Source organism: Nocardiopsis nanhaiensis, from assembly GCF_054778635.1.
In genome coordinates this window covers 1-57,001 of record NZ_BAAGZJ010000028.1, presented here as the reverse complement: position 1 = coordinate 57,001, position 57,001 = coordinate 1, and the positions used below count along the sequence as shown (strand labels likewise).

Below are 57,001 nucleotides of genomic sequence, written 5' to 3'. Positions count from 1 at the left end.
TCCGCTCTCCCGTGGCATCAGGCATGAGATCGGTGGTCGTCAGTGATGGGCCCTGGGGTTCTCGGTCCAGGGGTGCGCCGAGTCCGCGGAGGGCCTCGACCGCCTTTCGGCGATCCGTCAGCCCACGACCGGCCTCCGCGCGGTTGATCGTGCTCTGAGCCACCCCGCACATGCGGGCCAGGGCTTCCTGCGACAGGGGTTCCGCTAGGTGCCTCAGAAACCGGATCACCGCTTGAGCGTCCCGTTCGCGCACCGCGGCGACCACCTCCGGGGCAAGCCACACCCAGGCTGGTACGCACTCGCAGGCGGCGCGGGTCCCGTCACGTGAGCGTCCGCAGTTGCCGCAGCGCATCGGGAGCCCTTTCGTCACCTGGGGGTGCAACGAGAAGTCTCCAGAGTAGCCGCGTATCCGCTTCACGCCGTGGGCTTTTCGTAAGCCCACGGACCCGAGCAACTCCTGGGCTGGCATGTTCAGTCCGTCTCCAGAACGGCCTCCTTGGCCGCATGGGCCAGCACACTCTGTGTAGCGGAGGTCAGGCCCATCCGGTTCCAGTGGAAGATCACGTGGTAGCAGACCAGGGCGCGCAGCCCTCGTTCAAGATTCCCTGAACGCCAGGACGTCCACAGGTCCTCGCCCGCAGAACGGAATTCCTGCGCCCATGCGCTGACGTGTTCCGCGGGGCCGCCGGACCCGAACATGCTCCCCTCGCGAACCGTGTCGGCGAGGAGGAGCACCCGAACGGTTCCGGCCAGTTCGCGCAGCCGCTCGGTGGACACACCCTCCGGCAGCGGGCGTTCTCGACAGACCCGGTCCCAGACATCGGCCTGTTCGAACCATTCCAGCCCGGCAGCGCGCATGAGCGTGACGCACAGGAGGATGGAGAGCTCCCGGCGCCCCAAGGCCCCGCGTTCACGGGAGACGTGCTCGAGAACGGACCGGCTGTCAGCGGGGAAGAGCCGGTGGGCGATTTCCATGCCCACCGGCCCTCCGAAGGCGGGCACCTCGGGTTCGTAGATCCCGGTCGTCCACGTGCGCAGGTGACCGCCTCGGGTGAGTTCCTCCAAGGTGCGGCCCACGGCTGCTCTCGTAGCCGTGGAGTCGGCCCGCAGGCGAATGCGCCAGCAGGGGTACTTGCGGATGAACCACCACTCGGCACCGCTGTCGTCCAGCGACGGGACAAGGCGCTGAGCGGCGGTCTGGTCTGCGTCCTCCCAGGCGGTGAACTCGACGTTGGCCTGCCACCAGCCGGACTGTTCGGCCAGGGCCTGCTGTCCTGCCCGGTGGTACACCTCCACTGCCGCTTCCAAGTCCGCCGGGGTCATCCCGGACCGCTCGGCCGCCCGCCTGAGGTCGGCGCCACGCAGTGCCTCGAGCACGGCTCGGTGTACGGCGGCGTGACCACGGGGTGCTTGCTGTTGGGCGGCAGGCCGGGGCGGAGAGGGTTTCAGTCGATCAGCAGGCATGAGTCCCACCTCGATCGCGGGCGTCGGTCGGTCTGCACGGTCATCAGGGCCAGGGCGGTGCCCGCGCCCCCTTCCAGGAACCCGGCGTCGTCGACGGCAGCATGTGCGTGCCGCCTCAACTGCCGGGCCAGGTTCGGCAGGTGGGAGACCAGCGCTGGAGTAACCGCGTCCTGGGCGGCGCGCCAGGTGGTCTGGTACAGGCCAGCCCAGCCGTGGCACAGGCTGGTGTCAGTGATTCGGCCCAGCTGGACGGAGTCGGACAGGCAGCGGCTCAAGGCATCCTCGAAAGCGCTCTGACGTGCCGGATCCCCGGTGGCGATGGCGGCGAGTTGTCCGGCTCGGGCGATGCCGGGGGTTCCGTAGCACCAGGAAGGGCGGCCCGGGCCCTGCTGGTGCGGGATCCCTGAGTCGAGGGTGTCCGCGGTGAGGTGTTCGGGCCACCAGGGTCCGTACTCGGTGTCCTGACGCCAGGTGTCCAGGTGGGTACCGATGGTGGCGATGGCTTCGTGGTGACCGTCCACGGTGGCGCCGCGTCGGGCGGCCTGGCTCAGGAGTGCCAGGACTCCGGTGATGCCGTGTGCGGTACCGAGGTTGGCGTGCCCACCGGGGAAGTGGGCGGAGTGGCCTCGGTGGGGGTCATGTGAGACCCACCAGCCCGGAAGGGCACGTCCGTCCACGGTCTGAGGCCGTGTGAGCGCGACCAGGTAGGTCAGGACCCGTTCCAGGGCGTCACTGCGTGCGTCGTAGGCCAGCAGGTGGGCGCCGAGTCCGGTGAGACCGTAGAAGGTGTCGTACTCGGCGAAGGTCGCCAGGTCGCCGCGGTGGATGCGTTCCATGGCCGATTCCGCTCGCCGGTGGGCGAGCTCGCGCACGTGTGTGCGTAGGGCCTCGCGAGGTTCTCGGTAGCGGCCGTCTCCCCGCGCGGCCGCTTCCAGGGTGAACGCGATCGCGGGTGCTCCGAGGTAGAGGCCGGCGGTGTCGGCGGCGCTGACGGGGTGGGCCGTAGCGGTACGGATCCACCGATGGGCCTGCTGCCAGCTCCCCAACCCCGTGTGAGCGCGCTCCACGTGCAGCAGGGCGGTCCCGGCGGCTCCCTGGGCAAGGGACTGTCCCTGCCAGGGTTCCTCCGCAGGTACGGGGGTGGCCAGGTTCGCGGCGAAGTGGTCTGCGAGGGCGCCCGGGGAGTCGTGGGGCGCTGCTGTAACCAGGGGGGTCATCGCGGGCTCCGTGCCCGCTGGGCCAGGGCCAGGCTGCGCGCGGTGCGGATCGTGGCGGCTTCCTGGTCGGGGCTGACTCCGAGGGTGCGCACGTGGTGGAGGTGGAGTAGGGAGCGGAGCACGGCTTCCGGGGCTCGCTGGGTTGCGAGGTGCTCGCGGTAACGGGCCAGGGCCAGTGCACGCTCGTCCCAGGCCCGGGCGAGGATCCGGCCGCCCGGGTCCGAGCCGGGGATATGTGTCTGATCAACCAGTTCCATGGCTTGGCGGCGGTGGGTTCGATCGACGGGCCCGGGGGTGTGCTGCAGAGCGATCAGCCAATTGCGTCCTTCCCGCGGGGTGGAGGCGAAGTCGCTGGCCAGTCGGAGCATGCTGGCTGCGGCCAGGGCCGCGGAGGGGAGGCCGAACGTGCGAGTCGACCGGATCTGTGCCAGGGCGGCGGTGGTGTCCGCGGCGAAGACGGTCTGTGCCGCGTCCATGGCGGGTCCGTGTCCGTAGCGGCCGGTCTGGGATGTGGCGGTGGTCAGCGAAAGGTGCCCGAGCAGTCGCTGCTCTCGGAGCCCTTGGGCCCAGGTGTGCAGCCTGTTCACGGTCCCGGTGCCGGTGTCGGTCGGGGTGAGCAGGTGGATCCGCAGGTAGGGGTCGGAGTCGGGGTGCAGCAGGTCGCGGTGGCGGGTGAACCACCACCGGGACTCCTCAGGCAGGGCTTCGACCAGCTCCGGAAGGTGGTCGGTGAGGATCTCGTCGAACCGGTCCGGGTGAGCGAACAGGTCGACGGTGAGGACTCCGCTACCGGGGAGCTGGGGTACGGGGCGGGCAGCCGGCTTCGCGATGAACGGAGGCGTTGGGGTCTCCTCGCGGCGGTGCAGGGCGAAGACGAGTTCGTGTGGCCGTCCGGGCCACGAAGCTCCCTGTGGTGTCAGGTCTTCGCGCAGCTCTAGGTGGCCGTGGTGGGTGCGGCGCTGTTGCAGGAATTGCCGGTGGACCCGGTCGTCCAAATCCAGCGGGAGGCGTCGGTCCTGCTCGACCAGGACCACCCGCTCCGGGACCCGCCAGCGTTTGCACCAAGCGAGGAGTGCCCTGTCCCATTCCCCCTTGTCGACGGTTCGAAGGTCGGGGAGGCGCCACCGGGCCGGCGCCAGGACGGTGTTCCGGTAGCGGACACGAGGCAGGTAGGTGAGCCGGCTGGCGGCTCCGAAGTCGAAGGCACCGTAGAGGGCGTGGCGGGCGGTGGTGATCTCGGACAGGAACCGGGCCAGCGGAGGGGTCTGCGTTCCGGTCTCCAGGGCATGCGCGGTCTGGAGGTGCAGGCGTTGGCCTGTGGAGATGCGCAGCAGATAGAGGTGCTCGGCATCGGCGGTGACGCCCAGGTCGGCCGGATCGATCACGCCAGCATCGGAGCCCGGGTGCTGGGCCAAAGGCACCACGTGGGGCAGGAAGCGGGGAGTCCGGGTGATGTTGTCGTTGCGCCGTTTGCGGGGTGGGAAGGTCAGCTGTGCAGTGAGCACGTCCGGATCCGGATGGGTGTAGCTGTCAGCGACGAGCTGCTGTTCGTGCTCGGGCAACAGGTGGGCGAAGCGCCCCAGCAGGCTGCTGCCCGGGCGCGGGAGGCCGCCGACTTCGAGGGTGAAGTCGCCCTCGGCCAGGGCTCGTGCGGTGGGGGTGTGCAGGCGTACGCACATCTCGACCTGCGGAGGAAGGGTGGTCCTCTCCCCTACTGCTGGTCCCAGGCGGGCGATGAGGTCCTCGTCCAGAATGATCTCCCCGCTGCCCTGCACCGTGGCGTGCTGGACCAGGTCCAGGAAGAGGGCGTCGCGATCGGTGCTCAAGCGGGGTGAGCGTTTGCGGGCGGCACCGAGGTATCCAGCAGGCCAGCCCAGTCCGCTGTCTGCGACCAGCTCCAGCACCGGGACCACCGCACCTGGGCCGTAACTGCTGCGGAAGCGGTGGTGGTAGTCGCGCCAGTGCGGAGCTCCGAAGGGGTTGGGGGTGGCTCGGATAAGCGCATCGGCTGCTTTTTCGACGGCTCTCGGCACAGCCGGAGGAACCTGGAGGTGAGCATCCAGTCCCGTGTCAGCGATCACGGGAGTCGGGGTGACGTCGGTGAAGGAGCGCATCTGTACGGCCACTGGGGCGAGAGTCGGCCAGGAAGTGCTGGGCAGGGGGCCGGTCAGTTCCTTGTGTGCCGTGCGCAGGAAGTCGACCAGGTGGGCGATCTCTTCGATGTCGTGGGCGCCGACTCGGTCGAGTTCCCGACAGAGCTGGCTTAGAGCATCGGTGTGGGTCATGGGCGCCCACAGGCTGGTGTGCAGCAGGTGGCGGTCGATGAGTTGGTCCAGCAGTCCGGTGATGCGTTCGGGCCCTGCGGTGGGGAAGCCCGTGTTCAGGTGTTCGTGCAGACAGCTGTGGCGGATGGGGGTCCGTGCGGTGTCCAGTGCGTGGGCCACCGGTGCGCTGTAGCGGACGGAGACCTCGATGGGTGCGGCGAGGGGGGTGTGTCCGTCCGCGGACTGGCCCGGCACCACCAGTCGACCGCCGCGCACGTGGCCGGTGTTGTTGGCAACGACGTCCAGCCGTTCCACGAGAGCGGGGAACCGGTGGAGGTGGCCGATGATGTCGGCGACCCATTCGGCGTCGGCTCGCGCGACCATCCGGTGGTCGTCGCCCCACCGAACCGCAGGGACCTCGCCGACCGTGGCCGGTGCGACGCCGGCGAACAGACCGAACGGGGTGGGTCGCCGCCAGCGCAGGACGTAGGCCACCACGGAAAGGACCGTCGACCGAACTCGTTTGGGCCCAGTGACATCACCGGCCAGGACCTTGTCGATCTGAGTGCGCAGACCGGGGTTGGCCTGGTCTACAGCGTTGCGCACCTCAGTCCGCTCCCAGACGCGGGCAAGCCAACCTGTGGCCGAGGTGGAGTCCGGACCGTCGAACAGGTCCGTGGGGATGTCCAAGCCAGCGGGTGAAGTGCTCGCCCGCAGCAGGACCGGGCCCCGCCATCGGTAGGCGGGTGGCCTACCGGCCATCGTGTCCTCCCTCCGTGTCGTTGATGAGCCCAGAGTGCAGACGGCGGGTGCGCGGGCAGGGTCCCGTCACACCCGCCGTCTCCGGGCACGGGTCAGAGCGGGTCGCCGACGTAGCTGTTGCAGGCCGAGGCGGTGCCCTGGCAGGTGTTGCCGCACCCGTCGTTGGTGTTGCAGGTCAGCTTGCCGTTGGGGTGGGACGTCACCACGACCCGCACGTCCAGCGAGAACTCATCGTCCAGCACCGGGGACGGTGGCTCGGCCAGAGCCGTACCGCCGCTGGGGGAAGTCATCATGTGGATCACTCTCCTTCGTTTTCAGGGGGTGGAACCTGCCCCGAAGCGCCGTTGGACGGCTCGGGCCAGGAGAACGTCAGGCGGGTGTGCCGCTTGGTGACCACCAGCTCGTCGGGAAGTTCGCCGACAGGCGTCGAAGCCGGGTAGACGTCGATGCGGGGCCCCGGGCCGTGACGCTGACCGTGCGCCCATTCACGGATCCGCGCCGCGGCCTGCTCAGCGAGGGCCTGTGCAGTTGGCCCGAAGGCGTGCACCCCGTACTCCACGGATGCGTTGTCGCAGGTACGGCGTGTGACCAGGTAGGCGAAGTCGCCGCCGTCGACCGCGGCCATCGAGAAGCGGTGGTTGTCGGGCGCGACCAGGCCGGTGTCCAGGTCCGGGTCGAGGGCCATGGTGCAAAAGCCCGGCAATGTGGTCGCCAGATACAGCTGCAGACCGCCGATCAGCTCCCGAAGCGCGACCGTGGCCCCGGTCCACAGCTCGACCCTCGGCGTGCGCACCGCGTTGTCCAACAGGTGCGGGTCAGCGGGCACCTCGTCGTCGAAGCGCAGGGCGATCTCCTCGGTGCCGTTGACCAGTACCAAGGTCTCCCGGTGCTCCTCCTCGCCCTGTATGGGCACGAACCCGCACATCAGGACCGAGGTGGACGTCAGGTAGTCACCAGCCCTGACGAAGCCGATGGAGCGAGTCAGATTGCGCATCCGCAGCGGTACCACCAGCCGGCCGCCCTCGACCAACTGCTCGACCCACGCGCGCGGAATGTCCCAGGCCCCGGCCGTGACGATGACGGCGTCGAAGGGCGCGTGCTCGGCCAGCCCGTGCGCGGCGTCAGCGGTCACCACCCCCACCTGCGGGTAACCGTTGTCCTGGAGCAGCGCCCGGGCGCGGCCGCTGATCTGCGGGTCGATGTCGACGGTGGTGACCTCGCCGGAGGGGCCGACCAGTTCGGCGATCAGGGCGGCGTTGTAGCCTCCGCTGCCGATCTCCAGTACCCGGTGCCCGGGCTCGAGCTGGGCCTGTTGGAGCATCATCGCCTGAACCTGCGGGGCCGAGACCGAGCTGGTGGCCACGCCGTGCTCGTCGTGTTTGGTGACCACCGCGGTGAAGGGGTCGTAGGCCTCCTCCAGGCTGGCCTCGGGCGCGAAGCGGTGGCGCTGGACCGACCTCAACGCCAATTCCACCCCGGGTGCAAGGCTCTCGCCGCCCAGGGCCCCGGGTTCGCTGAGGGCGTCCACCATGGCGGTGCGTAGCTCGTCCGGAGACTTGACCGTCTCTCCGGTCGCGTCTGTTGTCACTGGGCCTCTCCCCGTTGGTTACTCGGCGAGAGCAGTTTCCCGTGGCAGCGTCCGCAGACCTATGCGCACGCGCATAATCTCCGTGTTCGATGTATGCGCAGTGTTCGATTCAGTGGGTTTCAACTGCGAATATCGATACATCCCGCGGTGGAGAACAAGTGCGGTGACGCGAGGGACAGCGGGAGTGGAACCCCCACATGCGACGAGGCGACGGGCGCGAGGTCTCGCAAGAAGGCGCACGTCACGCGCCAGCGCCGCACAGCCGTTAGTCCGTGCCTCCGGTGACCTGCTCCGCCACCGCGCTGAGTGCCTGCTGCCAAGGGAAGCTGTCGAAGACATCCCCGCCCTGCCCCGGGGGATGAGGCACGAACTCCCCCTCCCCCAACAGCACCCGGACCCCCTCCTCACGCAGGGAAGCAATACTGCGCCGGAACGGGAGTCGTTGAGCGTAGGCCGAGTTCACGAACGGCAGGACGACCAACGGGAGCCCGAGCCCGATCCCCTCGTTGAGGACGTCCAGGGCGTAGTTGTCAGCGGTGCCGTTGGCGAGCTTGTTGATCGTGTTGAAGCTCGCGGGGGCGACGATGACCGCGTCCGCCTTCGGGGAGCGCGGCATGCCCGGAGCCCGGTACTGGCTGCGTACCGGTCGGCCCGTGAGTTCCTTGACGGAACGAGGATCGAAGAAGTCCAGGGCAGTGGGGGTGGCGATCGCCTGGACTTTCCATCCCTGTTCCAGAGCTGGAGTGATGAGCCTGTCCACCTGCTCAGCCGGTCCAGCCGCGCAGACGACGACATAGAGGGTCTTGGGCTCGCTCACCAGGCAACACCCACGCGATCAGCCATGCTGGTGAGATCCCGCTTGAGGTGACCGGTGGAGCGTGCGCGCAGCTCTCGGATGAGTGAGTGGACCATCGGGCGTTCAGCCACTTCCTCCGGTGCCAGGTTCTCGGCGGCCATCAGGGCGGTGTGAGCCTGGCGTAGCTTGCCCCACTGCGTGAACGCCCGGGCCGTGTCCACGTGCAGGACCACCTTCCGTTCGGTCAACGCGACGTGTGACGGGTCGATGCCGCGCGCCTGGTGAATGGCCTGACCCGCATCGCCCAACTCCACCGCTGTGCTCACCCGGTGCAGGAGCACGTTGGTAGGGCCGAAAGCGGTCCATCGGTGGTTGTGGTCTCCGCCGAGCCGATTCGCAGTCTCCTGTGCTTCGTCCAAGAGGGACAGCGACTGGTCACGGCCCTCGTGCTTGGCTGCGGCGACGGCTCCGCTCAGCAGGAGAGAGCCGTACACCGACCGTGCGGCCGGAGCCGAGGACGCCTCGGCGCGTTCGACACCCTCTGCGGAGGCCACGGCGAGATCAGCGGCGGCCCGGTAGCGGCGTTCGCGCATGAATGCGCGCACGTACACCCTGCTACTGGAGCCGATCAGCACTGGATTCCGCGTGGCTTGCGCCGCCCTGAAGCTCCGGTCGGCGGCCAACCAGGCCAGCCCTCGTTCGTCGCACTTGAGCAACACACTCGCGCTGACGTGGTAAGTGGTTCGTACCGGGTCTGATGGAGGCTCTCAATCCTGGGAAGGATGAGAGACCTGGCAGCACCGAGGAAGTACCCCGATGAGCTGCGTGAACGCGCAACCAGGATGACCCTGGAAGCCCGCCGAGACCCAGCCACACGCGACGGGGCCATCGCCCGCACCGCCGACCAGCTCGGCATCAACCGCGAGACCCTGCGCAACTGGGTCAGCCAGGCCGAGATCGACACTGGAGACAGGCCCGGCACCACACGAATCGCAAAACGACTTGCGTCTTTGGAGCATCAGCAACTTCACGTTAATCGTTGCCGGGGAATATGTGTCCTGGTCGGTGGTCGTTGGTGGCCACCAGTCACTGACCGGGGCAGCGGCCCACCCTTTTTGCTACATCATGGCGGTTGAGCGCCAGACCCCCCGCTCCCGAGAGAAGTAAGGCCTGCTTCTCGGCCCACTCGTGCTCGGCAACGGCATTCCGGAGGGATCCATCCCTGGGACAGATCCATTTCCCGAGCACCCGGGCGAATCCTCGGCGGACCGATCACGAGGACGGGTAGGCGTGGGGCGCCGTCAGAGACGCGTCCAGCGTTGGAGCAGGGTCCCCTCGGACTCGATTAGCAGGCGCGGTACCAGCGACCGGTCCACGTCAGCACCAGCGGTGATGCGCTGTTGCGGACCGCCGGCCAGCATCGGGACGACGGTCAGGCAGAGTTCGTCGAGCAGGTCTGCCGCCACCACGTCGCGCAGCAGGTGGGGGCCGCCCTCGCACAGGATCCGCGACAGGCCGCGTTCGTGCAGTGCGGCCACCGCAGCAGGCAGATCCACCTCGGAATCTCCTGCGACGATCACCTGGTCCGGCCCAAGGGTCTCCTGGGCATGATCCAGTCCCTGGGCCCCGGCGCACGTCACCATGAGGAGCTGGCCCCGGTTGGGGTGGTCGGCGGCTAGAAGCGGCGGCACCTGGGCGCTGCGGCTGACCACAGCCAGGGCGGGCCAAGGGCCCCTCCCCTCGGCCAGGGCCTGCTCCCGGTGTGTGCCGGTGCGTGGCGAGACGCGCCGATAGCTCTCGGTCCGCGCGGTCCCCGCGCCGACCAGCACCAAGTCAGCGAGGTCGCGCAGAAGCGTGTAGACCACATGGTCAGCGTCCGTGTTGATCGACCCGCTCCGACCATCGGCGCCCGCCGCCGCGCCGTCCAGAGTCGTGACCATGTTGCCGCGCACCCAGGGACGGTCGGTGGTGTCGGGCCAGGCGTAGAGCCGCGCCAGCTCCTCCGCACCCAAGGTGTCGCCCGGCGCGGCAGCACCGGGGGCGACGTCGTTCAGGAGGAGCCGCACGACCACACCGCCACCAGGTACATGACCCCAAAGGGGTCGTCAGCGTACAGCAGCTTGGCCCGGACCGGTTCTGCAGTCTGGGCCGCTGCCGAGGCCATGACCTGCCAGGCGGCTCTCCCGGCCGCCATCAGTTCCGCAGCGAGGCCGGGGGGCAGGTGGAGCAGTGCCGCCGCGTCGCCCCTGGCCAGCGCGCGGCGCACGCCCTCGTCGAAGCCGAAGGAGCGCTCGTCCAGGTGGCCGGGGGCTTTCGCCCCTCGCCGGGCGCTGCCGTCGCCCATGACGAGCAGGGCGACCCGTTCGGGACGCGCTGCGATCCAGACGGCCAGGTCCTCCACCTGCCCGAGCGTGGCGTCCCAGGCCACCGTGACCGTCTCGACGGGGACCGCAGTACCATTGTCGTCGAGCAGGCGTCGAGCTACCCCCAGGCTGAGCGGCAGCGTCTCGTCCTGGCGTACCCGCTCACCGGTGCCACCGTAGGCGCGGACCGGCACGGGTCCGAGCCGGTGGCCGGATCTCACCTCGGCCCCGCCGACGACGAGCACCACGTCCGGGGAGTGTGCCAGCAGCGCGGACAGGGCCGACCCGCAGGCCTCGCGCAGCTCGGCGGCGACGTCCTGTCCGCCGGTCAGCTCCCGCAGGAGCAGCGGCGGGTGCGGGCACACCGCGGCACCCACGATCATGTAGTGCTCCTCACGCCAGCCCCCGAACCGTTCGAGCCGGTGGCCGCACACCCCTGATAGTGGCGACCATGTCCAGTACCTGCCGGGTCTCCACGACCTCGTGGACGCGGAAGACTTGAGCCCCGTGCCATGCCGACACAGCGGTCGCCGCGAGTGTGCCGGTTAGGCGCTCGGTGAGCGGGAGATCGAGAGTCTCGCCGACGAAGTCCTTGTTGGACAGGGACACCAGGACCGGCCACCGGGTCGCCACCATCTCGTCGAGTCGACGGGTCAGCTCCAGCGAGTGCCAGGTGTTCTTTCCGAAGTCGTGCGCGGGGTCGATGAGAACGGACCCGGGATCGACCCCCAGCGCGACCGCTCTCCGCGCCTGGGCCACGGTGGAGTCGATGGCATCGCGCACCACGTCCTCGTAGGCTATCCGGTGCGGCCGGGTGCGGGGCGTGACCCCGCCGGTGTGGGTGCACACCATGGCCATGTCGTACTTGGCGGCGACCTCGGCCAGCCCCGGGTCGTGCCCACCCCAGGCGTCGTTGAGCAGGTCGGCCCCAGCTTGGCAGACAGCCTCCCCCACCGAGGCCCGCCAGGTGTCCACGCTGATGACCAGATCGGGGAACTCGGCCCGGACCGCGGCGACGAAGTCGACGACGCGGCGCTTCTCCTCGTCTGCGTCGATCTCGTGGCCTGGAGCCGCCTTGATACCGCCGATGTCGACGATGTCGGCGCCCTCGTCCACCACCCGGCGCACACGCTCGAAGGCAGGACCGTCGTCCCAAGTGGCGCCCTTGTCGTAGAAGGAGTCAGGGGTGCGGTTGACGATCGCCATGACCAGCGCGGTGTCAGCGGCGTACTCCCTGCCGCGCAGCCTCAGCACCGGCCCACCGCCTCCTGGACTCCGTGGACCCGCGGCCCAGGATCGACCTTGCCCGCAGGCATGCGCTCGACGACGCTGACACTATTGGTGATCACGGCTCCTCCAGACCCGTACTGGCGTATCTCGACGTCGTCTCGGCCGTGTTCCAACCCGATCCGCCGGTCGGCGACGGCGAGCAGTTCGGTCGCCATGGAGCCGAGTCCGCGCAGGCCCTGGTGCCGGTGGGCCCGCCGCCCCATATCGACCTGGGCGATCGCGTCCACGCCACTGCGCAGGTGCGTGTCGACCAGGACGGCCAGCTCAACGCCGTAGCCGGTTGGGATCGGCAGGCTCTCGATGAGGTCACGCCGGATCGCCCACTCCCCGGACAGGGGCTGGATGACGCCCGCGAGCTCCGGCCAGCGCAGGGCGATGGTGGGCCGGGCGACCAGCTCGGTGGCCCTACCGCCCTCGGGCTCCGCGGTGGCCGGCGCTCCCGGCAGGTCGAGCACCCGGTCGTAGAAAGCCTTCACAAGCGAAACCTCGGGATCCGTGAGCACGGGGCCTAGCAGGCCGGACACGAAATGGGTGTCCCACTCGACCAAGTCGGCGTCCAGGAAGGCAACGATGTCACCGGAGGTGACGAAGAGGGACTTCCACACGGCCTCCCCTTTGCCCCGATGGTGACCGAGGTCGGGTCGCACGTCGAGGGTGCGGTGCACGGCGGCCCCGGCCTCCCGAGCCCGTGCACCGGTGCCGTCGGTGGAATCAGAGTCCATCACGACGATCTCGTCGACCAGGGGGTGCCTCTCCACGAGGTCTGCCCGGATCCGGGCGACGACGCCGCCCACGGTGGCCTCCTCGTCGCGGGCCGGTATCACCAGGCTGACCGTCACCCCCAGACGTGCCTTCAGCGCGACCAGGTCCTCCACGGACCAGTCCCACCACCGGTAGGTACGGTTTTCGAAGGACGTGATGCTCACAAAACCTCCCAGCGGCAAGCCTAGAGCACGCTCTCTTCCCCGACCCGGCAAGGTTCAACTGCCGGTGAAACGGGGTTCCCGCTTTTCCACGAAGGACCTCATTGCCTCCGTCGAGTCGGTGTCGCCGGGTCCGATCCCCAGGAACGTGGCCTCTTCGCGCCAAGTCTGCTGGATGCTCATGTCGAAGGCGTTGTTGATCTGCGACTTGATGTGCGAGATTCCGATCGTCGGACCGGACGCCAGGCGTTCCGCCCACTCCGTGGCGGTCGGGAGCACCTCGTCGTCGGGCACGCAGCGGTTCACCAGCCCCCACTCCTCGGCGCGTTCAGCGGACAGCGCGTCCCCGAACAGGGCGAGCTCCTTCGCCCGGACGGCGCTAAGGCTGCGTGTCAGCAGGTAGGCGCCACCCGCCTCCAGCGGCAGTCCGCGCCGGACGAACACCTCACAGAAGCGCGCGCTCCGACCCGCGATGACCGCGTCGCAGGCGAACGCGAAGTTGGCCCCGAACCCGTAGGCGGGGCCGGACACCGCGGCGACGATCGGCTTGGTGTTGGTCCACACCTTCTCGATGACGCGCCACCACCCGAACCTGAGTCCGTCCTCGCGTCTGACGTGCACTCCGTTACCGCGCCGGTACTCGGGGGGTGTATCGTGCACGTCCTCCTGACCAAGGTCAGCACCTGAGGAGAAGGCCCCGTCCGCCCCCGTGACGAGGCCGGCCCGGATGCCCGGGTCGAGGGATACCATGTCGAGAGCGTCGAGGAGAGCTCTGCGGAGGGGCCGGTCGACGGCGTTGCGCACGTGTGGCCGGTTCAGGATCAACAGGGCCACGCCGTTCTGGACCCCGAAGTCCAGCCCGAGTTCCTTCCACTCTTCCCTCTTGTGTTGCATGGGCGTCCTTTCGTAGATCCGACCCGACTCAGCTTCCGGCCCTGAGGAGCGCGGCAAGGCGCTGTCTGTGTCGGCGGGCGTCACCGAACTGGAACTGGAGCGTCTTGACCCTGCGCAGGTACAGGTGCGCCGGGTGTTCCCACGTGAACCCGATCCCGCCGAGGACCTGGATGGCGGTCTCGACGACCGCGGTGGCCGCCGTGGAGCTGTAGGCCTTGGCCACGGAGGCGGCTTCGTGCGCCTCCTCCCGCGACGTGTTCAGAGCGAGGCTAGCCGCCCGGACGGCGGCGCGTTGGGACTCGACCTGGACGAGCATCTCGGCGCACAGGTGCTTGACCGCCTGGAAGGAGCCGATGGGCCTGCCGAACTGCTCGCGGTTCCTGGCATGGTCCACGGCGAGTTCGAAGGCTCGCTCGCAGGCGCCCAGAGCCTCGGCGGCCGCGGAGACGGCACCGACGTCGAGCAGCCGCTCGGCACCGTCCCGGAAGTCGCCGCCCAGACGTTGGGCCGGGACTGCGCGAAACGTGACGCGGGCCTGTCGGCGCGTGCGGTCCAGGACGTCGAGGGCGACGGTCTCCACGCCCGGCCCGTCGGCCCCGACCTCGAAAAGCCCGATCCCGCCCGGGCTGTCCTCGGCCGTCACGAGCAGAGTGTCAGCTGACTGCGCGTTGATCACCGCGGTCTTCACCCCGGTGATCTCCCACCCTCGAGGCCCGTGCACGGCTCCGGCCCTCTTAGCCTCCGGAACGTCGTCTATGGCGAGCGCCAACCCGCCATCACCTCTGGCGACGGCGGGCAGGTGGCGCTCGCACGCGTCCCGGTCACCACTCGCAAGGAGTGCCGTCGGCACGAGCACGGCGGCGGAGAGCACCGGACCGTCGTAGAGGGCCCGGGCCGCTTCCTCCAACACGACGGCGCTCTCCACGTGGGTCAGACCCAAGCCGCCGTGGTGGTCCGGGACGAGCAGACCACCCACGCCCAGGCCGCCAGCCAACTTCCGCCAGACCCCGGGGTCGAACCCGGTACCGGCGTCGTCCGCCCCGGCGTGCGCTTCGAGGAAGGCGCGGACGCTGGAGCGGAACTCCGCTCGCTCGTCCCCTGAGAGGGTCGTCGGTGTCACGAGCGAGTCCGCGGGCTGCTGGACCATACGGTTCTCTCCTTGAGTCCGGCGCCGTCAGCGCGGCAGGCTGAGCACGCGCTCGGCGAGCAGGTTCTTGACGATCTGCGTGGTACCGGCGGCTATGGTCGTCGCGGGGGCGGTCAGGTAGACGTGAGCCGTTTCCCGGTCCGCGCCTAGGACCGCGTCGGCCCCCGAGATGTCGGTGAGGGTTCGGTCGAGTCGCTGGCTGGTCTCGCTCCAGACGAGCTTGATGATCGACTGTTCCGCGCCCGGCGCCTGGCCCACGTCGAGACGGTCGAGGAGGTCGCGACCGAGCATTCCGACCACTCGGGCCTCCACGTAGCGGGTGAGCATCTCGTCCCACTCCAGCGGTGACAGCTCTCTGCCGTCGCCGCCCGCGCTGTGAGTGAGCACGGCCTTCCTGGCGCGTTTCTCCACTCGACCCGCGAAGGCGGCCACGCCCGCGCGTTCGTGCCCCAGCGTCGTCATGGTCACGCGCCAGCCCTCGTTCACAGGGCCGAGCAATCTGTCCGCTGGGACTCGGACGTCGGTGAAGAAGACCTCGGCGAAGCCGGCATCCCCGTTGATCTGCCGGATGGGACGCACCTCGATGCCGGGTGAGTCCATGTCGACCAACAGAACCGAGATGCCCTTGTGCTTGGGGGCGTCCGGATCGGTCCGCGCCAGGAGCTGCATGTGGGTGGCCTGGAGCCCGTTGGAGGTCCACGTCTTCTGCCCGTTGACGACGAAATCCGCTCCGTCGCGGACTGCCCGGGTACGGAGAGAGGCCAGGTCGGAACCGGCCACGGGTTCGCTGAACCCCTGGCACCAGATCTCGTCGGTGGTGAGAATGCCTCGCAGGTGCTCCCGTTGCCGCTCGTCGCCCCACGCCCGCAGTGTGGGCCCGACGTTCTTCACCCCGAGCATGCCGGGAAGACGGGGCGCCCCGGCGTCCGCCAGGACGTCTTCGGCCGCGAGCGTGTCGCGTGTGCCCAGGCCCCGGCCGCCGTGTTCCTCGGGCCAGCCCGGCGCCGTCCACCGTCCCTGGGTCAAGATGCGCTGCCAAGCCAGGGCGGCTTCCCAGGAGTCGGTACGCCCAACCCACTCGACACGCCACCGAGGCAGGTGTTCGTCGACGAACACCTTCAGCTCGTCGATCGGTTCGCTCATGTGGACTCTCGCTTCAACGAAGGGGACCCGCGTGACAAAAATATATACCTGTTTATATTCTATGACACAATAGTTTCACTTCAGCGGACCAGGGAGCATCGGCACATGGGTCAAACGGACTTGGATCGCACAGCACCTGCCACTGTGCGGTTGAACGGGGCCGACGGCCTCCGGCTGACAGCGGATGTCTGGGGGCACAAGGGTGCCCCGAAGGTCCTCATGCTGCACGGCGGCGGACAGACACGGCACTCGTGGAAGGCCACGGGCGGCCTCCTCGCTCAGCAGGGCTTCCAAGTGGTCGCTCTGGACAGCCGGGGCCATGGCGACAGCGACTGGTCACCCCAAAAGCACTATGGGTTCGAGCGCAACCGCGACGACGTCCTGGCCGTCCTCGACCAGGTCGGCGGGCCCGTGATCATCATCGGGGCGAGCATGGGCGGCCTCACAGGCATCCTGGTCGCCGAGGAGGCGGGGCCGGAGCGCGTACGAGGACTCGCACTCGTCGACATCGTGCCCAGGTTCGAGACGCGGGGCGGCGACCGCGTCGGCGAGTTCATGCGCGGAGCACCCGAGGGGTTCTCTTCCCTCCAAGAGGCGGCCGACGCGATCGCGGCCTACCTCCCCCACCGGCCGCGCCCCAAGAGCACCGAGGGACTGCGCCGTAACCTGCGTCTTCGGGAGGACGGCCGGTGGCACTGGCACTGGGACCCGGCGATGATGGCCAACCCTCCCAAGGGCGATCCCATCGCGTACATGGCGTCGCTAGAGAAGAAGGCCAGTTCCCTGACGATCCCCGTCATGCTTCTCCACGGGAAGCTCTCGGACGTCGTGACCGACGAGGGCGTGGGGCGGTTCCGCGCAGCGGTGCCGGGCTTGGAGGTCGTCAGTCTGCCCGGAGTCGCGCACACAGCCGCGGGGGACGACAACGACGCCTTCACCAGAGCCGTGGAGGACTTCTGCGCCCGCCTGCTCGGCACCGACCGCACCCGCCCGTCCTAGGGTTGGACCACGAACTTACGGAAGGGGCGGTTCCTTGACCCGGTTGCCGTATCTGAGCCCCGCGGACCTGGCCGACGGCGCGCTCGGCGCGGAGCTCACGCCTCACGGCGGTGTCGAAAGACCCGTGGCCGTCGTTGACCTGGACCGTGTCCAAGGCTGGGGCGTCGCGGTGATCGAGGCCGCACGTGAAGCAGCCGCCACCAGTGACTGTCTCCTCGTGGGCCTCACCCGACGAGCCACCGCGTGGGCACCCGAGCTCACCGACGCGCTGGCCCTCACGCTCACCGCGCCCAACGCAACGGGTGGTCCGGATCCACGCCCCCTCGTGGCCGTCCCCGACCCCGAGGAGGCTCTCGACGTGCTGGCCCGGTCGGTCGCGGGATCCCCCGTCGCCGCGCTCACGGTGGCCGGACTGCTGCGCCTGACTGCCCGGCTACCGGTGCGCGAGGGCCTCGTGGCGGAGTCTCTGGCCTACTCGACCCTGCTGGCCGGACCCGAGTTCCGGAGCTGGCGGGCACGCACACCGAGTCGGCCCCCCATACCAGTCGACGATCCCGTCCTGCTGTCCAGGGACCGAGACACCCTGCGTGTGGCGTTGAACCATCCCCAACGGCACAACGCCTTCGGCCGGGACATGCGCGACGGCATCGTCGAGGCGATGCGCCTGCCCGCGCTGGATCCGACGATCACGCGGGTCGAGCTCACCGGCAACGGAAGGTCGTTCTGCAGCGGAGGGGACCTCGACGAGTTCGGCACGGCTCCGGACACCGCGTCGGCACACCTGGTCCGGCTCCACCGGAACGCGGGAGCGGCGATCCACCGGTGCGCCGACCGAGTCACGGCCACCGTGCACGGGGCGTGCATCGGCGCAGGGATCGAGGTCCCCGCATTCGCTGGCCGGATCGAAGCCAGGCCAGACGCCTACTTCCAACTTCCCGAGCTGCGCATGGGCCTGCTCCCCGGTGCTGGCGGCACAGTGAGCATCACTCGCCGGATCGGCCGCTGGCGCGCCGCCTACCTCGCGCTCAGCGGCGCGCGGTTGGACGCCGACACGGCCCTGAGGTGGGGGCTGGTCGATGCCAAGGTCTGACCGAAGCACCCCCGTGAACGGCAGCGGGCCCCCAGCGGTCACCGTGCTCGGCGACGGCCCGACCGCCGACCATGCCCGTGACCTGCTGGCCGGTCTGGGCGCGGAAAACCTCCCGGATCCGGGCGCAAGCCGTTCCCGGGCGACGAGCCTGGACCTCTCGCGGGCACCGAGCGCGCTCCGGGACTGGGCGGACTCCGGGGCCATGGCGCTGAGCGGCCCCCGGGAAGGACCGCCCGTGGCCGCCCCCGGATGTCCGGCCAGCGCGTTCCGGGCGGCCCTGGCACTCTTCTCCCTGCTGACCGAGATGCGTACCGGTGCCCGGATCGGTCTGTCCGGTGCCCGGTTGCTCGGCGAACGGGCCTCGCTGGTCGGACTCGCCCGACGCGGCCCATGGTCCTGCGGCGGTGCATTCCGCGCACTGCCCACCGCCGACGGTTGGTGGGCGATCTCCCTTCCTCGTGCCCACGACCTCGAGCTCATCCCGGCGCTAGTCGAACGACGGGTGCACGGGGACTGGGACACTCTGGCGAACTGGTCCCGGGAGCGCACCGCGGCCGAAGCCTCCGAACGCGCGCAGACACTCGGACTGGCCGCCGCTGTGGTCCCCGCCGAGCCCGGCGCCGCCGACGACGAACAGGCCCGGCACCGACGCGCGCACTCTGGAGCCGCGTCCCCGCTAAGCCTCGGCGCTCCCGGTGGCCCACGGCCCCTTGGCCGGCACGCGCCGGTGGTCGTGGACCTGACCTCCCTGTGGGCGGGGCCGCTCTGCGCCCACCTACTGGGGCTGGCCGGAGCCGACATCGTCAAGGTCGAGAGCACTCGGCGCCCGGACGGAGCCCGTGGCGGCTCACGCGACTTCTACGACCTCCTGCACCGCGGTCACGCGTCCGTGGCCCTCGACCTGGCCTCGGAGGAGGGCAGGTCAGCGCTCCGGCGGCTCGTCGCTGCGGCCGACGTCGTCCTGGAGGCGTCCCGGCCCCGCGCGCTGCGGCAGATGGGGATCGTGGCCGAGGAAGCCGTCGAGCGGGGGACCATTTGGACGAGCATCACCGCGTATGGGCGTTCCGGCCCGTGGTCCAACCGCGTGGGGTTCGGTGACGACGTGGCCGCCGCCGCGGGCCTGGTGTCCCGCGACGGTCCGGTCCCCCTCCCCTGCGGTGACGCGCTCACCGATCCTCTGACCGGTGCGCACGCCGCGGTGGCCACGGCCACCGCGCTGCTCGGAGACCGGGGGAGGCTGATCGACGTCTCCATGCGCGAGGTCGCCGTCAGCGCGGCTCGCGGCGCCGCCGAACCGCACGACGTCCGCCGGAGCCGGGACGGCTGGACGGTGGAGACGGCGGAGGCCACCTTCCCCGTGGAGCGGCCGCGGCACCGCCCACCGGGCCCGCCAGCCGCCCCGCTCGGCGCGGACACTGCGGCCACGCTCACGCGGCTCGGTGCGGCGTGAGTCTGCTGATCCTCGGCGCCGAGGTCGAGGGCCGCCCTTGCGACGTCCGGGTCCAGGACGGCAGGGTGGCCGAGATCGCCAGCGGCCTGCGCCCCGGAAAAGGCGAGGAGGTGATCACCGCTCGCGGTGGCGCACTGCTGCCCGGGCTACACGATCACCACATCCACCTGCTCGCGCTCGCCGCGGCGGCGGGTTCAGTGGACTGCGGGCCGCCACGGGTCACCGGCCGGGAACAGCTGCGCGAGGCCCTGCGCTCCGCCGCCGCTGCCTCCCCCGCCGACACCTGGCTGCGCGGCACCGGTTACCACGAGTCCGTGGCCGGTCTGCTCGACCGAGACGCCTTGGACGCGATGGTGCCCGAGCGGCCCGTCCGCGTCCAGCACCGCGGCGGCGCCGTGTGGATGCTCAACTCCCGCGCGCTCGACGAGCTCGGCTCGGAACTGAGCTACTCGGCCGACGTCGAACGGGACGCACGCGGCGCTCCGACCGGGAGGCTGTTCCGCTACGACACACGCTTGCGCGCCGCGGTCGGTGGCACCTCCCCCGACCTCGGCGCGGTCGGGACCCGGCTGAACGGCTTGGGGATCACCGGGGTGACCGACGCGACCCCTGACCTCGGCACGATGGGGCTGGGGCTCCTCGCCGCGGCCGTGGCCGACCGGCGTCTGGCGCTCCGCGTCCTGTCGCTGGGGGCGGACGTCGGCGTCCGGCTTCCCCCTGGGCTCGTCCTGGGGCCCCGCAAACTCCTGTTGCGCGATCACGACCTGCCGGGGTTGGACGAGCTCACGGGCGAGGTCGAGGCAGCGCACCGCGTGGGGCGCCCGGTGGCCGTGCACTGCGTGACCCGGGAATCCCTCCTGCTCACGCTGGCGGCGATCGATGCTGTGGGCGCCCTGCGGGGCGACCGGGTGGAGCACGCGGCGGTGGTCCCGCCGGAGGTCGGCGACCGGATCCGCCGGATAGGACTGCGGGTGGTGACCCAGCCCAGTTTCGTCACCGACCGCGGCGAAGACTACCTGAGGGAGGTCGATCCCTACGACCACGACCACCTGTACCCGTACGCCACGCTGCTCGCCTCGGGCGTACGGGTGGCGCCCTCCGGTGACGCCCCGTTCGGGGACCCCGACCCCTGGCGGAACATGGCGTGCGCGGCGTCCCGCACAACCACTGCGGGGACCGTGGTGGGTCCGCACGAACGCGTCCCGGCCCGCACCGTCCTCGACGGTTACCTGAGTCCTCTGGAAACCCCCGGATCGGCGCCCCGACGGGTCGCCGTGGGTGCCCCCGCCGACCTCTGCCTGCTGGGCGCGCCCTTGGCCGAGGTCCTGGCCGAGCCCACGGCGGAGCACGTCCGCGCGGTCGTCAGCTCCGGAGTGGTTACACGACCGCGGGAGCGGACCCGCCCAGGGTCGGATCCGCTTCCGCGGTGACGCCGTCAGACCGCCTGGTGCTCCGCGGTCAGCTGGGTGAGCACCCGGCGGCGCACCAGCTTGCCCGTCTCTGTCCGGGGCAGCTCGTCCCAGTAGGCGATGCGGTCCGGGGTCTTGCTCCCTCGAAGCGCGGCCCGGACGAAGGCGCGCAACTCCTCGCTGTCCACCTCGTGCCGGGGCCGGGTGACCACCACAGCCTCGATCCGCTGACCCCACTCCTCGTCGGGCACACCCACTACGGCGACGTCCAGAACCGCCACGTGCCGCAGCAAAACGTCCTCGATCTCCGCCGGGGCGATGTTCTCCCCGCCCCGGATGATGGTGTCGTCGAGGCGCCCACCGATGAAGAGGTAGCCTTCGTCATCGACGAAACCCATGTCCCGGGTGTCGAAGAATCCGTCCTCGTCGACGGCCCGGCCCTTCCCCGCGTACTCGGCAGAGACCTGCTCCCCGCGCACGCAGATGCGGCCCGGAACGCCGGGGACCACGACCTTTCCCTGGTCGTCCCGGATCTGCAGCTCCACGCTCGGCAGAGGCCTGCCCACGGAAGAGAGCCTGGCGCGCACGACGGGGTCCTCACTCTCCAGGGACCTGCGGTGGTCCTCGGGCCCCAGGACCGCGATCGTGGAGCTGGTCTCGGTGAGCCCGTAGGCGTTGACGAAGTCGACGTCGGGCCACATCCGCAGTGCTCGTTCGATGACGGAGGCCGCCATAGGAGCACCTCCGTAGGCCAGGGAGCCCAGGTCGGGGAGTTCCTTGTCCGCGTCGGACTCGACGATGCGCGAAAGCATGGTCGGAACGACGAGAGCGTTGGTGACGCCCTCCCGGCGGGCCAGGTCGAGCCACTCCTCCGGAGTGAACCGCTCCAACACCATGAAGCGGCGGCCCGCGTAGAGGTTGGTGATCACGTTGGCGACCGCGGCGATGTGGTACGGGGGAACGCTCACCAGTGCCGCGTCCTCGGGCGCGGCGGCGGCGAACTCGACCGAACTGAGCACGTAGGACACGAGATTCTCGTGGCGCAGCAGCACGCCCTTGGGCGCCGACGTGGTGCCGCTCGTGTAGATAACGACCGCGGGGGCGTCGGTGTCGGTCTGTTCCGCGCGCGGGGCGGGGCTCCGGGTGTTCTCGACCCACTGCTCGGGGGTCTGGGTCGACAGACCGGCGCGTTCCAGGATCGCCGTCTTGCCCGCTTCGGCGATACCGAGCGCTCCGGAATGGTTGGCCAGCAGGGCGTCGAGTTGTTCGGCGCCGAGCCGGTAGTTCAACGGTACCAAGGGGACGCCGGCGTAAGCCGCGGCGAACATGGCGACGGGAAAGGCGGGACCGTTGACCGCGAGGTAGACCACCGCGTCCGCCTTGGCCTCGCGGATCGCGGCGGCACCCTCCATCGCCATCTCCCGCAGCCGGGCCGCGGTGAGACCGCCCTCCCGAGTGCCGATGAGGACACGGTCACCGAAACCCTCCGCAGCCATGTCGAGCAACATCGTCAGCTTCATGAGCACACTCCTGTCCGCACAGGTACCCCTAGTCCGACGCAGGCAGAGGCTTGGTGTCCTTGACCGAGAGCGGCGTACCCTCCACGGCCAGGGACGCCTCTCCTGGCTTGGTGCAGAGCAACTCGATACTGTCGGCCTCGTTCACGTAGCGCTTACCCAGCTGCGTTCCACCCAGATGTTCCGGGTGAGCTTCGGCCGAGGCGACCGCGCCCGCCTCCTTGGCGTCGACCATGGCCACTCCGCCGCACGTCACGGAAACGTCCGTGTCAAGCGCTCGCACCACGATGACGGCTGTCTGGTCGACGGCACTGGTCAGGGCCTGTCCGACACCCAGCTTCACAATGACCCCCTTCTCGTCGCCACCTGCACGACGACTCGAACACACTGGCAGCTCATGGTTGAAATCTACCAACATAGCGCTTTAAAAGATAGATGATTGATCTGTTTAGCGACCTCGCCAGACTGGCGGCCGCTTCTCTGCGAAGGCTGCTGCACCTTCCTTGGCGTCCTCGGATTCAAAGACGGGCCGCATGACCTCCGATTGCTCCCGCCATCCCTCTTCGAGACTCCAGTCCGCGCTGGCACGGGAGATCTGTTTGGTCGCGACCATCGCCAACGGACCGTTGGCCTCCAGGGTCGCGGCGAGTTCGAGTGCCCCCTCGATCGCACCGCCTTCGGGGGTAAGCCGGTTGACCAGGCCGACATCGGCGGCGCGCCGGGCGCCGATCGGGTCACCGGTGAGCAGGAGTTCCAGCGCGACCGCGTACGGCACCCGACGGGGCAGCAGCAGCGCGGCGCCACCGCCCGCCACCAGCGAACGCTTCACCTCCGGGACACCGAACATGGCCGTTTCGGCCGCCACCACCAGGTCACAAGCGAGCAGGAGCTCGAACCCCCCGGCCAGCGCCCAGCCCTCGACCGCACCGATGAGCGGCTTGCGCGGCGGCGTGATGGTGATGCCCGCCAGGCCCCTGCCCTCGATCGCGGGACTCTCACCCTTCAGGAACGCCTTCAAGTCCATCCCGGAGGAGAAGGTTCCCCCGGCACCGGTCAACACACCCACACGCAGGTGGTCCGAGGCGTCCAACTCGTCCGCGGCCTCGGCGATCCGGCGCCCGGCGGCGGCGTTCAGCGCATTCCGGGATTCAGGCCTGTTGATCATGATGACCTGGACACCGTTGCGCTGTTCAACCAGAACCTCGTCTGCCACTTACCTCTCCCTTGATCAGCGGGCGACCAGGAGGACCACCCTTGCGAGAGAGTAACACAATGAGTTTAATAATTAAATTCCCATCCTGGCTTTACCCGAACACGGACGGCAAAAGCCCTCGGCGCCTTCTCCTCGCATCACGTGATGCGAGGAGAAGGCGCCGAGGGCTCCGTTAGCAGGGACCTCCGAGAACGGAGGGTCAGTGGCCGCCGTAGATGTCAACGAGCGTCTTGGCGCGGTGCGTGCGCAGCGTCCGCTTCTGGATCGCCTGCATGCGCTCACCCCAGAACTCGGCCGCCTCGTCGCTCTTTCCCTCGCGCACCAGACCCATGGCCTTGTCGATCACCTTGAGGGTCGCTTCGAGATCGCCGTTGTCCTCGGTGAGCGCGTCGACGAGCTCCTTGTGCACGACCTCGGTCAGAGTGCCGTACAGCAGTGCCAGGGTCTTGTTGCCGGCGCACTCGAACAACGTGACATAGAACCTCGTCCAGATCTGCGCGCGAACCTCCGGCTCGGCCTCCAGCCCCTCGAGCTCCCGCAGGATGGACATCAGCTTGCGGGTGGCTGTGGCCCTGTTCCGCCGCTGGGCGAGCAGGCGAATGGCGAGCGGCTCGATCAGCGCGCGGGCCTCGTACACATCCTTGAGCATGACACCGTCGAACTGCATCATCAGTCCCAGGTACCGAGCCGCCACCGTCACGTCCGGACGCGAGGCCCGCGCGCCTCCGCGCGAACCGCGCCTGACCGTGATGAGGCGTTCCGACTCCAGGACACGGAAGGCCTCACGCAACGAGGGCCGGGACACCCCGAACTGGGCCATCAGCTCGGACTCGGAGGGCAGTGCGCCACCCTCGGGGATCTCGCCGCTGACGATCTGGCCTCGAATCACCTGAGCGACGACCTCGGCCGTCTTCGGAACACGGACGTGCTCCGTGGCGACCATGCTTGACGTCTGTGGCACGGGGCCACCCCTTCACCGTGGATTCAGTCAATCCTCTACTGTTTATCAATCCTACTGTACAGTACAATGATTGAATGAACTGATCCCCGCATGAGGTGCCCGTCGTCATACTCACCCCGGCTCAGAGCACAGCATGAGCACCGGCGCCGGGTCCATCCGTAGCACCTCGGAGAGCTCCACCCGGCGGTCCTGGGTCGCGGCCCCGAGTTCGGCCATCACCGCACCCACGTCGTCGGCCTCCACCTGGTAGGCATTGACGAAGCGGGCCTTGCTGGGCGCCAGTTCCACTTGTTCCTCGGGAATCGCGAAACGCGCCCCGCTCACCACCCCTTTCACGTGTTCGACGACCTGCGGAATGTGCACTTCGTCGCACCAGCGACCGAACTCCGCGTCGTCCGTTGTAGCCGACGGACTGGAGAACGCAAGTAGCAGCGCACGAGCCATGGTGTTTCCCTTCGTTTTCAACGGGTGCCGGAGCGCGCCCGTAGGTTGGTCTGCCCTCTGCCGGCGAGATCTTCGACAAGAGCCGGCAGCATAGCCTCGTCCAAGCGCCGAGAACGATCTCCCGGCACCGCCTGCCGCAGCGCCGCCCCCAGCGTCGCCCGCACGGAACCGACCGCCGACGCCCCGTACTCGCCGAGCACCCCGTCGACGAGCCTCAGCCTTTCCAGCTCCGGAGCGGTCACCCGCAGGGACCGGGCCGCCTCCGCCGCCCGGTCCGGGGTCCGCCACAGGATCACCGAGGCGGCCTCCGGCGCGATGACCGAGAAGACAGCCCCCTCCAGCATGTAGAGGCGGTCGGTGTAGGCCAGTGCTACGGCACCGCCACTGCCGCCTTCCCCCACGACGAGGGATACGCTGGATGTCGAGAGGTCCGCGAGATCCCGCAGCGTCCGGGCGATCTCACCCGCCACCCCTCCGGCCTCCGCCTCGGGTCCCGGCTCGGCACCGGGCGTGTCCACAAGTGTCAGGACAGGCAGCCCGAGCCTGTCGGCCATGCGGATGGCGCGCTGAGCCAGGCGGAACGCCTCCGGCCCCTGCCTTCCGACCGCCCCCTCGGAGTGCCGGTCCATCGCCACCACCACAGCGCGGACACCGTCGACGACCGCCAGGCCAGCGCGCACGGTGCGGTCGGCCCCGCCCAGGTCCAGCCAGGACGAGCACAGCGCCGCCGCCCACTCCAGGCCGGAGGGTCGACGCCGGGCTCGCGCTCGGAGCACGGTCCGGTACGCCCTGCCGGGCACACTCCGGTTCCTGGACTCGGCGGACGCCGGGGGCCGCCCCGGCGGGAGCAGGAGTCCGCGTTCAGCCGCCCCCAAGGCGACAGCAACCCAGGACTCGTGCTTCTCGGCGTCCTCGACATGGTCGACGAGCCCGGCGGCCAGAGCGCTCTCGGCGGTGTTGCTCCCCGGCGGGGGCGCCGCCCCGGTCACGTGTTCGACCACTCTGGGGCCGCCGAAGCCGATCGTGGCTCCGGACTCGGCGATCCGCAGATCCGTCAACGATGCGTAGGAGGCGTACACTCCGCCCGTCGTCGGCGAACGGAAGCTGGCCACCGAGAGGAGTCCCGCCCTGGAGTGGGCGGAGGCGGCGGCCGCGGTGCGGCCCATCTGGACGAGGGAGAGCATCCCCTCCTGCATGCGGGCGCCACCGGTCCGAACGACCGCCAGGAGCGGCAGCCGGGCGTCAATCGCGCGGTGGTACGCCCGTGCGACCTTCTCCCCCGCCACGACACCCATCGACCCCCCGAAGACGTCGAACTGGCTCTCGACGATCGCACAGGGAACCCCGCCTATCCGAATGAGGCCCGTACGCACGGACTCGCGGTCCAAAGGGGGAACGTAGGAGGGAAAGTCGAGCGGGTCGGCCGAGACCAGTCCCGTGTCCCACTCCCTCAACGGGGTGCCCATGGAGAAACCTGGCGCCACAGCTACCACCTGTCCGAGCCTGCCCGGGAGACACTCCGGTCATCCTGGGGCGCGTGTCCAATCTGGCGCTCAGGAAATCAGATCATTTTACTGATTGCAATCTTTTCTCTCTCATAGAGGCATCACTCCAGGGTGCACCCCCGCGCACCTACCATCCTGCCCCGCCCCGGACCTGGCGCTCGTCAAACGATGTTGGACCGACCCCTTGTGCTGTCCGTGTGACAAAGTTAACCTCTCTTTCATCTAACTCTTTCAGCTAAAGGTCGACAGGGAGTTGTCATGCCGCTGCAACCATGGATGAATATGTTCTCCACGGACGACCACCTCATCGAGCACCCCCGGGTGTGGCAGGACCGACTGCCCAAGCGGTTCCAGGAGGCGGGCCCCCGCATTGTGGAAGACCCCCGTGAGGACGGCCCGCCCGCCCAGGTCTGGCAGTACGAGGGTGGCCGGTACCCCAACATCGGATTGAACGCAGTCGCCGGTAAGAAGCCCGAGGAGTACGGCGTCGACCCCATCCGGTTCGACGAGATGATCCCGGGCTGCTATGACCCCAAAGCGCGCCTCAAGGACATGGACCTCGACGGGGTCTACGGTGCGCTGTGTTTCCCCAGCTTCGCCCGGTTCAGCGGGACTATGTTCATGGGCGGGGAGGACAAGGAGCTCGCGCTCCTGTGCACCCAGGCCTACAACGACTTCGTCATCGACGAGTGGAGTGCGGCCGACCCAGACAGGCTGCCCCCGGTGATCATCCTGCCGATGTGGGACGCCGAGGCCTCCGTCGCCGAGATCCACCGGACCGCCGCCAAGGGCGCCAAGGCGATCTCGTTTCCCGAGAACACCGTCCCGCTAGGCCTTCCGTCCTTCCACACCGACCACTGGGACGGGGTCTTCGCGGCGGCGTCCGAGACTGGCATGCCGCTCGCGATGCACTTCGGCAGCTCCGGTAAGCCGCCAGAAATCGCTCCCGAGGCGCCCTTCGCTGTGATGATCACCCTGTACGGGTGCAACTCCATGTCCGCGGTGACGGAGTTGATGTTCTCACCCGTCTTCCACAAGTTCCCCGACCTCAAGGTCGGCCTCTCCGAGGGCGGCATCGGCTGGGTCCCCTACATCACCGAGCGCGCGGACTTCGTCTGGGAGCGGCACCGCCACTACCAGAACGTCAACCAGACGGTCCCCCCGTCGGAGCTGTTCCGCAAGCACGTCCACGGCTGCTTCATCTCCGACGAATACGGCGTGAAGAACCGGCACGATATCGGAATCGACAACATCACCTGGGAGTGCGACTACCCGCACTCCGACTCGAACTGGCCGCACAGCCGCAAGATCGCCGAGGACGTCTTCCGTGACGTACCGGACGACGAGGTGCACAAGATGGTCGAGCTGAACACGCGTCGGCTCTACAACCTCCCCGACCGCACTCACGTATGAGCGTCGACGGCACGAGAGAGCCAGAGAGGAGACCACGATGGCCGAGCAGCCGATCGACGCCGATGACTGGACCGAACAGGACCTCCTGACCCGTTCCGAGGCCTCGGGACGCTTGAAGGAGGCCGTAGCCGAAGCGGAGGCCGAGCTGGCGGAGGCCAGGAAGCAGTCTGCGCCGGACCCCGCGGTCGTCGACGCACTCCAGGGGCGCCTCGACGACCTGCGTGAGGCCCTGCCCCTCCACAGCGAGAGCGCGGCCACTGCCTGATCCCACCGGGGGAGCCGGATACCCGGGTCTGGCCAGCGGAGCCCTTGAGCCCAGCTGGCCAGACCCGTCAACCCCGGCAGAAGAGAGAGCCTCATGAGCACGAATCCGATATCCGCTTCGGTGGACACAGCGCGCCTCGCGCGTTGGATGGACGAACAAGGGCTACCCGGCCGGAACCAGGAGCCGGGGCTGGATCGTCTGGACGGCGGATCCCAGAACGAGCTGTTCGTGGTCTCCCGCGGCGGCTCCCAGAGCGTGCTGCGCATGCCGCCCCAGGGGGCCTCCTCCGGGCGCCGCAAGGAACTGCTGCGGGAACTGAGGGTCCTACGCGCCCTCAAGGGAACCGACGCCCCGCACGCGGAACTGGTCGCCGGGTGCGAGGACCCCGACGTCCTGGGCGTCCCCTTCTACCTCATGGAGAGGATCGACGGCTGGTCCCCCATGGGCGGCTGGCCCGAACCGTACGCGAGCGACCCCGAGATACGCGGGAAGCTGGCCTTCGCCCTGGTCGACGGTGCCGCCCGACTCGCCAGCGTGGACTGGCGCGCCCGAGGGCTCGAGGGGTTCGGGCGACCCGAGAGGTTCCACGAACGACAGGTTGACCGCTGGCTGTCCCACCTGGAGCGGTTCCGCTTCCGGGACCTGCCCGGACTGGATGAGGCCTCCGCGTGGCTGCGCCGCAACCGGCCGCGGAACTGGGAGCCCGGCATCATGCACGGCGACTTCCAGTTCGCCAACGTCATGTTCACCCACGACGTGCCCGCGCGGCTCGCGGCGATCATCGACTGGGAGATGACCACCGTCGGCGACCCGCTCCTCGACCTGGGTTGGGCCCTCATCGCCTGGCCCCCCGAAGGCGCCGACATGGAGCACGCTCAGTACCTCGACCTCACCGGCATGCCACAGCGCGAGGAGTTGCTGGCTCACTACGAGAAGGTGAGCGGCCGGTCCACCGAGGACATCGACTACTACGTGGTGCTCGCCCGGTGGAAGCTCGCGATCGTTCTGGAGGGCGGGTACGCGCGCTTCGTCGCGGGCGACCCCGTCGACCCCAAGGTCGAGAACTTCGGCCCCCTCGTCCTGGAACTGATGCGCAAGGCAGCCGAGCTGGGCACCGCGCTGGATTCGGTGGGGAAGTGACATGGGCTACGCCGAAGAAATGTTCGACCTCACCGACCGGGTCGTGCTGGTCACCGGGGGCAGCCGCGGGCTCGGTCGGGAGATGGTCCTGGCCTGTGCCCGCATGGGCGCCGACGTCGTGGTGGCCAGCCGAAACCTGGAGTCCTGCGAGATCGTGGCCAAGGAGGTGGAGGAGACCACCGGACGCGCGGCCCTTCCCCACGCGGTCCACGTCGGACGCTGGGACGAACTTCCCGGCTTGGTCGAGGCCGTGTACGAGCGCTTCGGACGACTCGACGTCCTCATCAACAACGCGGGCATGTCACCCCTCTACGAGAGCCTCACGGACGTTCCGGAAAAGCTCTTCGACTCCGTCGTCAACCTCAACCTCAAGGGGCCGTTCCGGCTGAGTGCGCTCGCGGGTGAACGCATGGTCGCCGCCAAGGGCGGGTCGATCATCAACGTCAGCTCCACCGGTTCCCTGCGTTCCGTGGAGAGCATCATCCCCTATGCCGCCGCGAAGGCGGGCCTCAACTCGCTCACCGACGGGTTCGCCCAAGCCCTCGGCCCCACCGTCCGGGTCAACACCCTGATGTCGGGGACCATGTTCACCGACGTGTCGAAATCGTGGGACATGCGGAGCTTCAACCACAGCATCAAGCGCATCGCCCTGGAACGGGGCGGGGAGCCCCACGAGGTCGTCGGGGCCGCGCTCTATCTCGCCTCCGACGCCTCTTCCTACACCACCGGGGCCACGATCCGGGTCGACGGAGGTATCCCCTGACCCGGACCCCATCCCCGCCCGACACATCACAGGAGCCGCTCCCATGCCGTGGGATTTCAGTACTGACCCCGAATTCCAGGAACTACTCGACTGGGCCGACGCGTTCGTCCGCGAGGAGGTCTCCCGTCTGGACCTGTTGTGGCCACACGACGTCTACAAGCCTCTCACTGAACAGCAGCGCTCCGTCGTCGCGCCGCTGAAGCAGGAGGTGCGCGACCGGGGCCTGTGGGCCTGCCACCTCAGCCCCGAGCTGGGTGGCAAGGGCTACGGTCAAGTCAAGTTGGCCCAGCTCAACGAGATCCTCGGCCGGTCACTGTGGGCGCCGCGGATCTTCGGCACCCAGGCGCCCGACACGGGCAACGCGGAGATCATCGCGCATTACGGGACCCAGGACCAGCAGGACGCCTACCTCACTCCCCTGTTGGAAGGGGAAATCGTCTCCTGTTTCTCCATGACCGAGCCCCAGGGAGGCGCGGACCCCGGTGTCTTCACCACAAGAGCCGAGAGGGACGGCGCCGACTGGGTGATCAACGGGGAGAAACTCTTCTCTTCCAACGCCCGATGGGCCGAGTTCCTCATCGTCATGGCCGTCACCGATCCCGAGGCCGACACCCGTCGGCGCATGTCGATGTTCCTGGTGCCGGCTGACACCCCCGGGATCGAGATCGTGCGGAACATGGCCACCTGGGGGGAACCGGAGGAGGAGGCCTCGCACGCGCTGGTGGCCTACAAGGACGTGCGGGTGTCGGCGGACGCGCTCCTGGGCGCCGAGGGTGACGCCTTCGGTGTCGCACAGACCAGGTTGGGGGGCGGGCGCGTCCACCACGCCATGCGCAGTGTCGGTCTGGCGCAGTACGGGCTGGACATGATGGCCGAGCGTGCCCTGTCGCGCCGCACCAAGGAGGGTCGGCTGGCGGACAAGCAGTTGGTCCAAGGCTTCCTCGCCGACTCCTATTCCGAGATCCAGCAGTTCCGGCTGCTGGTCATGTACACAGCCTGGCAGATCGACCGTCACAACGACTACCAGCGGGTACGCAAGGACATCGCTGCCATCAAGGCCCGGACGCCGCGGGTGCTGCACGAGGTGGCCCAGCGGGCGGTCCAGGTCCACGGAGCGCTGGGCGTCACCACCGAGATGCCACTGATGCGGATGATCGGGACGGCCCAGTCGTTGGCGCTGGCCGACGGCCCCACGGAGGTGCACCAGCTGACGGTCGCGCGGCAACTGCTGCGGGACTACAAGCCCGCGGACGGCGCATGGCCCTCCGCACACCTGCCGACCCGCCGGGAGGAGGCGCGCATGGCCCTGTTCGGGGACTCCGCTCCGTGATCCCCTCCCCGACAGGGAGTCCGTTGATGGAGTCGGTCACCGTGCGCGGCTCCGAGATCCGGTACGGGGTCAGTGGGCGGGGTGAACGGCACCTGCTGCTGGTCCACGGAAGCGCGGCCCACCACCAGTGGTGGCACGCGGTGCTCCCCGCCCTAGAGGCGCGGTGGCGGGTGGTCCGGATGGATCTGAGCGGACACGGCGACAGCGCGCACCGGGACCGCTACGACCTGGCCACCTGGGTGGCGGACGTCCGTGGCGTGCTCGCCGCCGTGGGCGCGCGCGACACGGTCCTGGTGGGCCACAGTCTGGGTGGACGCGTCGCTTTGGCCGCGGCGGCCGAACGGCCAGCAGAGCTGGGCGGTCTCCTGCTCCTGGACGTCGGCGTGTTCACCCCTAGTCATCTGGCGCGGCGGCGGAACACCGCCCGCCGCCGGGGCCGGCGGGAATACGCCACCTACGAAGAGGCGACGGGGCGCTTCCGGCTCGTGCCGGACCAACCGGCCCCGCCCTCGGAGATCCTTGAGCCGGTCGCACGGTCCTCCGTGCGCCCCACCTCGGCCGGTTGGACCTGGAAGTACGACCAACAGGGGTTTCCTCCGCTGTACGGCCCCTTCGTTACCGAGAGCGCAGCCGCCCTGAAGGTGCCCGTGGGGTTCGTTTACGGCGAGCTGAGCCCGCTCGTGGACGCCGCCGCGGCACGACACCTCCGGGCTGCGGCGGCCACGGAGGTCGAGATCAGAGTGGTGCAGGGCGCCCACCACCATCTGATGCTCGACTCCCCCGACGCGTGTGCCGCCCTGATCGACGAGCTGGCTTCGGGGATGCGCACGGAGGCATGACCTGCCGCACTCCTTAGAGTTTAATCAGTGATATAGATTAGATCTACTAGCCAAATAGATGCGATCCGCCTAGAGTCGAGTCATGCTCTACATCGATGGAACATGGGGCCCCGCGGAGGGCGGTCGTGAGTTCGAGTCAGCCGATCCGGCGACGGGCGAGATCCTGGGAAAGGTGGCAGACGCCGGGTACCCGGACGCCGTCCGGGCCGTGGAGGCCGCCGACCGAGCCTTCTCTGAGTGGTCGAGGCGTACCGCGCACGAGCGCTCAGCAATCCTCTACCGGGCTTGGGAACTCATGACGGCGCGTGGCAACGAGCTCGCGGAGCTGATGACCCGGGAACAGGGCAAACCGATTCGCATGGCCCGTGCGGAGGTGACCTACGCCGCCGACTTCCTGCTGTGGTTCGCTGAGGAGGCGAAGCGCGTCTACGGCGAGATGATCCCCTCCGCGCGGGCCGACCAGCGCTTCCTGGTCATGCACCAGGCGGTGGGGGTCGCCGCGGCCATCACGCCATGGAACTACCCGATCTCGATGCTCACCCGCAAGATCGCACCCGCGCTCGCCGCCGGGTGCACCATCGTCGTCAAGCCGGCCGAGCAGACCCCACTGTGCGCCATCGAGACCGTGCGCCTCTTGGAGGAGGCCGGGGTCCCGGCCGGGGTGGTCAACCTCGTCCCCTCGTCCGACCCGGTCGAGGTCGGCGACGTGCTCGTACGGCACCCGAAGGTGCGCAAAATCAGCTTCACCGGCTCCACCGAGGTCGGCAAGCTCATCGCGACCAACGCCGCGGACCAGATCAAGCGGGTGTCCATGGAGTTGGGCGGCCACGCTCCGTTCATCGTCTTCGACGACGCCGACCCCGTCCACGCGGCCAAAGGCGCGGCAGCGGTGAAACTCCTGAACACCGGGCAGGCCTGCATCTGCCCGAACCGGCTCTTCGTGCACTCCACCATCGCGGAGCGGTTCACCCAGACCCTGGTCGAGCGCATGGGGCGGATGACCGCGGGACACGGACTCACCAAGGGTGTCTCGGTGGGCCCGCTGATCGACGCCGAGGCGCTCGAGAAGATGCGCGCCCAGGTCACGGACGCTGTGGCCCACGGGGCCAGAGTGGCCCTGGGAGGGGAGCGGTTGACCGGCCCCGACCACGACAACGGGCACTTCTGGGCGCCGACCGTGCTCACCGGGGTGACGCCGACGATGCGCATCTACCGGGAGGAGACCTTCGGGCCGATCCTGCCGATCGTGGAGTTCGACGACCCCGAGACCGTCGTCGGCATGGCCAACGACACCTCCTACGGCCTCGCGTCGTACGTGTACACGCAGAACATCGGCCGGGCACTGCGCACGGCCGAGGCCCTGGACTTCGGGATCATCGGGATCAACGACATCAACCCGACCTCGGCTTCCGTGCCCTTCGGAGGTGTGAAAGAGAGCGGGCTCGGGCGTGAGGGGGCGAAGGAGGGCATCCACGAGTACCTGGACGCGAAGGTCTGCGGGATCTCCCTGCGATGACGGAGGTAACGAGCATGCCCACGTTCGCGCACCGAGGTGTCGCCGAGGCCCTGGTCCTGGGCGGGTCGGCCTCCGATGTCAGCGAGAAGCTCGCTGAGGTCGGCTACCTCGCGGACAGCACGACCGCACACGTCTGCCACCTGGCCCAGCAGCTCGGAAAGCCGATCCTGGTCGAAGGACCCGCGGGCACGGGAAAGACCCAACTGGCGAAGTCCCTAGCCGACGCAGCTGGGGTACGCCTGGTCCGCCTGCAGTGCTACGAGGGCCTCGACGAGGCCAAGGCGCTGTACGAGTGGAACTACCGCAGACAGCTCCTGCGCATCCAGGCCGTGAGTACCGGGGACGGAATCGGCGAAAGCGCCGACTCGGACGTGTTCGGCGAGGAGTTCCTCCTGACCCGGCCGCTGTTGGAGGCGATCCGCTCGCCCGAACCCGTGGTTCTGCTCGTCGACGAGGTCGACCGAGTGGAGGTCGAGACCGAGGCGCTGCTCCTGGAAGTTCTGTCCGACTTCCAGGTGTCCATCCCCGAGCTGGGCACCGTGACAGCGCACCACGTCCCGCTGGTCGTCCTCACCTCCAACCGCACCCGAGACCTCTCCGAGGCCCTGCGCCGCAGGTGCCTGTACCTGCACCTGGACTACCCCTCGGCGGAGCGGGAGCGCGGGATCATCCTCAGCCAGGTCCCCGGAATCGAGGAGGGACTCGCGAGGGAGATCGCCCTGGCCGTGCGATCGCTCCGCGAGATCGACCTGCGCAAACGACCGTCCGTGTCGGAAACCCTGGACTGGGCGCGGACACTGACCCGGCTCGGCCGCGGGAGCGTGACCGAACAGGACCTGGAGGAAGGACTCTCCACTCTGCTCAAGCACCAGTCCGACATCGAACAGGTTCGCGGGAAGCTCACCGAGAGCGTGTCGACGGCCGGCGCCGCGGAGCGGCCGTGAGGGACGACCCCGGCCGGGCTCAGGTGCCGACGAACGCAAGCGCGGCGTCCAGGCACCTAAGGTCCGTCGGGGTCCCGAAGTGGTCCAGCCCGGAGAGGGATTTCGGGGTCCCCTCGGGAAGAGCCGCGGCGAGATCGGCGGCGGGCCCGGCGGGGTCGTTCTCACCGACCACGACCAGCGTCGGGGTCTCGATCCGTGCCAGCCGTTCCCGGTCCAGCGAGGGCTGCGGCCGATCCAGGAACCGTGCCAGCCGGTGGACGTCGTTGCCCGACGAGGCGGCAAGCCTGTGCCAGAACCTCGCGGCGACGTCCTCTCGGTCCGCAGCGCCGGTGAGCGCACTGGCCAGCGTTCCGGTCTCCTGCTCGGCTAGGGACGGGAGCCCTACCCCCAGCAGCACCAGGCGCCGGAACCGACTCGGGCGTGCCGCGGCCATGCCGAGCAGGACGAGCGCTCCCGCGGAGAAGCCCACCGCATCCACGGATACGTCCGAGCCCAGGGTGCGACCCAATTGGGCTGCGACCTCGTCGGACCACACCTCGTGCTGGGGCTCCGTGGCGTCGCCGTGGAACGGGAGGTCGGGAGCGAGCACGCTGCGCCCGCCGTTTTCCAGGGTGTCGATCCATCCGGTCCGGCCCCAGCCGTGTTCGGCGGTCGAGGCGAAGCCGTGCAACAGCAGTACGGGGGGAGACTGTTCTGAATTCACTTAATAAATTATACAGAAAGTGGAGAATTTCGTGAGTGTTCTTCTGAATCGGCTGCGGGCCGTCGTCACCGAGCTCCGCGGTGTCGGGCTGCCGATCTCCCTGGTCGAGGAGATCGACGCGGTACGGGCGGCGGGGTGCTGTGACCTCACCGACCGCGAATCCCTGAAGGAGGCGCTGGCCTGCTCACTGGTCAAGGCGGCCGAGCACAGGGCGGTCTTCGACACGGTGTTCGAGATCTACTTCGCGTCAGTCCCTGCCGACGAGCACGAAGAAGAGCACGACGAGACGCACCGGAAGCCGGTCCCCGACGACCTCACCGAGACCGTGCGGCGCGTACTCGCTGAGGACGAGGAACCACTGGCCCTCGTCCTGGCCAAGGAGGCCGTGACCCGGTTCGCGGGGATGGTGCCCGGACGCCCGGCGGGGGTCAACCTGTACGCGTTGCGCGCCGTACGACCGCTGCACCTGGAGGAGAACGCCCGCCTGGTGGGCGACGATCTGGTGCGCGGCGCCGAGGCAGGCATGGCCTTCGCAGCGGACATCGCCCGCCGACGGGTCGAGGAGCGCCGACGGCGCCTGGTCCAGGAGATCGAGGCGGAGGTGCGCAGACGGCTGGTGGCCGACCGGGGCGCGGCCGCGGTCACCCGGACGCTGCGCCTGTCCCTTCCCGAGGACGTCGACTTCGCCAGAGCCACGCAGGGGCAACTGGAGGCGATGGGCCGTGCGGTGGAACCACTGACCCGGAGGTTGGCCCGGAAACTGGCCCGCGACCGCATCCGCCACCGGGGTCCGGTGGACATGCGCGCCACGCTCCGACACTCCATGGCCACCGGAGGAGTGCCCGTCGACCTGCGGTACCGGCCGCCCCGGCCCCGTAGGCCCGAGGTGGTCCTGGTCGCCGACGTGTCCGGATCCGTGGCCTCATTCGCCGACTTCACGCTCCAGCTCGTGTACTCCATGAGCCAACACTTCACCCGGATCCGCGCCTTCGTCTTCGTTGACGGGGTCAGCGAGGTCACTGAGACCCTGCGGGAGTCGAGAGGGCTGTCCGAGGCGCTGGAACGGGTGAGCGAGAGTACCGAAGCGGTCTGGGGGGACGGACGCAGCGACTACGGCAACGCTCTCTCCCTGTTCTCGGAGCGCTGGGGAGGTGAGATCGGTTCCCGCACGACCGTCCTGGTGCTGGGAGACGCGCGGAACAACTTTCGCGCACCGCAGGAGCGGGCGCTACGCTCCATCGCCCGGCGGGCAGATCACTTGTATTGGCTCAATCCGGAACCGGTGCGCTACTGGAACTCGGGGGACTCCCTCGCCGACGAGTACGGGCGCCACTGCGCGGCCATGGTGGAGTGCCGTAACCTCCGCCAGCTGGAGGAGTTCATCGAGTCGGTGCTCTGAGCGGCGGTGCGGTCGGCCGCCTCTCAGGAGAACAGGTCCACCAGGGGTTTGCTCTTCGCGTCACTCTTGTAGAGGGGCATGACCGCGGCCTTCATGTGGTTCTCCCAGTGCTTCCTGGCCCCCTCCGCGTCGCGTGCCTCGACGAGGTTGGCCAGGCGGGTGTAGGAGCGCAGGGTACGCCGGAAGTACTTCGTGGCCTTCTCACCCTCCAGTTCGCTCTCGCTGTCGTCCGGGAGGTGGGACGCCATGATGTCCTGAAGCACGACGCACTGAACCGCGAGGGTCTTGTTGCCTGAGCGCTGCGCGACCAACCTGTGGAACTGGCGGGCTAGATCCAACCACCCCACCTGGTCGGGTCCCGCCTCCTCACCCGCCTGGACCGCCTCGCGCAGGGCTTCCGCCTGGTGGCGCAGGTCGGCGAGATCCTGTTTCGTGCGTCGCTGGGCGAGGAACGCGGCGCAGGCCGACTCGGAGACCATGCGCGCCTCGTAAACGTCTTCAAGTGTCGTCCCCTGGATCTGGAGCAGCAGACCGACGTACCTGGCGACCACGGACGGGTCCGGGACGGTGACCTGTGCACCCCCGCGTGCCCCGCGGCGCACGCTGATCAGCGTCTCCGTCTCCAGGATGCGGAACGCCTCTCGCAGGGTGGGCCGGGAGACCCCGTATTTCTCCATCAGCTGGACCTCAGGGGGCAGTGCCTCCCCCTCCTTGAGCCCTCCCTGGATGATCTGCCTGCGCAGTTGGGTGGCGATCAGCTCCGCGGTCTTCGGAACCCGCACAGTCCTGCCAACGCGCTGAACCCCGTTCGACCCAACCGACTCCTTTGGTACGCCCATACCAACACCCCATCCGTCACCGTGGCCGGTCGGTCCGGCCACACCTTCGTCCACGCGGTCTCGGCTCCCGATCCTATCGACCCACTACCCCTTCCCTTCCACCTCAGATGATTAAGTTATATTATTTATCTCACTTGCCGGTATCGACGGAAAAGGACCCCCAGATGGAATCACGTCCGGCTGTCCGCCCACTCCCACAGCCCACGCTGGGCAGCGCCGAGTTCTGGTCCTCGGGAAAAGACGGTGTCTTGCGCGTGGCACGGTGTGAGGAGTGCTTCGCCCTTACCCATCCACCCTTGCCCATGTGCCGCTCATGCCGTGGACGCAAGATGTCGCTGTCGCCGGTGTCGGGCGGAGCCACCGTCGTCGGGTTCACCGTGAACGTCCAGCAGTGGCTGCCTGACTTCCCACCGCCCTACGTCATCGCGATCGTCGCCCTGGACGAGGACCGGGCAGCCCGGCTGACCACCAACATTGTCAACTGCGATCCCGACGAGGTCCGCGTGGGGATGCGCGTACGGGTGCTATTCGAGGAGGCCCAAGGAACCGGGGAGGGCGAGGAGATCCACTTCCCGCTCTTCGAACCGGACCCGGAACGGGCCGGTGAGGCCGGGCTGTTCCCCGAGCCCGAGGACAACCGGGTGTACCCACGCCCAATGGTCTCCTCCGACAAGTACGAGGACAAGGTCGCGCTCACCGGCGTCGGACAGTCCACAGTGGGCCGGCGCTTGATGGTCGACCCGCTGTCGCTGACCGTGGACGCGTGCACCCAGGCCGTAGAGGACGCGGGGTTGAGCTTCGACGAGATCGACGGCCTCTCCACCTACCCGGGCCCCGGACTCGGCGGCGGGATGAGCGAAGGCGGCGTGATGGCGCTGGAGGAGGCCCTTAACCTCCATCCCACCTGGGTGAACGGCGGCAGCGACGTTCCCGGGCAGATCGGCTCCATCACCGCCGCCATGCTCGCCGTGGCCGCGGGGCTGTGCCGTCACGTCCTCTGTTTCAGGACCGTCTGGCAGTCCTCGCACGCGACGCTCAGCCGTACGGGCCACTGGGCGCCCGAGGAGGGCCGAGCCACCGGAATGGTGGAGTGGCGGGCGCCGTTCGGGGCCGTCTCCGCGGCTAACTGGATCGCGATGCACGCCTCGAACTACTTCCACCGCTACGGAGGCGACCGGGAAACGCTCGGCTGGATCGCGCTCAACGCCCGCGCGAACGCGGCGCGCAACCCCGAGGCGGTCTACCGGGAGCCGCTCACTATGGAGGACTACCTCCAGGCGCGCATGATCTCCACTCCGTTCAGTCTCTACGACTGCGACGTGCCCGTCGACGGCGCCGTCGCCGTGATCGTTTCCGCGGCCGAGACCGCCGCGGACCGGCCCAGGGCGCCCGTGTTCGTGGAGTCCGTGGGCACCCAGATCACGGAGCGCCTGAGCTGGGACCAGGGCACCCTTTCACATCTGCCGCAGTCCCTGGGACCCTCCGCGCACCTCTGGAGCCGTACGTCTCTGCGACCCGAGGACGTGGACGTGGCCGAGCTCTACGACGGGTTCTCGTTCAACGCCCTGTCCTGGTTGGAGGGTCTGGGGTTCTGTGAGCCCGGCGGGGCCCGGGACTTCGTGGACGAGGGGCGCGGGATCGCGCTCGACGGTCGTCTACCGCTCAACACCCACGGCGGTCAGCTTTCCGCGGGGAGGCTGCACGGCTACGGGTTCGTGCGTGAAGCGGTCCTGCAGCTTCGCGGTGAGGCGACCGGCCGCCAGGTGGGGGACGCCCGAGTGGCCGTGGTCTCCGCCGGGGGCGGCGTACCCTCCGGGGCCATGCTGCTGCGCAGGGGATGACGAAGTTCGGTGGCGCGCCGGGCGTCCCGGCGCGGCACCGAACGGTGTGTACGGATCAGCCGGATCGGGAGGGCCGCCACGTCATGGCCAGGAGCAGGGCGGTGCCCGCCGCTCCCAGACCGACCGCCACGGCTCCGCCGGTCCAGCCGGCGACCCCGGTCCAGAGCGCCCCGTCAAGGGCGAGGGCTCCGGGCCCCGTCACCGCCAGGACCGCGGCCACCACTCCGAGGACCAGGACGTACTCGTAGCCATCCTTGAAGACGAAGAATCCGTTGCCTTTGTGGGCGGTGATTCCCGCGACGAGCATCACGCTGATGATCACCGCGGACGCCAGCGGGGTGAACAGCCCGAGGACGAGCGCCGCGCCGGCGCCGATCTCGGTCACCACGCTGGCCCAAGCCTGGACCCGGCCCGGTCGCAGACCCAGGCTCTCGAACCATCCGGCGGTGCCCTCGATCCGGCCACCGCCCAGCCAGTGGTTCAGGCCGTGGAGGATCATGGTCGCACCGACCACCACCCGAAGTACAAGGAGTGCGGCGTCAACCGGTTCCACGTGCGCTCCTCCAGTCTCCCTCGACGTCCGGAGAGGTCACCGGCCCGTGGATGTCCTTCGCCAGGCCCAGCACCATGGCGAGCTCGTCACGATGGTACGACGCGCCGCCGAAGAGGAACTCGGCCGCCTTGACTCGGCGGAGGTAGAGGTGTGCCGGATGCTCCCACGAGTACCCGATCCCACCGTGGACCTGGATGTTCTTCTCCGCCGCCGCCACACAGGCCTCACTGGTGTAGGCCTTGGCCAGGCTCGCGGCCTCCCGAAGGTGCTCGGGGCTCTCCACCGAGACCCGTGCCGCGTACCGGGCGACGGACAGGGCCGACTCCGCGGCGACGAAGATGTCGACGCACAGGTGTTTGACCGCTTGGAACGCACCGATCGGCTGACCGAACTGCTCACGCACCTTGGCGTAGTCCACCGCCATCTCCAGGACGCGGCCGGTCGCCCCGGCCAGGTCCGCAGCGACAGCCGTCGCCCCTAGGGCCAGGAGCTGGCGCTGGGCCACCGTGAAATCGCCGCCGACCCGGTGTGCGGCCACGCGAACGAGCTGGAGGCGGCCCATCGGCCGGGTCTGGTCCAGGGTCGTGAGCGGTGCCCGTTCGCACCCGTCGGCGTCGCCGGCGACGGCGAACAGACCCAGCCCCTCGCCGGTGGGTGCCACCACGAGGATGAGGTCGGCCCCACAACCGTCGAGAACGGAGTCGACCTGTCCGGACAGAACCCAGTCCTCGCCCTCCTGGGAGGCGGTCACCGTCGACTCGCCCTCACGTCCGGAGAAGCCCTCGGAGAAGGCCACGGTGGCGGTCGTCGTTCCCTCGCTCACCCCCGGCAGGTGGTTCTTCATGGCGTCGGTGTCCCCGGAGAGCAGAAGCGCACCGGCGCCCAGGACCGAGGTCGACAGGAAGGGGCCACCGAGCAGCGCCCGCCCCGTCTCCTCCAATACCGCGGCCATCTCCACGAACGTGGTCCCCTGGCCGCCGAACTCCTCGGGCACCATCAGCCCTTGAAGGCCGAGCTGCTCAGCCATCTGCCGCCAGAGCCCGGAATCGCGGCCCATCCCCCGGTCGGCGATGTCGCGTACGACGCTCTCCGGGGCCTTGTTCTCCAGGAAGGCGCGCGCCGTCAGGCGGAGTTCCTCCACCTCGGAACGGAGTTCCTCATCCATCACTTCTCCTCATCAGGCCGGAAGCCCCAGCACGCGCCGGGCGAGAATGTTCTTCATGACCTCGGTCGTGCCACCGGCGATGGTGGACGCGCGGGCGGCCAGGTAGTCACGCATTACCGTGTCCCCCTCACCGGCCACGGAGTCCAGGCCGTCCAACGCCATCCGGGTCTCCGCCAGCCGTTGGCCGAACTGGCTCCACTCGAGCTTGATGATCGACTGCTCGGCCCCGGGCTGTCCGGTCGCCCGGATCTCCGCCAGCGACCGCTGCCCGAGCACACCCACGATCCGGCCCTCGACGTATCGGCGCACGAGCTCCTCACGCAGGAGAGGGGACAGTTCCTCCCCGGTCCGGTCGAAGCGGTGGGCGTCCACGACCTCCTCCACCTGGCGTTGGATGCGCGAGGCCTGGGTGACGACACCGCTCCGCTCGTGGCTCAGCGTGGTCATGGTGACCCGCCATCCCTCGTTGAGAGGGCCCAACAGGCTGCTGCGCGGCACCCGGACCCCGGAGAAGAAGACCTCGGCGAACTCGGACTCCCCCGTGATCTGCCGGATCGGTCTGCGCTCCACCCCCGGGGTGTCCAGGCGGATCAGCAGGGTGGAGATCCCCCCGTGTTTGGGGGCGTCGGGGTCGGTCCGCACCAACACCTGCATGTGCGTGGCCCGCATACCGTCCGAGGTCCAGATCTTCTGCCCGTCGATGACGAACTCGTCGCCCTCCAGGACCGCCCGTGTGGTCAGCCCGGCGAGGTCCGAGCCGGTACCGGGTTCACTGAACCCCTGGCACCAGATCTCCTCGCCGGCCAGGATCGCCGGGAGGTGGCGGCGCTGTCCCTCGTCACCCCATTCGGCGATGGTTGGGCCAACGTTGGCCACGCCGTAGATTCCGGCAGTGTCCGGCGCACTGTATTCGGCCAGGATCTCGCTGCACTCCAAGGCCGCCACCACGTCGAGCCCGCGCCCGCCGTGCTCCTCGGCCCACTGCGGTGCCACCCACCGGCCCCGTTGAAGCGTGCGCTGCCACTCCAGCCTGCCCTCGAAGGATGGGGAGTCCCCCCAACGCTCACGGAACGCGGGGAGGTGTTCGTCCAGGAACCCGCGCAACTCCGCCACTACACTCACGTCGTCTCCTCAACTTCCGGTTGTGCCGCCGGCTGTCAGCCGGTGGTCACCGACCTGCCTTGGCGGACCTGACGGAACGGAATCTCCCGGTCCGCCGCGGCCTCCCGGGGCATCCCCAGGACGCGTTCACTGATGATGTTGCGCTGCATCTCGCTGCTGCCGCCGCCGAGCGAACCCGCCTGGCGCATGAGGAAGTCCTCGCCCGGCCCACCCCAGCTCGGGTCGCCGCTGTGCCACACGACACCGGAGCGCCCGGCGACTTCGAGACCGATGTCGGCGAGGCGCTCCCCGGACGAGGCGGCGAAGAGCCGGAGCAGCGCACCCGCCGGCTCGGGCAGGGTCCCCCGCGCGACGGCCGCGCCCACCCGTTCGATGAGCTGTTCCCTGACTGTCCCCAGCACGTGTGCCTCCGCGACCAGACCCCGCACGTGCGGGTCGTCCCGCTGGTCGGTGCGCGCGGCGATCTCGGGCAGGGTCGGCGTCCCGCTCCCCCGGGCCGAGCCCGGCCACTGGCCGCTCTCGTAGGGGGAGCCGCCGCCGACGGCGTTGCGTTCGTGGACCAGCAGGCGCGAGGCCACCGACCATCCGGCGTTCTCCTCGCCCACCAGGTCCTCGGCGGGGATGGAGACGTCGTCGAAGAACTCCTCGCAGAACTCGTCGGAGCCGTTGAGCTGCCGGATCTGGTTGATGGTGATGCCCGGCTGGTGGATCTTCAGGATGAACATCGACAGGCCGCGGTGTTTGGTCGCGTCCCAGTCGGTGCGGGTCAGACACAGCGCGTAGTCGGCGAAGTTGGCGCTGGTGCTCCATGTCTTGGCGCCGTTGAGCACGTACAGGTCTCCGTCGGGCGTGGCACGCGTGGTGACCCCGGCCAGGTCGGAGCCACCGCGCGGTTCCGACAGGAACTGGACCCAGACCTCGTCCCCCCGGAGGATGGCGGGCAGGTGCCGCCGCTTCTGCTCCTCCGTGCCGAAGTCCAGGATCGTCGGCGCCAGGATCGTCAGCGTCGGGACGTTGAGCAGCAGGGGCATCTGGTAGGGCCGGGACTCCACGGTGAACGCCTGCTGATGCTCCGGGGAGAGCCCTTGGCCGCCGTACTCGCGGGGGTAACAGATCCCGGCGAAGCCGCCGTCGTACAGCAGGCGCTGGAGACGGCGGGCCTCGAGCCAGGTCTCCTCCCGGTCCCGTTCGGCCACGGTCTCGTCGTAGGCGCGGTCCCGGAGCGGCATGTTCTCGCTCAGCCACGCGCGTGCCCGGCGCCGGAAGGACTGCACGTCCTCGTCAAGGATGTCGTTGCTCATGTGGGGCCTCTCAGACGTTGAGCAGGTCGGCGAGCTCCAGACCCGCCTCGGTGGGGGACAGGAACCGCTTCCGGTTCACGGTGGCTCGGCGCAGGTACAGGTGGATGTCGTGCTCGTGGGTGACCCCGATGCCGCCGTGCATCTGCACGCAGTCCTGGATGATGGCGGTACTCCGGTCCCCCACGTAGCGGGCGGCGACCCGGACCAGTTCCGCCGCGTCGTTGCGCCCCTCCTGGACGGCCCGTGCGGCGGCGTCGGTGGTGGCCGCGCAGGCCTCGGACCACATCGTCATGTCCGCGAACCGGTGCTTGAGAGCCTGGTAGGAGGCGAGCGGACGACCGAAGGAGTACCGGTCGAACGCCCATTCGACGGTGAACTCCATGACCCGCTCGACCAGGCCGACGGTCTCGGCGCACTGCAGGACCAGCGCCCACTGGGTCTGCTGCTCCACGGCCTCGGCCACGTCAGCCGAACCGACCACGAGAGCTTCGGAGCCGACCTCGACCTCGTCGAAGGACACCGAGCCGAAGCGGCGCACCATGTCGAGGCTGGACATCGGCGTGCGCACGCAGCGCGGGGAGCCCGTGGGCACGAGCAGCTGCACGTCACCGCCCGGGGTCCGCGCCGTCACCAGGAACAGGTCCGCCTGGGCCGCCGCCTCCACGCCGTCGAGTGTCCCGGTCAGCGTGAATCCGCCGTTGCAGTGCGGTTTGGCCTCGACCGCTCCGCCCCGACCGTGACACCACGCGGCGACGGTCTCACCGGACAGCAGGCCCTCCAGGTGCGCCTCGGCCTGTGCCGCGGTCCCGTACCGGGCGACGGTGGCGGTCACCACGTTGGTCGGCACGAAGGGGCCCGGGGAGACGAACCGTCCCAGCTCCTCAGCGACGATCACCAAGTCCATCAACCCCTCGCCCGAGAGGGAGCCGCCTCCCTGGTCCTCGGACACCAGCATCGAGGTGAACCCGAGCTGTGCCCCCTGGCTCCACCACGTCCGGTCGAAGCCGTCCGGGTGCTCCGCCAACTCCCGGTGGTGTTCCAGTGAGGTCTCCTTAGACACGAACTTGCGTACCGTGTCGCGGAACATCTCCTGTTCCGAGGTCAGATCCACCTGCATGGGGGTCCTCTCCATCACGGCCGTGACTATCGGCCGGCTCTGTGTTCGACGTTGTCAAGCGCGCCGGGGAAGGGCGACCGTAGCGGTGCCGGGGGCCAGGTCGCCTCCGGGTTCGGCGCTGGTCCACACCGCCAGGTCGAGCAGGATCTCGTCGTCCTCCTCGCGGACGCGCTCGACGCGCGCGCCCGCGGAGACCCGTTGGTCCTTGAGGTTGGCTCCGCGGAACTGGCAGCTCAGGCTGACGACCCGGCCCTCGTCCCCCACGATCGAACGCAGCACGTTGTGCAAGTAGGACCACTGGAGGTTGCCCATCCCGAAGGCGGTCTCGTAACCCGCGGAGCGCCCCGCCCCGTCGTCCATGTGGATGGGCACGAACTCGTCGTTGACCGCCGCGTACCGGTTCCAGTTCGCGAACCCGGTGACCCGGGTGAAAAGGGGGAGATCGTCCCCCGGTGACCATGTTTCAGCCGAGACGGCCATGTGGTCCGCCTTCCGTCTAGTAGCGAATGAGGGTCTGCTGCGTCGCCTTGACCCGTTCCTGGCGCTGGTTCGTCCACACGTCCTGAGTGACGCTGAACAACATGACGCCCAGGCGTCCGGACTTCTCCCAGTACCGCCCCATACGGGTGACGGAGGTGATGACGTCACCCGGCCGTATCCGGACGCCGTACTCCACCGCCATGCCGCCGTTGAGCTGGTTGCCGAGGCCGAGAGCGGGCAGACCGAGCCTCTTCTCCAGAGCGTCGGGGTCGTTCGAGTCGACCTCGTCGCCGACCGTGCGCCGCTCCGCGACCATCCAGGCGAAGGGGTTGAACTCCTCGGGCGCCACGATGCCTCCGTGCACCGTCTTGCCCGCGTACTCGCCGTCCCAGAACAGACGGGAGGGCTCCCCCGGGTAGTAGACCGCCACCGCCCAACGACGGATGTCGGACTCCGAGACCGGGAACGAGGTGACGCGCTCGATCTCCCTTCCCTCGGCGGAACTCATCTCGTCTGTCACGTACGTCGTGCCCGACATCAACCCGACCGCCAAACCAAGTGAGAATTAAACGAAGATCTATTAGATAGATAATTGCACCACTACATTTGATTGTCAATCCTCCCGTCACAGGTGGAGCCGGGCACGAGGAAGGGGTGGCCCGAGCCCCACACTCGGACCACCCCCGCTTCACAACGGGTCGATCACGCCCTCACGCGACAGCCCCCGACTTCCTCACCTCGGCGATGTCGTCCCTGCTCAGCCCCGATTCCAACAGCACCTCGTCGGTGTGCTGACCGTGTTCCGGGGACAGGCGAGGCTCCGGCGGACGCTCGTCGATCTGGATCGGGTTGGCGACGAAGCGGAAGGGGACCCTGTCCACGCCCTCCGCCTCCACGACGTACTCGTTGGCCACCGCCTGCGGGTCGGTGAGGAGCTCCAGGGGGGACTGCACGACCTCCCACACACCCGACTGCCGCGACAGGACCTCCTTCCAGTGCTCCAGGTCGTGTTCAGCGAAGATTTCCTCAAGGATCGCGACGGCCTCGGCCGAGTTCTGGACGAGTGAGGCGGCATCCGCGAACCGGGGGTCCACCGCCAGATCGGGACGGTCCAGCTCCACGCACAGCGGTGCCCAGAAGCGGTCCGGCTGGAGCATGACCAGCTGGATCCAGCGACCGTCCTTGGTCTGGTAGGCGTACGTGATCGGGTTGAACACCTGGCCGCCCGTGGGGATGCGGTCGGAGCCGAAGAAGTCGGCGGCCATGATGTCGGGGGCCAGCGTCCACAGCGCCTGGCTGAAGAGGGAGACGTCCACGACCGACGGCTCACCCGTGCGCTCCCGCCGGAAGAGCGCCGCGGCCACGGCACCGGCCAGGGTCAGTCCGCTGGGCAGGTCACCGTAGGCGGCGCGCTGGGCGATGGGACGACCCCCCAGGTCCTCGGTCATGGCGTAGGCGACACCGCCCCGGGCCATGTAGGACGCCGAGTCGAACCCCCCGTTCTCGGACTCCGGCCCACGCGGGCCCAGACCCGAGCCCCGGGCGTAGATGAGCTTGGGGTTGACCTCCCGCAGCGACTCGACGTCGATACCGAGCTTGCGACGGGCAGCGGGCAACAGGTTGGTCAGGAAGACGTCCGCGTCTTTGACCAGACGCAGCAGCAGTTCCCTCCCCTGTTCGGTGCGCAGATCCAGGGCGACACTGCGTTTGCCCCGGTTGCCGAGCTCCACCATGTAACTGTGCGTGGACTTACCCTCGCCCGGGCGCTGGCCTCCGACCACCAGCTGCCTGGCCGGGTCCCCTCCCCCCGCGGGGTTCTCGATCTTGATGACATCGGCGCCCCAGTCGGAGAGAGCCACCCCCGCGGACGGCACGAAAGCCCACGTCGCGATCTCCACCACCCGGATACCGTCGAGCACACCTGACATGCGAAACCTCCTTGTTACGGGCCATGCCCACGGGTGCCCCTGGCCTGGCAGCAGTGACGACCCACCAACCTACAAACAGCTAAAATATTCATCGATTTCAGCCGACGTGAAAATAATGTAATGGGACTCACGGGCCCACACAAGGGCCTGCGACCCCGTCTGTACTGGTCAAACCTTCAGGCGCCCTCGACCTCGATTAGGACCGCGCCCCCCTGGCCTCCGCCGGCGCACATGGCGGCCACCCCGAGACCGCCGCCCCGGCGGCGCAGTTCGTGCGTCAGCGTCGTCAGCATCCGGGCACCGGAGGCGGCGACCGGGTGACCCAGGCTGCACCCGCTACCGGCTGGGTTGACCAGCGACTCGTCAAGGCCCCACCGTCGGCAGGCCGCGATGGGCGTGGTCGCGAAGGCCTCGTTGATCTCCCACAGGTCCACCTCGTCCGCGCGCAGGGCGGCACGCTCCAAGAGACGTTCGATGACCTCAACCGCGGCCATCCCCGTACGCCGGGGGTCCACTCCCTTCGCCGTCCAGGCCCGCACGGTGGCCAGGGGGGTGAGCCCTTCCGAACGCACGAGGTCCGCATCGGCGAGCGTGAGGGCGGCGGCGCCGTCGTTGACCCCGCTCGCATTGCCGGCCGTGATCGAGAAGCCCGGGATCTCCGGGTGCAGCGGCTTCAGGCTCGCCAGCTTCTCCGGACTACTGTTGCGCCGGGGGTGCTCGTCGACGGAGAACTCGACGACCCAGCCGTCCGGGCGCTGAACCTTCACCGGGACGACCTCGTCGGCGAACCGGCCCGCGTCGATGGCCTCTACAGCCCGCTGATGGGAGCGGAACGACCACGCGTCCATCTCCTCTCGGGTGATACCGACTTCCCGCGCGGTGTTCCAACCGACGGTGATCGAAACGTCGTCGTTGGGCCCTTCATCGGTGTAGGGGTAGGTCGGCGGCATCCGCTCGATGAACTCGTCCGTGGTGCCGGGCACCCGCCAGGTCAGCTGCGGGGACAGTGAGGACGACTGCACCCCGCCCGCGACGACGACCTGCCCCATTCCGGCCGCGATCGTCCCCGCAGCGTTGCCAACCGCGGTGAGACTGCCCGCGCAGTGGCGGTTGACGGCCTGGCCGGGTACGTCCAGCATGCCGGCCGCGACGGCCGCGTGTCGCGCGAGGTCCCCGCCGCCGTACATCTCCTCGGCGAGGATCACGTCGTCCACCTGCTCGGACTCCAGTCCCGAGCGGCGCACGCTCTCCGACAACACGAGCTCGGCGAGCTCCTCCGCCGGAGTCTGCGACAAAAACCCCTTGAACGCGGTCCCGATGGCTGTGCGCACGGCACTCACGATGACGGCCTCTGACACGGAAACCTCCCGGTGGTAGGGGATCGCGGGCCACCCCGTGGGCGACCTACGCGCTCCCAGCTCTGGGGACCACCTTAGGACAAATCCATTTAATCGTATACCCTATTAGAAGAATTAAGCGATATACTTCTCTGCCCGGACGACCCCCGGAGCACCCGAAAACGTCACCCAAGGAGGACCAGTGGAGCTTGCCAACGCATCCGTGATCGTGACCGGAGGAGCCGGCGGCTTTGGTGAGGCGACTGTCCGGCGCCTGGCCGCGGCGGGCATGAAGGTCGTCATCGCCGACCTGGCCGAAGATCGAGGCAAGGCTCTCGCCGACGATCTCGGCGAAGGTGTGCGGTTCATGTCGACCGATGTGACCAGCGAGGAGTCAGTGAACGCCGCCGTCGCCGCGGCGTCCGAGCTTGGACCGCTGCGTGTGGCCGTCATCGTGCACGGGGGCCCCGCCGCGGGCGCTCGCGTCATCAACCGAAAGGGCGAGCCCTACCCGGTGGAGACCTTCCGCCGCACGCAGGAGATCTTCCTGACCGGCACGTTCAACGTGCTGAGCAAGGCCGCGGCGGCCATGGCCAAGACCGAGGAGCTGGACTCCGGGCAGCGGGGCGTGGTCATCACGACCGCCAGCATCGCCGGTTTCGAGGGGCAGGTGGGTCAGTCCGACTACTCCGCCGCCAAGGGCGGGGTCATCGGCCTGAACCTGACCGCTGCGCGGGACCTCTCTCCGCTAGGCATCCGGGTCATGTCAATCGCGCCCGGCACGTTCTTCACCCCCGCATACGGCATGAGCCAGGAGGAGGCGGAGGCCCGCTTCGCCTCTGGTATCCCCAACCCCAAGCGGATGGGGCGCACCGACGAGTACGCTCGCCTGGCCGAGCACATCGCCGAGAATGATTACCTGAACGGGGAGGTCATCAGGATCGACGCGGCGCTGCGCTTCAACCTGCGCTGAGGCGGTCCACACAGACGGACGCCCTCGCGTGCACGGTGAACCCGTGGACGCGAAGGCGTCGTCTCCTACCGGCTACATGTTGTCGGGAATCCACAGCGCGATCTCGGGGAACGCGATCAGCAACAGCAGAACGACGACACTGACCGGGATCAGCCACAGGACCCCGGTGAACACGTCCTTGAGTGAGATCTTGGTCCCCAGGTTGACCCGGGGGTCCTGAACGATCGAGTGCAGGACGAAGGTCAGCACACCCACAGGCGGGGTGATCATGCCCAGCTCCGCCAAGAGAACGATGAACACACCGAACCACAGGGGCGAGATCCCCAAGTCCGCGAAGAGCGGCATGAGGATCGGCACGGTCAGCATGATCAGTGCCAGGGTGTCCATGAACATGCCGAGGATGATGAAGGCGACCATGACGATCAGCAGGAAGGTGACCCGGGAGAGCTCCATGCCCGCCACCAGGTCGATGAGGCCAGCGCTGATGCCGCTGTCCGCCAAGACCAAGGACAGGAACTCGGCTCCCATGAGCAGAAAGAAGATCGCCGCCGTCGTAACCGCGGTGTCCACCAGGGCACTGCGGATGTCACGGAGCGCGCCACCCTCCTTTCGCCGTGCCCACAGGGTCAGGAGCAGGGCCATGAAGGCGCCCATGGCCCCGGCCTCTGTCTCGGTGAGCACTCCGGTGAACATGCCGCCGAGGACGACCCCGACGATGACGGGCACAGGCCAGACGGCGACCACCGCACGCCACTTCTCGGCCGCGCTCGCGGTAGGGGGCCGGACCGCGCCTTTTGCGCCGCGCCCGGCGAGTTGGGGCCAGGCCATCGCGATGGCCATGAGCGCCAGAGCCTGGCAGGCCACCAGGACGATCCCTGGACCGACACCCGCGAGGAGCTGCGGCCCGACCGGCACTGCGGCGACACCCGCGTAGATGACGAGCAGCACACTGGGCGGAATCAGCTGCCCGCTGAGACCGGCCATGAGGACCGACGAGGTCGCCAGCCGCCGATCGTAACCCGCGCGGAGCATCTCCGGGACACCGATCTTGGCCAGGGCGTAGGTCGTGCCGATCGTGGAACCGCTGATCGTGGCGAGCCCTCCCCCGGCCACGTTCGTCCCCACCGCGAGCGAACCCGGCACCCGGTTCAGAAGGAGCCTGATCGCGTAGAAGAGCTTGGTGGTGATACCCGAGCGCCAGAGCAGCATGCTCATCAGCACGAACATCGGGATGACGCTCAGCGACCAAGAGGCCACACTCCCGTAGGGGAACTCCCCCATCAGTGCGCCCACGACCACCCAGTCGTAGATTATGGACAGCCCGAGGAGACCGGGCACGATCATCGACACGGCGATGGGCAGCTTCATGGACATCATCGTGAGCATCATGACCAGAGCCGCGATACCGACGATCTCCGAGGAGAAGTCGAGCCACATCACCGTACCGCTGCCGACTAACAGAAGGAGGGGGACGAGCCGCCATGCCGCGCTGCGTTGGGGGGAGTGTTTGACTCGTACGGGTCTGATGACGGGGGCCGCCGTCGCACCGGCCAATTCTGACAGTTCCTTCACTGGGGAACACCGTCCTCTGACTCCTGGCGGACCGTGCCCCCGGAGATTCTGGAAACGAGCAACTGCGCGGCGTCTACGCCGATCTGGAAGGCGAACAGGAGAAATCCGATGGGTACGGCGAAGGTCGCGGGCCAGACGGTAACGCCGATGACTCCGGCGGTCAGTCCGATCTCCATGTTTCGTACCGCTTCGACGTATCCGTACCAGGCCAGTCCCAGGGCCACCAAGAAGGTGACGAAGTAGCTGAACATCTGGAACTCGAACCGGACCCTCTCGGGAGCCCGGTCGAACAGCAACCGCGCCTCGATGTGCTGGCCTTTCTGCTGCGTGGCGACGAAGGCGAGCAGGACGATGAGCGGCATGTACCAGTTGCCGACGTACTCGATGGTGCCCTCGATGGGCTGGTTCGAGAAGGAGCGCATGAGCGCCCCTGCGATGGTGTGCAGCATCAGGACGACGATGGCGCCCGCTGCGATGATCATCCCCGCCTTCCCCGTGTACACGGAGACGGCGGTAACCCAACGGTTCACGGTATTGATCGCCTTTCTCGGCCGGTCTGGGAGTCCCATACGACCGAAGGGGACTACTCGGGCCGAGCGGGGACGAGCACTTCCTCGTAGAAGCGCTCGAGATAGGGGTCCAGGTCGACTTCGGGCATGCCCGGGGAGAAGTCGTCGTCGTAGGTGGCCCAGGCGGTGTCGTCCGGGTAGCCGAGCTCTTCGGTGACGATGTCCCACCACTTGTCGTGCAGGTCGGCGTACTCGCGGACCACGGAGGAACCGTCCTCGGCGAGTTCGCTCTCTTCGATGCGCTGCGCGGTGAGGTCCTCGGTCTCGGCATAGCTCTCGCGCATGGCGGCCACAACCTCGTCGTCGTACTCCCCGAAACCCATGTCCATATCGTGGGAGACCTGGATCGCCTCGCGCATGGTGTCCATCGAGGCCATCAAGACAGACTCGAGCATCTGCGGCTGGGTGTCCCACAACAGCTGCTGCGCCGCCAGGGGTAGTTCGTTCCAGCGCCGTTGGCTGACCCCCCAACCCTGAGGGGTCTCGCCCCAGTCCGCTCCCTGTCCCACTCCGAAGGTCCAGCTGTCGGTCACCTCGTAGTAGCCCGCCGATAAGTGGGAGGAGACGGAGTTGACCGCGCAGTCGACCACCCCGCGCTGAAGGCCCTGGAAGAGTTCGTTGGTGGTCAGGGAGACCGGGGTCATCCCGAGGGACTGGGCCACGCGCAGGTGCGCCTGGTCCACGACCCGTACCTGGGTGCCCCTCAGGTCCTCCAGGGTCTCTCGGGGCTCGTCTCCGACACATTGCATCTTGATGTCGAAACCGGCCGAGTAGAGGGGGTACATCGCCACGATCGCGTGGTCCCCGGCCTCTTCTTGTAGGGGGGCCCAGGTCTGTCCGAACTCTGACTGCGCCGCGAAGGTCGCCAAGCTGCCGGAGACCGGGTTGTTGTGGCCGAAGTGCGACATTGAAGTCACGATGTTGCTGGTCGGCCACTCGTCTGGCTGGTACGAGGGGATGTACGTGCCCATGTCGACACGGCCCTGACTAAGGCCGTCCGCCATGCCGTCCAGCGGAACCCGCGCCCCGGCGTAGTCGAACTCGAAGCTGATCTTGCCGCCGGACCACTCCTCTACCAGGGCGCCGTAGTCCACGAACGCGTCTGTGTTCGGTTCCCCGGGGCCCGTAGTGAGACCGCCGAAGTTCAACGTGATGGGTTCCATGTCCGCCAACGCCTCGGCGTAAGCCTCCGGTGGACTACCCACTGGAACGCTCGGCCCTCCTGCGGACGTGGTGGCGCTGGCTCCTTCGACACCGGGCACACAGGCTGTCAGGAGCAACACCCCCACCGCTGTCGGGGCCATCACACGTGTGCTCAGACTTCGTCCTGCTCCCACGACCATGCCGCTGCCTCTCCTCACGCGTTCCGGCCGTAACACCCAGGGATGGAGGCGGACACCTCGCTGCCACTGCGCACACCGGTGAAGCGTTCAGGTCTAATTGGGTCTTTTATATGACTCTTTCACCTCTTAAGCGGCAAGTGTGATGCGGGACACAAACCCTGTCAAGGGAGGTTCAGGAGAGAACATCAACCAACACGCTCCGCTACCAGCCGATTCGTCGGGGCATGGACGTGGGAGGGCGCCCCGGGCACCATCCCGAGCGGGCCGATGGATTAACGGACATTCATTAAAATGATTAATCTTTTAACTAACGAAGAGTATCTTCAGGGCGCATCACTCCCACAGTGCCGCGGCCCACTCCTCCAGCACTTCCTCCCAGGTCACCGTGCGGGTTGGCCTGGGACGGGATTTCGCCCCGAGTGGCCCCGGCCTCGCGTACCGACCGCCATGCCAGGGGAAGCACGACAACAGCCGCGAGAGCCGCCGCTGCCCCCGCAGCCCAGAAGACGACGAGGAAAGCGGTCATACTCGGATGGGCGGCGGCACCGGAACCCACCGTGAACACCGTCGTCACCGCGGCGATGGCGGAGCTCGCCAGCGAGGTCCCAAAGGACCGGAAGAGCGTGTTGACCCCGTTGGCCGACGCCGTCTGCGTGGCGGGCACGGCCCCCATGATCAGCGTGGGCATCGCCGCGAAACTGAGCGCCGTCCCCACCGCCACGACCGTCGATCCCACCACGATCCCCATCAGATCATCGGACGTGTACACGCGGGCGACATAGCCGAACGCCATGACCAAGGATCCCGAGACCAAGGAAGTGAGCGCCCCGAAGCGGCGGGTGATCGCGGCCGTCAACGGGGCAAGCACCGCCATGCACAGCGCCATAGGCAGCATCCACAGCCCCGCATCGATCACGCTGAGCCCCAATCCGTAGCCCGTCTCGGGTGGGAGCTGGAGCAGCTGAGTGGTGACGAGCATGTTCGCGAACATGGCGAAGCCCGTCAGTACCGAGGCGATGTTGACCAGGAGGACGGCGGGTCGGGCGGCCAAACGCACGTCCACCACCGGGTGGGAAACCCGCAGCTCCACGAACAGCCAGACCAGAAGCAGGAGCAGACCGCCCACGGCGCACCCCAGGGTCAGCGGAGAGGCCCATCCCCACTGTCCTCCCTTGGATAGCGCGAGCAACAACGGCAGGAGACCGCCGCACAGCAGGACCGCACCGCCGAAATCAAACCTCCCGCCCGCGAGCACCCTCGACTCGGGCACCACCAGGGGCACTGCCACGAGCATGAGGCAGCCGGCGACCGCGGTGACCCAGAAGACCACCTGCCAGTCCAGGTGCTCGACGATCACACCCGCCAGGGGAAGGCCCACACCGGCCCCGATGGCCAGGGTCGCGCTCATCAGCGCGACCCCGACCGGCACCCGGTGCCGGGGCAGCTCGTCTCGCATGATCGAGATGCCCACGGGGATCAGCGCCATGCCAAAACCCTGGAGGGCGCGGGCCGTGACAGCCATCGCCAGGGTGTCGGTCAGGGCTCCCAGCACCGACCCCGCGATCATCACTGCGAGACAGACCAGCAGCATCAGCCGTTTACCGAACATGTCCGCCAGGCGCGTGACCACGGGGATTCCAACCGCCCCGGCCAGCAGGGTCGCCGTCACCATCCAGGAGGCGTTGTCGACCGTGGTGGACAACAGGCGGGGGAAGTCGGGCAGCAAGGGGACCACGATGGTCTGTTGGAGTGCGGCCACCGTGCCGCACAGGCACAGCACCGCGATAACCAATGCCGGGGGCGCCGACCACCGGCGAACATGCCTACCTCTTCGCCTTCGACGGGAGATAGCTGCAGACGAGCGCTTCCGCCGTGATGAACCCATATGCGAAATCCCCCAACACGTCGTGCCGTCAGTCAGCCGATGGTGACCTCGCCCCGGTTGCCACCGAGGCTCTCTTATAGTTAGATCATTATGCAGAGTCGATTGATAGACATCATAGAGAGGTTCGTATGACCATCGGCAAGCTCTTCCACATCATCCACATGACAGGGGACCTTCCCGCCCTGGAATCCTGGTACGACGACGTGTTCAGCGTTCGCCGCGGCTTTCTCGACCACCACTACATGGAGGGTGAGAAGCGCGACGCCTCCTTGGTGGTCCTGGGTGACTGCGTCATCGAACCACTCGCGCCCGCATTCCGCGTGGAGGGCTGGGACGCCATGCCCATTGGCCGCTTCTACAAGCGGTTCGGCAACCACTGGCACTCCATCGCCTGGTACGACGACGATCCCGGCGAAACGTGGCAACGATGCACTGACAACAACGTGCGGGTGTTCGTCGAGGGCGGCGTCAGGACCGCAGAACGGCCGCCTGCCTCCTCCGCGATAATGACCCACCCCAAGGACACCATCGCTCAACTGGAGTTCATGCGGGTCGAGGGGACACCCCTGGAGAAGGACGACCCACGCCTTCAGCCGGGTTGGGACAGCACCTGGTGGGTCGACAACCACCCGCTCTCCCTCCACGGCCTTGCCTACACCACCGTCCTCACTAAGGACCTGGACCGTGCCCGAGGCGTCTACGTCGACGTCCTCGGCGGCACCCTCCTGCACGAGGGCGAGTCCGCTCTCACCGGAACCAGCGACGTCCACGTACTGCTGGGTGACACGGTGGTCCAGCTGTCGAAGCCGGTGGCCGAAGGAACCCTTGCCGCCGCGGACATGGGGGCCAACGGCGAGATCCACCACGCCGCCGCCTTCAAGGTGAGCGACCTGGACAAGGCGGAGGCCTATCTGGAGTCCAAGGGCGTCAAGACCCTCGTCCGAGACGACGACACCATCCTGAGCGACCCCAAGACCACCCACGGAGCCCTGTTCCGCTGGACCACCTGGGACGTCCCCGGTGGCCCCTTCGCCTAACCAGCCCCCGCCCGCCCGCGCGGGCGGGCGCCCCGACCCCCGGGAGTGACGTGAAAGGCAGAGCACTGGTCACCGGTGCCAGCAGAGGCATCGGCAAGGCGATCGCCCTGAAGCTGGCCAACGACGGGTTCGACGTCGCCATCGGTGCGAGAACCCTCAACGCCGACAGTCCGACGCTCGACCACAGCATGAGTGTGCACCGCAGGAACGACCGTCCGCTCCCCGGCAGCCTGGAGGAGACAGCGGAGCTGATCGGCCAGACGGGCCGGGAGGCCTTTCCCGTGCGCATGGACCTCACCGATCCGGGCTCCGTGGAGGAGGCCGTCGACCTGGTCCTCAGACAGTGGGGTTCCGTCGACCTCGTCGTGAACAACGGCAGGCACATCGGTCCGGGACTCATGGACACCATCCTCGACACCCCGCTTGAGCAATACCGCCTGTTCGTCGAGGCGCACGCCGTCGCGCCGATCCGAATAGCCCAGCTCGTCCTGCCCGGCATGCTGAGCAAGGGCGCGGGCACGTTCGTGACCATCAGCTCGGGCTCGGGCACGGACTTCTACCCCCAGGGCAAGCCCGGAGCGGGCGGAGCCGGGCTCGGCTACCGGCTGGGGAAATCGGCCGGCCACACTCTGGTCGGCAGCCTGCTCGCCGAGTACGCGGACCAGGGGATCAGGGCCTTCAACGTCGACCCGGGCCTGGTCTCCACCGAACGCAACTCCATCGAACTCGCCGAACTCGGGTTCGATCCCGACATGGGAGCGCCACCCGCCGCCATCGGCGCCGCCGTCGCGTGGTTGGTCACCGTATCGGAGGCTGACGAGCTCATGCGGGGCGACATCTCGGGGCAGGATCTCGCACGGGAGAAGTCCCTGTACTACTGGTGACTCAGAGGCCGCCCCGAGGGGAAGCACGCACGCTGGATCTTGGAGAAGGCCCCGAGCCCGAGTGCACGGACCCGCGACCCTCACTAACGGGGTCCGCAGGCGCGATCGGGTATCGCTGTCGCGCGAACGATCAACCAACCACCACGGGGCGACCCTAAACTCGGGCGCCGCCTGTCAGGAGGCCTCCGGCGATGCATCCTCTGTATTTGACACTGGGCATCATCACCTCGGTCTTCGCCGTGGTCGCGCTCGCCTTGTTCGCTCTGGGTTCGTACCAGATCTGGCGGACCGTGAGTGTGGGCCG

The 57,001-nt window shown here is 68.6% G+C and carries 54 protein-coding genes and 2 pseudogenes (1 of these 56 cut by a window edge); 19 read left to right on the top strand and 37 right to left on the bottom strand.

The window, feature by feature from the left end; translation table 11 throughout:
• The 9 genes and pseudogenes from ACYVD1_RS15410 to ACYVD1_RS15370 all read right to left on the bottom strand — a co-directional run.
• Window positions 1-25, bottom strand: the 5' portion of a protein-coding gene (locus ACYVD1_RS15410; protein WP_460759129.1) for a hypothetical protein. The gene continues 998 nt to the left of window position 1, outside the view; only the first 25 of its 1,023 coding nucleotides appear in the window; the start codon lies at window positions 23-25; its stop codon lies beyond the left edge, outside the window.
• 51 nt (window positions 26-76) lie between these two features.
• Window positions 77-352, bottom strand: a pseudogene (locus ACYVD1_RS15405) (helix-turn-helix domain-containing protein); the annotation flags it as partial.
• Window positions 353-471: 119 nt separating this feature from the next.
• Window positions 472-1,464 (bottom strand): thiopeptide-type bacteriocin biosynthesis protein, encoded by a 993-nt coding sequence (locus ACYVD1_RS15400; protein ID WP_460772655.1) that lies wholly within the window; start codon window positions 1,462-1,464, stop codon window positions 472-474.
• Complete coding sequence (locus ACYVD1_RS15395; RefSeq protein ID WP_460759041.1) at window positions 1,446-2,681, bottom strand: lanthionine synthetase C family protein; 1,236 nt, start codon at window positions 2,679-2,681, stop codon at window positions 1,446-1,448. The genes ACYVD1_RS15400 and ACYVD1_RS15395 overlap by 19 nt, the downstream gene beginning before the upstream one ends.
• Complete coding sequence (locus ACYVD1_RS15390) at window positions 2,678-5,707, bottom strand: lantibiotic dehydratase (protein ID WP_460772653.1); 3,030 nt, start codon at window positions 5,705-5,707, stop codon at window positions 2,678-2,680. Before ACYVD1_RS15390 ends, ACYVD1_RS15395 begins: the two co-directional genes overlap by 4 nt.
• 92 nt (window positions 5,708-5,799) lie before the next feature.
• Entirely contained in the window at window positions 5,800-6,000 is a 201-nt protein-coding gene (locus ACYVD1_RS15385) for an FxLD family lanthipeptide (protein WP_460759033.1), read from the bottom strand.
• Between the two features lie 5 nt (window positions 6,001-6,005).
• Window positions 6,006-7,295: a methyltransferase, FxLD system gene (gene fxlM / locus ACYVD1_RS15380; RefSeq protein WP_460759029.1), complete on the bottom strand. Its 1,290-nt coding sequence runs from the start codon at window positions 7,293-7,295 to the stop codon at window positions 6,006-6,008.
• A 265-nt stretch (window positions 7,296-7,560) separates the two neighbouring features.
• A complete protein-coding gene (locus ACYVD1_RS15375; RefSeq protein WP_460759119.1) occupies window positions 7,561-8,115 on the bottom strand; it encodes a flavoprotein in 555 nt (184 codons plus the stop codon).
• A complete protein-coding gene (locus tag ACYVD1_RS15370; protein WP_460759026.1) occupies window positions 8,109-8,696 on the bottom strand; it encodes a hypothetical protein in 588 nt (195 codons plus the stop codon). The genes ACYVD1_RS15375 and ACYVD1_RS15370 overlap by 7 nt, the downstream gene beginning before the upstream one ends.
• 177 nt (window positions 8,697-8,873) lie before the next feature.
• Here ACYVD1_RS15370 and ACYVD1_RS15365 point away from each other — a divergent pair, with 177 nt between their 5' ends.
• Window positions 8,874-9,227 (top strand): transposase, encoded by a 354-nt coding sequence (locus ACYVD1_RS15365; RefSeq protein ID WP_460759022.1) that lies wholly within the window; start codon window positions 8,874-8,876, stop codon window positions 9,225-9,227.
• A 165-nt stretch (window positions 9,228-9,392) separates the two neighbouring features.
• Here ACYVD1_RS15365 and ACYVD1_RS15360 read toward each other — a convergent pair whose 3' ends face one another.
• The 7 genes from ACYVD1_RS15360 to ACYVD1_RS15330 are packed head-to-tail and all read right to left on the bottom strand — an operon-like array spanning window position 9,393 to window position 15,851.
• The gene (locus ACYVD1_RS15360; RefSeq protein ID WP_460759019.1) at window positions 9,393-10,157 is read right to left on the bottom strand and encodes a pyrimidine reductase family protein; all 765 of its coding nucleotides are present in this window, start codon (window positions 10,155-10,157) and stop codon (window positions 9,393-9,395) included.
• The gene (locus ACYVD1_RS15355) at window positions 10,142-10,837 is read right to left on the bottom strand and encodes a class III extradiol ring-cleavage dioxygenase family protein (RefSeq protein ID WP_460759015.1); all 696 of its coding nucleotides are present in this window, start codon (window positions 10,835-10,837) and stop codon (window positions 10,142-10,144) included. Before ACYVD1_RS15355 ends, ACYVD1_RS15360 begins: the two co-directional genes overlap by 16 nt.
• A gap of 10 nt (window positions 10,838-10,847) precedes the next feature.
• Window positions 10,848-11,708 carry a dihydropteroate synthase gene (folP, locus tag ACYVD1_RS15350; protein WP_460759012.1) on the bottom strand — a complete coding sequence of 287 codons (861 nt, stop codon included), beginning with the start codon at window positions 11,706-11,708 and terminating at the stop codon, window positions 10,848-10,850.
• Window positions 11,702-12,670 (bottom strand): glucosyl-3-phosphoglycerate synthase, encoded by a 969-nt coding sequence (locus ACYVD1_RS15345; RefSeq protein WP_460759007.1) that lies wholly within the window; start codon window positions 12,668-12,670, stop codon window positions 11,702-11,704. Before ACYVD1_RS15345 ends, folP begins: the two co-directional genes overlap by 7 nt.
• Window positions 12,671-12,724: 54 nt before the next feature.
• Window positions 12,725-13,561, bottom strand: a complete 837-nt coding sequence (locus ACYVD1_RS15340) for an enoyl-CoA hydratase/isomerase family protein (RefSeq protein WP_460759003.1) — start codon at window positions 13,559-13,561, stop codon at window positions 12,725-12,727.
• 28 nt (window positions 13,562-13,589) lie between these two features.
• Window positions 13,590-14,708 carry an acyl-CoA dehydrogenase family protein gene (locus ACYVD1_RS15335; RefSeq protein ID WP_460758999.1) on the bottom strand — a complete coding sequence of 373 codons (1,119 nt, stop codon included), beginning with the start codon at window positions 14,706-14,708 and terminating at the stop codon, window positions 13,590-13,592.
• A 27-nt stretch (window positions 14,709-14,735) separates the two neighbouring features.
• Entirely contained in the window at window positions 14,736-15,851 is a 1,116-nt protein-coding gene (locus ACYVD1_RS15330) for an acyl-CoA dehydrogenase family protein (protein WP_460758995.1), read from the bottom strand.
• 105 nt (window positions 15,852-15,956) lie between these two features.
• On the opposite strand from ACYVD1_RS15330, the gene ACYVD1_RS15325 reads away from it, so the two are divergent.
• From ACYVD1_RS15325 to ACYVD1_RS15310, 4 genes are read left to right on the top strand one after another with little or no spacing between them, the layout of a single operon-like run.
• Complete coding sequence (locus tag ACYVD1_RS15325; RefSeq protein WP_460758991.1) at window positions 15,957-16,850, top strand: alpha/beta fold hydrolase; 894 nt, start codon at window positions 15,957-15,959, stop codon at window positions 16,848-16,850.
• A gap of 34 nt (window positions 16,851-16,884) precedes the next feature.
• A complete protein-coding gene (locus tag ACYVD1_RS15320) occupies window positions 16,885-17,940 on the top strand; it encodes an enoyl-CoA hydratase/isomerase family protein (RefSeq protein WP_460758986.1) in 1,056 nt (351 codons plus the stop codon).
• Window positions 17,927-19,390: a CoA transferase gene (locus ACYVD1_RS15315; RefSeq protein WP_460758982.1), complete on the top strand. Its 1,464-nt coding sequence runs from the start codon at window positions 17,927-17,929 to the stop codon at window positions 19,388-19,390. The genes ACYVD1_RS15320 and ACYVD1_RS15315 overlap by 14 nt, the downstream gene beginning before the upstream one ends.
• On the top strand, window positions 19,387-20,820 hold the full coding sequence (locus tag ACYVD1_RS15310) for an amidohydrolase family protein (protein ID WP_460758978.1): 1,434 nt from the start codon (window positions 19,387-19,389) through the stop codon (window positions 20,818-20,820). The genes ACYVD1_RS15315 and ACYVD1_RS15310 overlap by 4 nt, the downstream gene beginning before the upstream one ends.
• A 5-nt stretch (window positions 20,821-20,825) precedes the next feature.
• Here the strand turns inward: ACYVD1_RS15310 and ACYVD1_RS15305 are convergent, their stop codons facing one another.
• From ACYVD1_RS15305 to ACYVD1_RS15280, 6 genes are all read right to left on the bottom strand, one after another.
• Window positions 20,826-22,319, bottom strand: a complete 1,494-nt coding sequence (locus ACYVD1_RS15305; RefSeq protein ID WP_460758973.1) for a class I adenylate-forming enzyme family protein — start codon at window positions 22,317-22,319, stop codon at window positions 20,826-20,828.
• A 28-nt stretch (window positions 22,320-22,347) separates the two neighbouring features.
• Window positions 22,348-22,659 (bottom strand): hypothetical protein, encoded by a 312-nt coding sequence (locus tag ACYVD1_RS15300; protein ID WP_460758969.1) that lies wholly within the window; start codon window positions 22,657-22,659, stop codon window positions 22,348-22,350.
• Between the two features lie 105 nt (window positions 22,660-22,764).
• Window positions 22,765-23,529 carry a crotonase/enoyl-CoA hydratase family protein gene (locus ACYVD1_RS15295; protein WP_460758965.1) on the bottom strand — a complete coding sequence of 255 codons (765 nt, stop codon included), beginning with the start codon at window positions 23,527-23,529 and terminating at the stop codon, window positions 22,765-22,767.
• Between the two features lie 199 nt (window positions 23,530-23,728).
• Complete coding sequence (locus ACYVD1_RS15290; protein ID WP_460758961.1) at window positions 23,729-24,490, bottom strand: FadR/GntR family transcriptional regulator; 762 nt, start codon at window positions 24,488-24,490, stop codon at window positions 23,729-23,731.
• 111 nt (window positions 24,491-24,601) lie between these two features.
• Window positions 24,602-24,934, bottom strand: coding sequence for a hypothetical protein (locus ACYVD1_RS15285; protein ID WP_460758957.1), 333 nt, complete (start codon window positions 24,932-24,934; stop codon window positions 24,602-24,604).
• A 17-nt stretch (window positions 24,935-24,951) separates the two neighbouring features.
• A complete protein-coding gene (locus ACYVD1_RS15280) occupies window positions 24,952-26,400 on the bottom strand; it encodes a carboxyl transferase domain-containing protein (protein ID WP_460758952.1) in 1,449 nt (482 codons plus the stop codon).
• Between the two features lie 297 nt (window positions 26,401-26,697).
• Here ACYVD1_RS15280 and ACYVD1_RS15275 point away from each other — a divergent pair, with 297 nt between their 5' ends.
• From ACYVD1_RS15275 to ACYVD1_RS15240, 8 genes are all read left to right on the top strand, one after another.
• Window positions 26,698-27,852 carry an amidohydrolase family protein gene (locus tag ACYVD1_RS15275; RefSeq protein WP_460758945.1) on the top strand — a complete coding sequence of 385 codons (1,155 nt, stop codon included), beginning with the start codon at window positions 26,698-26,700 and terminating at the stop codon, window positions 27,850-27,852.
• A gap of 37 nt (window positions 27,853-27,889) precedes the next feature.
• Window positions 27,890-28,117 (top strand): hypothetical protein, encoded by a 228-nt coding sequence (locus tag ACYVD1_RS15270; RefSeq protein ID WP_460758942.1) that lies wholly within the window; start codon window positions 27,890-27,892, stop codon window positions 28,115-28,117.
• Window positions 28,118-28,210: 93 nt separating this feature from the next.
• Window positions 28,211-29,257, top strand: a complete 1,047-nt coding sequence (locus ACYVD1_RS15265) for a phosphotransferase family protein (RefSeq protein WP_460758937.1) — start codon at window positions 28,211-28,213, stop codon at window positions 29,255-29,257.
• A gap of 1 nt (window position 29,258) precedes the next feature.
• Window positions 29,259-30,020, top strand: a complete 762-nt coding sequence (locus ACYVD1_RS15260; protein WP_460758934.1) for an SDR family NAD(P)-dependent oxidoreductase — start codon at window positions 29,259-29,261, stop codon at window positions 30,018-30,020.
• Between the two features lie 43 nt (window positions 30,021-30,063).
• Window positions 30,064-31,350 (top strand): acyl-CoA dehydrogenase family protein, encoded by a 1,287-nt coding sequence (locus ACYVD1_RS15255; protein ID WP_460758931.1) that lies wholly within the window; start codon window positions 30,064-30,066, stop codon window positions 31,348-31,350.
• Between the two features lie 26 nt (window positions 31,351-31,376).
• The gene (locus ACYVD1_RS15250; protein ID WP_460758927.1) at window positions 31,377-32,189 is read left to right on the top strand and encodes an alpha/beta fold hydrolase; all 813 of its coding nucleotides are present in this window, start codon (window positions 31,377-31,379) and stop codon (window positions 32,187-32,189) included.
• Window positions 32,190-32,271: 82 nt separating this feature from the next.
• On the top strand, window positions 32,272-33,705 hold the full coding sequence (locus tag ACYVD1_RS15245) for an NAD-dependent succinate-semialdehyde dehydrogenase (protein ID WP_460758922.1): 1,434 nt from the start codon (window positions 32,272-32,274) through the stop codon (window positions 33,703-33,705).
• Window positions 33,706-33,719: 14 nt separating this feature from the next.
• Window positions 33,720-34,649, top strand: a complete 930-nt coding sequence (locus ACYVD1_RS15240; RefSeq protein WP_460758919.1) for an AAA family ATPase — start codon at window positions 33,720-33,722, stop codon at window positions 34,647-34,649.
• A gap of 19 nt (window positions 34,650-34,668) precedes the next feature.
• Here ACYVD1_RS15240 and ACYVD1_RS15235 read toward each other — a convergent pair whose 3' ends face one another.
• The gene (locus ACYVD1_RS15235) at window positions 34,669-35,352 is read right to left on the bottom strand and encodes an alpha/beta fold hydrolase (RefSeq protein WP_460758917.1); all 684 of its coding nucleotides are present in this window, start codon (window positions 35,350-35,352) and stop codon (window positions 34,669-34,671) included.
• Window positions 35,353-35,383: 31 nt separating this feature from the next.
• Here ACYVD1_RS15235 and ACYVD1_RS15230 point away from each other — a divergent pair, with 31 nt between their 5' ends.
• Complete coding sequence (locus ACYVD1_RS15230; RefSeq protein ID WP_460758915.1) at window positions 35,384-36,751, top strand: VWA domain-containing protein; 1,368 nt, start codon at window positions 35,384-35,386, stop codon at window positions 36,749-36,751.
• A gap of 23 nt (window positions 36,752-36,774) precedes the next feature.
• On the opposite strand, the gene ACYVD1_RS15225 is transcribed toward ACYVD1_RS15230, so the two are convergent.
• Window positions 36,775-37,533 carry a FadR/GntR family transcriptional regulator gene (locus tag ACYVD1_RS15225; RefSeq protein ID WP_460772649.1) on the bottom strand — a complete coding sequence of 253 codons (759 nt, stop codon included), beginning with the start codon at window positions 37,531-37,533 and terminating at the stop codon, window positions 36,775-36,777.
• A 164-nt stretch (window positions 37,534-37,697) separates the two neighbouring features.
• On the opposite strand from ACYVD1_RS15225, the pseudogene ACYVD1_RS15220 reads away from it, so the two are divergent.
• Window positions 37,698-37,910: pseudogene (locus ACYVD1_RS15220) on the top strand (zinc ribbon domain-containing protein); the annotation flags it as partial.
• A gap of 9 nt (window positions 37,911-37,919) precedes the next feature.
• On the top strand, window positions 37,920-39,431 hold the full coding sequence (locus ACYVD1_RS15215) for a thiolase C-terminal domain-containing protein (protein WP_460772675.1): 1,512 nt from the start codon (window positions 37,920-37,922) through the stop codon (window positions 39,429-39,431).
• Between the two features lie 55 nt (window positions 39,432-39,486).
• Here the strand turns inward: ACYVD1_RS15215 and ACYVD1_RS15210 are convergent, their stop codons facing one another.
• From ACYVD1_RS15210 to ACYVD1_RS15170, 9 genes are all read right to left on the bottom strand, one after another.
• Window positions 39,487-39,984 (bottom strand): DoxX family protein, encoded by a 498-nt coding sequence (locus tag ACYVD1_RS15210; protein ID WP_460772647.1) that lies wholly within the window; start codon window positions 39,982-39,984, stop codon window positions 39,487-39,489.
• Window positions 39,971-41,149, bottom strand: coding sequence for an acyl-CoA dehydrogenase family protein (locus ACYVD1_RS15205; RefSeq protein ID WP_460772644.1), 1,179 nt, complete (start codon window positions 41,147-41,149; stop codon window positions 39,971-39,973). Before ACYVD1_RS15205 ends, ACYVD1_RS15210 begins: the two co-directional genes overlap by 14 nt.
• 12 nt (window positions 41,150-41,161) lie before the next feature.
• Window positions 41,162-42,271, bottom strand: a complete 1,110-nt coding sequence (locus tag ACYVD1_RS15200) for an acyl-CoA dehydrogenase family protein (protein ID WP_460758906.1) — start codon at window positions 42,269-42,271, stop codon at window positions 41,162-41,164.
• Window positions 42,272-42,306: 35 nt separating this feature from the next.
• Window positions 42,307-43,572 (bottom strand): acyl-CoA dehydrogenase family protein, encoded by a 1,266-nt coding sequence (locus ACYVD1_RS15195; RefSeq protein WP_460758904.1) that lies wholly within the window; start codon window positions 43,570-43,572, stop codon window positions 42,307-42,309.
• A 10-nt stretch (window positions 43,573-43,582) separates the two neighbouring features.
• On the bottom strand, window positions 43,583-44,704 hold the full coding sequence (locus ACYVD1_RS15190; protein WP_460759112.1) for an acyl-CoA dehydrogenase family protein: 1,122 nt from the start codon (window positions 44,702-44,704) through the stop codon (window positions 43,583-43,585).
• A 39-nt stretch (window positions 44,705-44,743) separates the two neighbouring features.
• A complete protein-coding gene (locus ACYVD1_RS15185) occupies window positions 44,744-45,169 on the bottom strand; it encodes a hotdog family protein (RefSeq protein ID WP_460758900.1) in 426 nt (141 codons plus the stop codon).
• Window positions 45,170-45,185: 16 nt separating this feature from the next.
• Window positions 45,186-45,707, bottom strand: coding sequence for an FAS1-like dehydratase domain-containing protein (locus ACYVD1_RS15180; protein ID WP_460758897.1), 522 nt, complete (start codon window positions 45,705-45,707; stop codon window positions 45,186-45,188).
• A gap of 172 nt (window positions 45,708-45,879) precedes the next feature.
• Window positions 45,880-47,097 carry a CaiB/BaiF CoA transferase family protein gene (locus ACYVD1_RS15175; RefSeq protein WP_460758894.1) on the bottom strand — a complete coding sequence of 406 codons (1,218 nt, stop codon included), beginning with the start codon at window positions 47,095-47,097 and terminating at the stop codon, window positions 45,880-45,882.
• Window positions 47,098-47,273: 176 nt separating this feature from the next.
• Window positions 47,274-48,437, bottom strand: a complete 1,164-nt coding sequence (locus tag ACYVD1_RS15170; RefSeq protein ID WP_460772672.1) for a thiolase family protein — start codon at window positions 48,435-48,437, stop codon at window positions 47,274-47,276.
• A 199-nt stretch (window positions 48,438-48,636) separates the two neighbouring features.
• On the opposite strand from ACYVD1_RS15170, the gene ACYVD1_RS15165 reads away from it, so the two are divergent.
• Entirely contained in the window at window positions 48,637-49,407 is a 771-nt protein-coding gene (locus tag ACYVD1_RS15165) for an SDR family NAD(P)-dependent oxidoreductase (RefSeq protein ID WP_460758890.1), read from the top strand.
• Window positions 49,408-49,479: 72 nt separating this feature from the next.
• Here the strand turns inward: ACYVD1_RS15165 and ACYVD1_RS15160 are convergent, their stop codons facing one another.
• The 4 genes from ACYVD1_RS15160 to ACYVD1_RS15145 form a co-directional block, all read right to left on the bottom strand.
• Complete coding sequence (locus tag ACYVD1_RS15160; RefSeq protein ID WP_460758888.1) at window positions 49,480-50,844, bottom strand: TRAP transporter large permease; 1,365 nt, start codon at window positions 50,842-50,844, stop codon at window positions 49,480-49,482.
• A gap of 131 nt (window positions 50,845-50,975) precedes the next feature.
• A complete protein-coding gene (locus tag ACYVD1_RS15155) occupies window positions 50,976-51,509 on the bottom strand; it encodes a TRAP transporter small permease (RefSeq protein WP_460758886.1) in 534 nt (177 codons plus the stop codon).
• A gap of 53 nt (window positions 51,510-51,562) precedes the next feature.
• Window positions 51,563-52,753, bottom strand: coding sequence for a TRAP transporter substrate-binding protein DctP (gene dctP, locus ACYVD1_RS15150; protein ID WP_460772642.1), 1,191 nt, complete (start codon window positions 52,751-52,753; stop codon window positions 51,563-51,565).
• Window positions 52,754-53,198: 445 nt separating this feature from the next.
• Window positions 53,199-54,683, bottom strand: a complete 1,485-nt coding sequence (locus ACYVD1_RS15145; protein WP_460758881.1) for an MFS transporter — start codon at window positions 54,681-54,683, stop codon at window positions 53,199-53,201.
• A gap of 221 nt (window positions 54,684-54,904) precedes the next feature.
• Here ACYVD1_RS15145 and ACYVD1_RS15140 point away from each other — a divergent pair, with 221 nt between their 5' ends.
• Window positions 54,905-55,813 (top strand): VOC family protein, encoded by a 909-nt coding sequence (locus tag ACYVD1_RS15140; protein WP_460758879.1) that lies wholly within the window; start codon window positions 54,905-54,907, stop codon window positions 55,811-55,813.
• A gap of 50 nt (window positions 55,814-55,863) precedes the next feature.
• Window positions 55,864-56,697 carry an SDR family NAD(P)-dependent oxidoreductase gene (locus ACYVD1_RS15135; RefSeq protein ID WP_460758875.1) on the top strand — a complete coding sequence of 278 codons (834 nt, stop codon included), beginning with the start codon at window positions 55,864-55,866 and terminating at the stop codon, window positions 56,695-56,697.
• Window positions 56,698-57,001: the final 304 nt, after the last annotated feature.

Excerpts from the sequence above, each read along its gene's own strand:
- ACYVD1_RS15335 (WP_460758999.1), bottom strand. The coding sequence starts at position 14,708 with ATGGTCCAGCAGCCCGCGGACTCGCTCGTGACACCGACGACCCTCTCA.
- ACYVD1_RS15330 (WP_460758995.1), bottom strand. The coding sequence starts at position 15,851 with ATGAGCGAACCGATCGACGAGCTGAAGGTGTTCGTCGACGAACACCTG.
- ACYVD1_RS15365 (WP_460759022.1), top strand. The coding sequence starts at position 8,874 with ATGAGAGACCTGGCAGCACCGAGGAAGTACCCCGATGAGCTGCGTGAA.
- ACYVD1_RS15355 (WP_460759015.1), bottom strand. The coding sequence starts at position 10,837 with ATGATCGTGGGTGCCGCGGTGTGCCCGCACCCGCCGCTGCTCCTGCGG.
- ACYVD1_RS15285 (WP_460758957.1), bottom strand. The coding sequence starts at position 24,934 with ATGGCTCGTGCGCTGCTACTTGCGTTCTCCAGTCCGTCGGCTACAACG.
- ACYVD1_RS15190 (WP_460759112.1), bottom strand. The coding sequence starts at position 44,704 with ATGGAGAGGACCCCCATGCAGGTGGATCTGACCTCGGAACAGGAGATG.
- ACYVD1_RS15240 (WP_460758919.1), top strand. The coding sequence starts at position 33,720 with ATGCCCACGTTCGCGCACCGAGGTGTCGCCGAGGCCCTGGTCCTGGGC.
- ACYVD1_RS15385 (WP_460759033.1), bottom strand. The coding sequence starts at position 6,000 with ATGATGACTTCCCCCAGCGGCGGTACGGCTCTGGCCGAGCCACCGTCC.
- ACYVD1_RS15260 (WP_460758934.1), top strand. The coding sequence starts at position 29,259 with ATGGGCTACGCCGAAGAAATGTTCGACCTCACCGACCGGGTCGTGCTG.
- ACYVD1_RS15325 (WP_460758991.1), top strand. The coding sequence starts at position 15,957 with ATGGGTCAAACGGACTTGGATCGCACAGCACCTGCCACTGTGCGGTTG.
- ACYVD1_RS15215 (WP_460772675.1), top strand. The coding sequence starts at position 37,920 with ATGTCGCTGTCGCCGGTGTCGGGCGGAGCCACCGTCGTCGGGTTCACC.
- ACYVD1_RS15280 (WP_460758952.1), bottom strand. The coding sequence starts at position 26,400 with ATGGGCACCCCGTTGAGGGAGTGGGACACGGGACTGGTCTCGGCCGAC.
- ACYVD1_RS15185 (WP_460758900.1), bottom strand. The coding sequence starts at position 45,169 with ATGGCCGTCTCGGCTGAAACATGGTCACCGGGGGACGATCTCCCCCTT.
- ACYVD1_RS15245 (WP_460758922.1), top strand. The coding sequence starts at position 32,272 with ATGCTCTACATCGATGGAACATGGGGCCCCGCGGAGGGCGGTCGTGAG.
- ACYVD1_RS15140 (WP_460758879.1), top strand. The coding sequence starts at position 54,905 with ATGACCATCGGCAAGCTCTTCCACATCATCCACATGACAGGGGACCTT.
- ACYVD1_RS15250 (WP_460758927.1), top strand. The coding sequence starts at position 31,377 with ATGGAGTCGGTCACCGTGCGCGGCTCCGAGATCCGGTACGGGGTCAGT.
- ACYVD1_RS15160 (WP_460758888.1), bottom strand. The coding sequence starts at position 50,844 with ATGTGGCTCGACTTCTCCTCGGAGATCGTCGGTATCGCGGCTCTGGTC.
- ACYVD1_RS15180 (WP_460758897.1), bottom strand. The coding sequence starts at position 45,707 with ATGTCGGGCACGACGTACGTGACAGACGAGATGAGTTCCGCCGAGGGA.
- ACYVD1_RS15175 (WP_460758894.1), bottom strand. The coding sequence starts at position 47,097 with ATGTCAGGTGTGCTCGACGGTATCCGGGTGGTGGAGATCGCGACGTGG.
- ACYVD1_RS15195 (WP_460758904.1), bottom strand. The coding sequence starts at position 43,572 with ATGAGCAACGACATCCTTGACGAGGACGTGCAGTCCTTCCGGCGCCGG.
- ACYVD1_RS15205 (WP_460772644.1), bottom strand. The coding sequence starts at position 41,149 with ATGGATGAGGAACTCCGTTCCGAGGTGGAGGAACTCCGCCTGACGGCG.
- ACYVD1_RS15305 (WP_460758973.1), bottom strand. The coding sequence starts at position 22,319 with ATGAAGCTGACGATGTTGCTCGACATGGCTGCGGAGGGTTTCGGTGAC.
- ACYVD1_RS15395 (WP_460759041.1), bottom strand. The coding sequence starts at position 2,681 with ATGACCCCCCTGGTTACAGCAGCGCCCCACGACTCCCCGGGCGCCCTC.
- ACYVD1_RS15265 (WP_460758937.1), top strand. The coding sequence starts at position 28,211 with ATGAGCACGAATCCGATATCCGCTTCGGTGGACACAGCGCGCCTCGCG.
- ACYVD1_RS15270 (WP_460758942.1), top strand. The coding sequence starts at position 27,890 with ATGGCCGAGCAGCCGATCGACGCCGATGACTGGACCGAACAGGACCTC.
- ACYVD1_RS15255 (WP_460758931.1), top strand. The coding sequence starts at position 30,064 with ATGCCGTGGGATTTCAGTACTGACCCCGAATTCCAGGAACTACTCGAC.
- ACYVD1_RS15400 (WP_460772655.1), bottom strand. The coding sequence starts at position 1,464 with ATGCCTGCTGATCGACTGAAACCCTCTCCGCCCCGGCCTGCCGCCCAA.
- ACYVD1_RS15275 (WP_460758945.1), top strand. The coding sequence starts at position 26,698 with ATGCCGCTGCAACCATGGATGAATATGTTCTCCACGGACGACCACCTC.
- ACYVD1_RS15315 (WP_460758982.1), top strand. The coding sequence starts at position 17,927 with ATGCCAAGGTCTGACCGAAGCACCCCCGTGAACGGCAGCGGGCCCCCA.
- ACYVD1_RS15340 (WP_460759003.1), bottom strand. The coding sequence starts at position 13,561 with ATGCAACACAAGAGGGAAGAGTGGAAGGAACTCGGGCTGGACTTCGGG.
- ACYVD1_RS15390 (WP_460772653.1), bottom strand. The coding sequence starts at position 5,707 with ATGGCCGGTAGGCCACCCGCCTACCGATGGCGGGGCCCGGTCCTGCTG.